At 41.8% G+C, this 57,671-nt stretch carries 46 protein-coding genes (1 of these 46 running past the window's edge); 15 read left to right on the forward strand and 31 right to left on the reverse strand.

The genetic code is table 11. The features are described from left to right. Nucleotides 1-2,329: the 3' portion of an acyl-CoA dehydrogenase FadE gene (fadE, locus tag CXF88_RS19300; RefSeq protein ID WP_101088410.1), read on the forward strand. It extends 119 nt beyond the left edge of the window; 2,329 of the gene's 2,448 nt are visible here — the last part of the coding sequence; its start codon lies beyond the left edge, outside the window; it ends in the stop codon at nt 2,327-2,329. Between the two features lie 85 nt (nt 2,330-2,414). Beyond that, nucleotides 2,415-2,849: a PaaI family thioesterase gene (locus tag CXF88_RS19305; protein WP_197708474.1), complete on the forward strand. Its 435-nt coding sequence runs from the start codon at nt 2,415-2,417 to the stop codon at nt 2,847-2,849. A gap of 268 nt (nt 2,850-3,117) precedes the next feature. Here the strand turns inward: CXF88_RS19305 and CXF88_RS19310 are convergent, their stop codons facing one another. From CXF88_RS19310 to dapA, 4 genes are all read right to left on the reverse strand, one after another. Next, on the reverse strand, nt 3,118-6,213 hold the full coding sequence (locus CXF88_RS19310) for an efflux RND transporter permease subunit (protein WP_101088412.1): 3,096 nt from the start codon (nt 6,211-6,213) through the stop codon (nt 3,118-3,120). Beyond that, nucleotides 6,210-7,292, reverse strand: coding sequence for an efflux RND transporter periplasmic adaptor subunit (locus CXF88_RS19315; RefSeq protein WP_101088413.1), 1,083 nt, complete (start codon nt 7,290-7,292; stop codon nt 6,210-6,212). The genes CXF88_RS19310 and CXF88_RS19315 overlap by 4 nt, the downstream gene beginning before the upstream one ends. Nucleotides 7,293-7,812: 520 nt before the next feature. Beyond that, a complete protein-coding gene (gene bamC, locus CXF88_RS19320; RefSeq protein WP_101088414.1) occupies nt 7,813-8,910 on the reverse strand; it encodes an outer membrane protein assembly factor BamC in 1,098 nt (365 codons plus the stop codon). A gap of 4 nt (nt 8,911-8,914) precedes the next feature. Further along, on the reverse strand, nt 8,915-9,799 hold the full coding sequence (dapA, locus tag CXF88_RS19325; protein ID WP_101088415.1) for a 4-hydroxy-tetrahydrodipicolinate synthase: 885 nt from the start codon (nt 9,797-9,799) through the stop codon (nt 8,915-8,917). A 283-nt stretch (nt 9,800-10,082) separates the two neighbouring features. Here dapA and CXF88_RS19330 point away from each other — a divergent pair, with 283 nt between their 5' ends. Together CXF88_RS19330 and bcp are read left to right on the forward strand one after the other, a co-directional pair. After that, nucleotides 10,083-10,619: an ACT domain-containing protein gene (locus tag CXF88_RS19330; protein ID WP_101088416.1), complete on the forward strand. Its 537-nt coding sequence runs from the start codon at nt 10,083-10,085 to the stop codon at nt 10,617-10,619. A gap of 83 nt (nt 10,620-10,702) precedes the next feature. Then, nucleotides 10,703-11,170 (forward strand): thioredoxin-dependent thiol peroxidase, encoded by a 468-nt coding sequence (gene bcp, locus CXF88_RS19335; RefSeq protein ID WP_101088417.1) that lies wholly within the window; start codon nt 10,703-10,705, stop codon nt 11,168-11,170. A 191-nt stretch (nt 11,171-11,361) separates the two neighbouring features. Here bcp and CXF88_RS19340 read toward each other — a convergent pair whose 3' ends face one another. The 6 genes from CXF88_RS19340 to CXF88_RS19365 form a co-directional block, all read right to left on the reverse strand. Then, entirely contained in the window at nt 11,362-13,521 is a 2,160-nt protein-coding gene (locus CXF88_RS19340; RefSeq protein WP_101088418.1) for a cation:proton antiporter, read from the reverse strand. Between the two features lie 482 nt (nt 13,522-14,003). After that, nucleotides 14,004-15,173 (reverse strand): 2-methylaconitate cis-trans isomerase PrpF, encoded by a 1,170-nt coding sequence (prpF, locus tag CXF88_RS19345; protein WP_101088419.1) that lies wholly within the window; start codon nt 15,171-15,173, stop codon nt 14,004-14,006. Between the two features lie 128 nt (nt 15,174-15,301). Continuing rightward, entirely contained in the window at nt 15,302-17,893 is a 2,592-nt protein-coding gene (acnD, locus tag CXF88_RS19350; RefSeq protein ID WP_197708470.1) for a Fe/S-dependent 2-methylisocitrate dehydratase AcnD, read from the reverse strand. 87 nt (nt 17,894-17,980) lie between these two features. Beyond that, nucleotides 17,981-19,105 (reverse strand): 2-methylcitrate synthase, encoded by a 1,125-nt coding sequence (gene prpC / locus CXF88_RS19355; RefSeq protein ID WP_101088421.1) that lies wholly within the window; start codon nt 19,103-19,105, stop codon nt 17,981-17,983. Between the two features lie 104 nt (nt 19,106-19,209). Further along, entirely contained in the window at nt 19,210-20,088 is an 879-nt protein-coding gene (gene prpB, locus CXF88_RS19360; RefSeq protein WP_011637321.1) for a methylisocitrate lyase, read from the reverse strand. 56 nt (nt 20,089-20,144) lie between these two features. Continuing rightward, complete coding sequence (locus CXF88_RS19365; RefSeq protein WP_101088491.1) at nt 20,145-20,795, reverse strand: GntR family transcriptional regulator; 651 nt, start codon at nt 20,793-20,795, stop codon at nt 20,145-20,147. A 347-nt stretch (nt 20,796-21,142) separates the two neighbouring features. Here CXF88_RS19365 and CXF88_RS19370 point away from each other — a divergent pair, with 347 nt between their 5' ends. Continuing rightward, complete coding sequence (locus tag CXF88_RS19370) at nt 21,143-22,042, forward strand: LysR family transcriptional regulator (protein ID WP_101088422.1); 900 nt, start codon at nt 21,143-21,145, stop codon at nt 22,040-22,042. A gap of 283 nt (nt 22,043-22,325) precedes the next feature. Here CXF88_RS19370 and CXF88_RS19375 read toward each other — a convergent pair whose 3' ends face one another. The 11 genes from CXF88_RS19375 to CXF88_RS19425 form a co-directional block, all read right to left on the reverse strand. After that, nucleotides 22,326-22,889: an LUD domain-containing protein gene (locus CXF88_RS19375; RefSeq protein WP_101088423.1), complete on the reverse strand. Its 564-nt coding sequence runs from the start codon at nt 22,887-22,889 to the stop codon at nt 22,326-22,328. 1 nt (nt 22,890) lies between these two features. Further along, entirely contained in the window at nt 22,891-24,279 is a 1,389-nt protein-coding gene (locus tag CXF88_RS19380) for an LUD domain-containing protein (protein WP_101088424.1), read from the reverse strand. Between the two features lie 8 nt (nt 24,280-24,287). Continuing rightward, entirely contained in the window at nt 24,288-25,034 is a 747-nt protein-coding gene (locus CXF88_RS19385; protein WP_101088425.1) for a (Fe-S)-binding protein, read from the reverse strand. Nucleotides 25,035-25,677: 643 nt separating this feature from the next. Beyond that, on the reverse strand, nt 25,678-26,496 hold the full coding sequence (locus CXF88_RS19390; RefSeq protein ID WP_101088426.1) for a DUF3307 domain-containing protein: 819 nt from the start codon (nt 26,494-26,496) through the stop codon (nt 25,678-25,680). After that, complete coding sequence (locus CXF88_RS19395; RefSeq protein ID WP_101088427.1) at nt 26,489-27,139, reverse strand: hypothetical protein; 651 nt, start codon at nt 27,137-27,139, stop codon at nt 26,489-26,491. Before CXF88_RS19395 ends, CXF88_RS19390 begins: the two co-directional genes overlap by 8 nt. A 261-nt stretch (nt 27,140-27,400) precedes the next feature. After that, entirely contained in the window at nt 27,401-29,167 is a 1,767-nt protein-coding gene (locus CXF88_RS19400) for a protein adenylyltransferase SelO family protein (RefSeq protein WP_101088428.1), read from the reverse strand. Nucleotides 29,168-29,872: 705 nt separating this feature from the next. Further along, entirely contained in the window at nt 29,873-31,561 is a 1,689-nt protein-coding gene (locus CXF88_RS19405) for an RNA-directed DNA polymerase (protein WP_101088429.1), read from the reverse strand. Further along, the gene (locus CXF88_RS19410) at nt 31,558-32,454 is read right to left on the reverse strand and encodes a hypothetical protein (RefSeq protein WP_101088430.1); all 897 of its coding nucleotides are present in this window, start codon (nt 32,452-32,454) and stop codon (nt 31,558-31,560) included. Before CXF88_RS19410 ends, CXF88_RS19405 begins: the two co-directional genes overlap by 4 nt. A 794-nt stretch (nt 32,455-33,248) precedes the next feature. Next, a complete protein-coding gene (locus tag CXF88_RS19415; protein ID WP_101088431.1) occupies nt 33,249-33,788 on the reverse strand; it encodes a response regulator in 540 nt (179 codons plus the stop codon). A gap of 117 nt (nt 33,789-33,905) precedes the next feature. Continuing rightward, the gene (locus tag CXF88_RS19420) at nt 33,906-35,246 is read right to left on the reverse strand and encodes a HAMP domain-containing sensor histidine kinase (RefSeq protein ID WP_101088432.1); all 1,341 of its coding nucleotides are present in this window, start codon (nt 35,244-35,246) and stop codon (nt 33,906-33,908) included. 93 nt (nt 35,247-35,339) lie between these two features. Then, nucleotides 35,340-35,792 (reverse strand): Lrp/AsnC family transcriptional regulator, encoded by a 453-nt coding sequence (locus tag CXF88_RS19425; protein WP_101088433.1) that lies wholly within the window; start codon nt 35,790-35,792, stop codon nt 35,340-35,342. A 189-nt stretch (nt 35,793-35,981) separates the two neighbouring features. Here CXF88_RS19425 and CXF88_RS19430 point away from each other — a divergent pair, with 189 nt between their 5' ends. From CXF88_RS19430 to CXF88_RS19445, 4 genes are all read left to right on the forward strand, one after another. Beyond that, nucleotides 35,982-37,058, forward strand: a complete 1,077-nt coding sequence (locus tag CXF88_RS19430; RefSeq protein WP_101088434.1) for an ornithine cyclodeaminase — start codon at nt 35,982-35,984, stop codon at nt 37,056-37,058. Beyond that, nucleotides 37,058-37,981 (forward strand): arginine deiminase-related protein, encoded by a 924-nt coding sequence (locus CXF88_RS19435; protein ID WP_162023002.1) that lies wholly within the window; start codon nt 37,058-37,060, stop codon nt 37,979-37,981. The genes CXF88_RS19430 and CXF88_RS19435 overlap by 1 nt, the downstream gene beginning before the upstream one ends. Before the next feature lie 84 nt (nt 37,982-38,065). Next, entirely contained in the window at nt 38,066-39,472 is a 1,407-nt protein-coding gene (locus tag CXF88_RS19440; protein ID WP_101088436.1) for an alanine/glycine:cation symporter family protein, read from the forward strand. Nucleotides 39,473-39,970: 498 nt separating this feature from the next. Then, on the forward strand, nt 39,971-40,558 hold the full coding sequence (locus CXF88_RS19445; protein WP_101088437.1) for a TetR/AcrR family transcriptional regulator: 588 nt from the start codon (nt 39,971-39,973) through the stop codon (nt 40,556-40,558). A 190-nt stretch (nt 40,559-40,748) separates the two neighbouring features. On the opposite strand, the gene CXF88_RS19450 is transcribed toward CXF88_RS19445, so the two are convergent. The 6 genes from CXF88_RS19450 to CXF88_RS19475 form a co-directional block, all read right to left on the reverse strand. Continuing rightward, nucleotides 40,749-41,219 carry a Dps family protein gene (locus tag CXF88_RS19450; protein WP_101088438.1) on the reverse strand — a complete coding sequence of 157 codons (471 nt, stop codon included), beginning with the start codon at nt 41,217-41,219 and terminating at the stop codon, nt 40,749-40,751. A 446-nt stretch (nt 41,220-41,665) separates the two neighbouring features. Continuing rightward, complete coding sequence (locus CXF88_RS19455) at nt 41,666-42,124, reverse strand: DUF2127 domain-containing protein (RefSeq protein WP_101088439.1); 459 nt, start codon at nt 42,122-42,124, stop codon at nt 41,666-41,668. 126 nt (nt 42,125-42,250) lie between these two features. Further along, nucleotides 42,251-43,306, reverse strand: coding sequence for an acyl-CoA desaturase (locus CXF88_RS19460; protein WP_101088440.1), 1,056 nt, complete (start codon nt 43,304-43,306; stop codon nt 42,251-42,253). 4 nt (nt 43,307-43,310) lie between these two features. Beyond that, entirely contained in the window at nt 43,311-44,432 is a 1,122-nt protein-coding gene (locus CXF88_RS19465) for an iron-sulfur cluster-binding domain-containing protein (protein WP_101088441.1), read from the reverse strand. A 618-nt stretch (nt 44,433-45,050) separates the two neighbouring features. Further along, the gene (locus tag CXF88_RS19470) at nt 45,051-45,425 is read right to left on the reverse strand and encodes a hypothetical protein (protein ID WP_101088492.1); all 375 of its coding nucleotides are present in this window, start codon (nt 45,423-45,425) and stop codon (nt 45,051-45,053) included. A gap of 205 nt (nt 45,426-45,630) precedes the next feature. Then, a complete protein-coding gene (locus CXF88_RS19475) occupies nt 45,631-46,056 on the reverse strand; it encodes a PACE efflux transporter (RefSeq protein WP_101088442.1) in 426 nt (141 codons plus the stop codon). A gap of 86 nt (nt 46,057-46,142) precedes the next feature. Between CXF88_RS19475 and CXF88_RS19480 the strand changes: the two genes are divergently transcribed. The 3 genes from CXF88_RS19480 (at nt 46,143) to CXF88_RS19490 (ending at nt 49,464) form a co-directional block, all read left to right on the forward strand. Further along, a complete protein-coding gene (locus CXF88_RS19480) occupies nt 46,143-47,033 on the forward strand; it encodes a LysR family transcriptional regulator (RefSeq protein WP_101088443.1) in 891 nt (296 codons plus the stop codon). A 74-nt stretch (nt 47,034-47,107) separates the two neighbouring features. Then, entirely contained in the window at nt 47,108-47,893 is a 786-nt protein-coding gene (locus tag CXF88_RS19485) for a class III extradiol ring-cleavage dioxygenase (RefSeq protein ID WP_101088444.1), read from the forward strand. 353 nt (nt 47,894-48,246) lie between these two features. After that, the gene (locus CXF88_RS19490) at nt 48,247-49,464 is read left to right on the forward strand and encodes an HD-GYP domain-containing protein (protein ID WP_101088445.1); all 1,218 of its coding nucleotides are present in this window, start codon (nt 48,247-48,249) and stop codon (nt 49,462-49,464) included. A gap of 162 nt (nt 49,465-49,626) precedes the next feature. Here the strand turns inward: CXF88_RS19490 and CXF88_RS19495 are convergent, their stop codons facing one another. Next, entirely contained in the window at nt 49,627-50,757 is a 1,131-nt protein-coding gene (locus CXF88_RS19495) for an acyltransferase (protein ID WP_101088446.1), read from the reverse strand. Between the two features lie 131 nt (nt 50,758-50,888). After that, nucleotides 50,889-51,797, reverse strand: a complete 909-nt coding sequence (locus tag CXF88_RS19500) for a LysR family transcriptional regulator (protein ID WP_101088493.1) — start codon at nt 51,795-51,797, stop codon at nt 50,889-50,891. 159 nt (nt 51,798-51,956) lie between these two features. Between CXF88_RS19500 and CXF88_RS19505 the strand changes: the two genes are divergently transcribed. After that, entirely contained in the window at nt 51,957-52,607 is a 651-nt protein-coding gene (locus CXF88_RS19505; RefSeq protein WP_101088447.1) for a peroxiredoxin-like family protein, read from the forward strand. A 96-nt stretch (nt 52,608-52,703) separates the two neighbouring features. Beyond that, entirely contained in the window at nt 52,704-53,873 is a 1,170-nt protein-coding gene (locus CXF88_RS19510) for an MFS transporter (RefSeq protein ID WP_101088448.1), read from the forward strand. Between the two features lie 62 nt (nt 53,874-53,935). On the opposite strand, the gene CXF88_RS19515 is transcribed toward CXF88_RS19510, so the two are convergent. Further along, on the reverse strand, nt 53,936-54,892 hold the full coding sequence (locus tag CXF88_RS19515) for a Gfo/Idh/MocA family oxidoreductase (protein ID WP_101088449.1): 957 nt from the start codon (nt 54,890-54,892) through the stop codon (nt 53,936-53,938). A gap of 179 nt (nt 54,893-55,071) precedes the next feature. Between CXF88_RS19515 and CXF88_RS19520 the strand changes: the two genes are divergently transcribed. Further along, entirely contained in the window at nt 55,072-56,187 is a 1,116-nt protein-coding gene (locus CXF88_RS19520) for an NAD(P)H-hydrate dehydratase (RefSeq protein WP_101088450.1), read from the forward strand. A gap of 243 nt (nt 56,188-56,430) precedes the next feature. On the opposite strand, the gene proX is transcribed toward CXF88_RS19520, so the two are convergent. Next, a complete protein-coding gene (gene proX, locus CXF88_RS19525) occupies nt 56,431-57,465 on the reverse strand; it encodes a glycine betaine/L-proline ABC transporter substrate-binding protein ProX (RefSeq protein ID WP_101088451.1) in 1,035 nt (344 codons plus the stop codon). Between the last annotated feature and the right edge of the window lie 206 nt (nt 57,466-57,671).

The following is a 57,671-nucleotide window of genomic DNA, read 5'->3' on the forward strand; positions in this document are numbered from 1 at the left end:
TTTGGACATTATTAGTGTAATAACATGGATTGTTTTCCTTGTCATTGCACTGCCACTAAACATCAAATCATTCAGACAGAATTTTATCAGTCGTCCACTGATAAAAGTGTATCGCGGTATCATGCCAGAGATGTCTTCTACTGAAAAAGAAGCCATTGAAGCAGGTACAACGTGGTGGGAAGCAGATTTATTTGCAGGTAACCCTAACTGGAGCAAATTACACAACTATCCTAAAGCGCGTTTAACTGCTGATGAGCAAGCATTCATAGACGGACCGGTTGAAGAAGTATGTAAAATGCTCAATCAACACGAAGTGTCGCATGTGCTAGGTGACTTGCCACAAGATGTATGGCAATTCTTAAAAGATAACGGTTTCTTCGCGATGATCATTAAGAAGAAGTATGGCGGTTTAGAATATTCTGCTTATGCTCAATCTTGTGTATTACAGAAACTTGCTGGTGTGAGTAGCGAACTTGCCTCAACAGTGGGTGTTCCTAACTCGTTAGGCCCTGGTGAGTTATTACAGCACTATGGTACTAAAGAGCAGCAAGATCATTATCTACCTCGTTTAGCTCAAGGTTTAGAAGTGCCATGTTTTGCACTTACTAGCCCTGAAGCAGGCAGTGATGCTGGCTCAATCCCAGATTTCGGCGTGGTATGTAGAGGTGAATTCCAAGGCGAAGAAGTTCTTGGTATGAAGCTAACGTGGAACAAGCGCTACATTACTTTAGCACCTGTTGCTACTGTACTTGGTCTAGCGTTTAAACTACGCGACCCTGATCACTTATTAGGTGATAAAGAAGAACTAGGCATTACTTGTGCACTTATCCCTACTGACATTCCAGGTGTTGAAACCGGACGTCGTCATTTCCCATTGAACTGTATGTTCCAAAATGGTCCAACACGCGGTAACGAAGTGTTCGTACCACTAAGCTTCATTATTGGTGGCCCAGAAATGGCCGGCCAAGGTTGGAGAATGTTGGTTGAGTGTCTATCTGTAGGTCGTGGTATTACCTTACCGTCAAACTCAGCTGGTGGCGTGAAAACGGCCGCTATTGCTACGGGTGCTTATGCACGTATTCGTCGTCAATTTAAATTACCTATCGGTAAGTTAGAAGGCATCGAAGAGCCTATGGCACGTATAGGCGGTAATGCTTACCTTATGGATGCGGTGGCGACGTTAACCACTACTGCTATCGATTTAGGCGAAAAGCCATCGGTTGTTTCAGCTATCGTTAAATTCCATTTAACCGATAGAATGCAAAAATGTATCATTGATGCAATGGACATACACGGTGGTAAAGGTGTGTGTCTAGGGCCGAATAACTACTTAGGCCGTGGCTATCAAGCTGCACCGATTGCGATTACTGTAGAAGGTGCAAATATTCTAACTCGCTCAATGATCATTTATGGACAAGGCGCAATTCGCTGTCATCCGTATGTATTGGCCGAAATGGAGTCAGCTTTTGATACTGATGCAAATCGTGGTTTAGCTAACTTCGACGCGGCTATCTTTGGTCATATTGGCTTTGCAACGTCTAACTTCATTCGTAGCTTCTGGATGGGCATAACCTCATCTCGTTTCTCGAATAGCCCTTACTCAGATAAAACCAAGCGTTACTATCAACAGATGAACCGTTTCAGTGCTAACTTAGCATTATTATCTGACTTAGCGATGGCTACACTGGGTGGAAACCTAAAACGTAAAGAACGTATTTCTGCTCGTTTAGGTGATTTATTGAGCCAGCTATACCTGACTTCTGCAACGCTAAAACGTTATGAAGATGATGGTCGTTTAACTGAAGATTTACCTTTAGTTCAATGGGCTGTTGAAGATTCGTTGTACAAGTTACAAGATTCGTTAGATGACTTACTGAACAACTTCCCAATGGGTTTAGGCATTGCACTTCGCGCCGTTATCTTCCCATTCGGTCGTCCAATTAAGCGCCCTAGTGATGTATTAGATCACAAAGTGGCTAAGATAATGCAAACTCCTTGTGCTAGTCGTGACCGTTTAGGTAAAGGCCAGTTCTGGACTGCATCTGAGTTCAATGCTGTAGGTATCCAAGAACAAACGTTTAAAGATATCCTTGCCGCAGAGCCACTGTACGACAAAGTCTGTAAAGCTGCGGGTAAGCGTCTGCCATTTATGTGGTTAGATAAAGTTGCTGCTGAAGGTAAAGCGCTTGGTGTGTTAAGCGACAGCGAAATCGCTTTACTTGAACGAGCTGAAATTGGTCGCTTAAAATCAATTAACGTTGATGATTTCGATACCGATGAGCTTCGTGCGCAACTAGCACCTAAAGCTAAGCAAGAAAAAGCAGCCTAGCTGCTAGGTTAAAACCTAAAATAAAAAGGGTAAAGCGAAAGCTTTACCCTTTTTTATCGCTAAAAATTGATGCTATCGCTCAAGGATAATAATGAAACAACTCACCGGATTACAACTGATGCAAGCCATGCTTAATGGCGACATACCTGCCCCGTCAATAACGCAAACCATACCGATGAAAGCTATCGAGGTCAGTGAAGGCGCAGTAACGTTTGAAGCCCATGCAGATGATCGTCATTTAAACCCGATGGGCGGCGTACACGGTGGCTTTGCAGCGACAATCATGGACACAGTAACAGCCTGCGCGGTTCATTCATCACTCCCAGCAGGTGTCAGTTATTCAACCATTGATTTGAACATTAAAATGGTTCGGCCTGTGCCACAAAACCAGCGATTGATCGCCAAAGGGAGATTAATGAACTTATCAAAATCGTTAGGCATATCTGAAGGCACTTTAACCACTGAAGCCGGTAAGTTACTCGCTACCGCTACAGCGACCTGCCTTATTCTGCGCCCTTAGGTAGTTGGCTAAACGGTACTTTGCACTTTGAACTTTGAACTTTGCACTGCTAGATGAAACGGCATAATAATACTTATTCCATTAGTAATTAACTCCAGCGCTGCCATTCCGTTTTCAGTTTAAATGCCTCGATAAAGCCAAGTTTGCTCCTCGTAAATAATTGAAACAAAAAAGCCAGTCACTTCAATGACTGGCTTTTTTATATATCCTGATTTCAGGTTGTATCAGTGATTACGAATCAAGGATTACGAATCAATGTTAAACGTGATTAGTCTTCTTTTAACTCTATCTCTAACTGCTTAGCGACCGCTTCTGGTGAGCTACTATTACGAGCAAACAAGCTATAAGCAACAGGAATAACGATTAAGGTAAAGAAGGTTGCCAGTAAAATGCCTGATAACACCACGACTCCAATAACAAAACGAGTTTCAGCCCCTGCACCACTGGATAACACTAATGGAATAGCCCCTGCCGCAGTCGTAATACCGGTCATTAGAATAGGTCGTAATCGTTGAGTCGAAGCCTGCAAAATCGCTTGTTGAAATTCAACACCACGGTCTCGTAATTGATTGGCAAACTCAACGATTAAAATACCGTTTTTAGCCGCCAAACCAACCAGCATGATAATGCCAATTTGACTGTAAATATTAATACTCTGGCCGGTAAACCATAACCCAATTAACGCCCCTAACGTTGCTAACGGAACGGTTAACATGATCACCATAGGATGAATATAGCTTTCAAACTGAGCTGCAAGCACTAAAAATACAATACCTAATGCGAGTAAAAAGACAAAGTTCATCGAGTTACCCGACTCTTGGTAATCTAACGATGGCCCTTTATAACTTATCACCGCTTCTGCAGGCAAATAAGTTGTAGCAAGATCATTGAGATAATCTAACGCTTCACCCAGAGTATAATCATCGGCCAAATTGGCCTCTAAGGTAATAGCACGCATACGATTGTAACGATTTAACGAGCTGGCATCGGCAAACTCTTCAATCGAGACTAAGTTCGATAACGGGATCAGTTCTTGCGAACGATCCGAACGAACGTAAAGATTCTGCATATCCGTAGCAGTACTTTGATTGTCACGATTACCTTCGACAATCACATCATACTCTTCACCATCGCGCATAAAGGTTGTGACCAAGCGCGATCCAAGCATCGACTCTAATGTTCGGCCAATATGCGCAATTGATACCCCTAAATCTGCTGCACGTTCACGGTCAATCACCACTCTTAACTGAGGCTTGGTTTCTTGGTAATCGTGATCTAAACCAATGAGTTTATGATTTTCTTTGGCTTTCTCGAGCATAATGTCACGCCAATCAGCCAGTTCTTCGTAGCTTGGGCCACCAATCACAAACTGCACAGGTTTACCCACACCGCGACCAAAGGCTTGGCGCATTATCGGGAATGCACGAATACCGGCTAAATCTGATAGACGATTACGGATATCGACAATAATTTCATTGGCACTGCGACGTTCAGCCCAATCTTCCAAAACGATAATAGCCATACCGTTAGAAAAGTCTGATGCGGTGCCAAAGCCACGAGGAGCGCGGATCAATAAGCGCTTAATATCGCCACTTTCAACCAGAGGCATTAAGCGGCCTTCAACTTCATCCATGTATTTTTCGATGTATTCAAAGCTGGCACCTTGAGGTCCATTGACCATTAAAAACATCGAGCCACGGTCTTCTTGTGGAGCAAATTCTTGAGGAATTTTATTCAATAAAAAACCACTTAATGCAAACGAGATTAATACGATTAATGACACTAATACAGGTCGCTTAACCCCTGCTTGCAAGCTTATCAAATACCAGCCCGATATCTTGCTCATCATTTTATCGATTTGTTTAACCAGCCAAGGATCTTGTGTTGCAGGCTTTAATAACTTTGAGCACATCATCGGACTTAATGTTAACGCCACAATACTGGAAAAAATCACAGCCGCACTCATGGTGACAGCAAATTCTTTAAACAGCTTGCCTAAATCGCCCTCTAAGAAGGTAATAGGCATAAATACAGCTACCAGTACCAAAGTCGTTGCCACGATGGCAAAACCCACTTCACGCGCACCTAGAAAGGCTGCTTTAAGCGGAGAATCACCTTCTTCAATCCGTCGATGAATATTCTCTAACATCACAATGGCATCATCAACCACCATACCAATCGCCAGGATCATCGCTAATAGGGTCAGTAAGTTGATGGTATACCCTAGTGCATATAGCACTATAAACGTCCCCATTAAGGATACGGGCACAGTGATGGCTGGAATTAACATCGCCCTCACCGAGCCTAAAAACAAGTAAATAACAATAATCACTAACACCATGGCGATAAACAGTGTTTGATAAACCTCATCAATAGAAGCTTCAATAAACACCGAGCTGTCGTATGAGCGTTTAATCTCCATGCCTGCTGGCAATGTGGGGTTAAGTTTGTCTACCAACGCATTAGCAGCGCGTGCCACTTCAAGGGTGTTAGCGGTAGATTGCTTACTGACCCCTAAACCAATCATTGCCTCTTTGTTACCTCGGAAAATAATCCGCTCTTCCTCGGAGCCGATTTCTACCTTGGCAACATCGCTTAATTTAACTAAATAACCATCATCGCCCTGCATGATCACCAAGTTAGAAAAATCTTCCGCCGTTTTAAATACCCTGTCCAGACGCACGGTAAAATGACGTTCTTTGGATTCAATAGAACCCGCTGGTAACTCAACGTTTTCAGAACGTAATGCAGCTTCGACATCAGATACCGTTAGGTTGCGCGATGCTAATGCTTGGCGATCGATCCAAATTCGCAGCGCATACACTTTGCCGCCACCTAAACGTAACGTTGACACGCCATCGATAACTGAAAATCTATCCACTAAATAACGATTTGCGTAATCAGTCAGCTGCAAGATATCCATTTGGTCGGACACCAAATTGAGCCACATAATGACTTCATCACTGCCGTTAGCTTTGTAAATTGAGGGAGCATCAGCTTCTTCAGGAAGCTGTTCTAATAAACCTGAAATACGATCACGAACATCATTGGTCGCGGCTTCGATATCTCGATTAATATCAAATTCAATGGTAACGCTTGAACGGCCATCACTGCTTGACGAACTTATATGACGAATGCCTTCAACACCACTTATCCTATCTTCGATAAGTTGAGTGATTCGACTTTCAACCACAGAAGCACTGGCGCCACGGTAACTAGTCTCGACCGACACAATTGGCGGATCGATATTTGGATATTCCCGCAAGGGTAATTTATCGAATGATACCAAGCCTAAAACAATCAATAAGATACTAATAACAGATGCAAAAACAGGCCGTTTAACCGATAAGTCAGTTAATATCATGCTGACGTCTCCATGCCTTCTACTTGCGCAAACTTAAAGTTTTCTGCTTGCTCAACTTGAACTTTATCTCCTGGTCGAACTTTTAAAATACCGCGAATAATCACTTGTTGATCAACCTTAAGCCCGTCGGTTATTTCAACCCAGCCACGAGTCCGGCTGCCTAAAGTTACCTGCTGCTGTTCAACAACATTTTCAGCATTTACTACATAAACAAAATGCTTATTTTGAATAGGAATAATTGCGGCTTCAGGTAATAGTAATGCTTCACGACTTTGCTTAATAAGGCGCACTTTCATCAACATGCCGGGCAGTATCTTAAAATCATCATTAGGCATTACCGCGCGTACCACTACCGCTCGAGTATCTGGGTTAACGCGGCTATCAATCGAAGTAACAACGCCTTTAAATATCTGGTCGGGATACGCAACCGCTTTGGCTTCAACGAGTTTGCCTGGTTGTAATTCTTGAATAAAACGCTCTGGCACAGAAAAATCTAATTTAATTTTACTCACATCGTCTAGGGTACTAATTTGCTCACCTGGGGTCACTAAGCTACCCACACTCACTTGGCGTAAACCTAATTTACCTGAAAATGGTGCTTTAATTGCGCGGTCTTCTAGCGCAGCTTTAGCCTGCGCAACTTCTGCACGAGTGGTATCAATTAAACTTTGTAAGCGGTCACGCTCTAATTCAGCAATCGTTTTGCTGGTGACCAATGTACGAATACGATCTAATTCACGTAGATTTTCAACTAACTTAATTTCGGTTACGGCTACTTTTGCTTTATGTTCATCATTTCTCAGTTGTACTAATAACGCCCCTTTTTCAACTAAATCGCCATCGTTGAAATTAATACTAGTGACAATTTCAGTGATTTTGGATGTAACGATAATAGACTCATAGGCTTTACCCGTACCCAATGCTTCGACTTCATCACGAATAGGCATAATCGCCACCTTGGCAACCACAACATTAGGTATGGGTCTTGGACGTTGAACTATCGCTTCTTTAGGAGACAGTAAATAGTAAGCCGACAGTGCAGCTAGCACTATGGCGATCAGTACGATTATCTTTTTCATTTCGAGTCCGTAACCATCAAAGGTTGCATGAATTATATATATGATTTTCTATTTAATGTGATTGTACTTAGCAATAAATCCACATCAAGTTGTTTTACTTTTGCTTACAAATTACGAACAGATTAAACAAATAGTTCACCCTTGGTAAATATGCATTTTATTCACATTTTTAGCGTTATTTATGCATATTTGGTTATTTATACGCATTATTTGAATATTTAAACAATGAAAATCCAAACTGTTCGACACATGCTGTGACAAATCGAGTTTGGCTTCAGATTCAATCGGGGCATATGTTGCCAGGGATAACGGCTATAAATTTGTACTGCCTAATATTGTTATTGCTCAACAATAAAGCCTGTATGTTAGGGATACTACTTGAAATGGATAATTCAAACTGGGTTGATAGGTGCTGAATAGCGTCCTATTGAATCGAATAAAAATGGTAACTTACAAATGAACAAAATAAAAAGAGACGCTCGATGCGTCTCTTTCCTGCTTAATTACCAAACCATAAACCTTAACGGACTTTACGGTCTTCTTGCATTAGATCAGAGATAATTTTGTACACTTCGGTAATAGACTCATCCGATAACGGTTTGTCTTCTACATCATGCAGTAATATTTTAGTCTGATTAGCATCATCAGTTTCTTTAAGCAGTAAACGATAATTGCCTTTTTTCAATGACAATTTTTCTTCGCTCCACAAAGAGCTCCAGAAACCACCGCTTTCTTCTAAATTAATATAAAACAGGCCTTTGCTATTATCAGTATCAACAACATCAAAACCCATTTCCGGTAATACTAGGCGTAAACGATCCCATACCGACTTATAGTTTGCTTCGGCTAACCAATAAGCAGATTCTGTAGCATTAGTGACTAAATCAACTTTAATACCAAGGCTTTGCTCAATTCGTGCAGCACGGATAGATTGATCACGTTTAATGCTCATATAAGCAATAGCATTATTTAGCATATCAGTGGTATAACGACGTTTGTCTTCACCGCTTAATAAAATTTTCTGATCTTTATCATCGTAAAACTCTTGATGCTCAACTAAATCAATCGACACAGAACCAGAACGGCCATGTGGTTTTACATCAACTTGGTAACGATAACGCTGACGCAGTTGATAAACCTTGTCACTGCCCCACCAATTAGATTCAATGATTTCATCATTTTCAATCCAATCTGTTTCAATAAAGCCAGCGCTAAGGTCTTCGCTACGAACAGCGATGTTATTTTTGCTTAGATAACCATCAATGACATCAAAAATTTCTTGTTTTAAATCAGTAGTACTTTCAATCGATTCAATCACCACACGAATACTATCACTGCTTTCTTCGATGTGTGTGCCTTCAGCCATTGGCAATACTTGCAATGGCGCACGGATATCAAGATTCTTGCCTACAAGCTGCTTGTTAACGTTATTACCAACAGCAGGTATGTCATATTCTTTGCTATAAGTAGGCGTATTCAAGCCCTGTGGGATCGTCAATAATGGCGTAGTTTCAGCATTAACGAAATCATCATTACCATTGGCCTGACGGCGATCTAATGGCGTACTGCAAGCTGATACAGCTGCAACAAGGAGTAACGGAGTGACTTTCTTTAACATGAATTTATTTTACCTCAATATGAGCTTGTTTCATTGTTTCTATTAACAGACCATGAAACTGCTCAGAAAGTTCAGTTAAAGGTAAACGAATATGACCATTAGCTATCAAACCCATTCGATGAACAGCCCATTTCACTGGAATTGGGTTGGCTTCACAAAATAACGAGCGATAAATACCCGTTAATGGTTGATCGATTGATTCAGCTAATTGGGCATTTTTGGCTAATGCAGCATCACACATGGCTTTAAACGCATGTGGAACAATATTATTTGCCACTGAAATCACGCCATTACCGCCCAGCAATAAAAACTCACGTGCTGTGGCATCATCGCCGCTATAAAGTAAAAAGTCTTCACCACAAAGTTCACGTAAACGCGCAACACGGCTTAAATCACCGGTGGCTTCTTTTACACCAATAATATTACTGACACTTGATAATTCAGCCACAGTTTCTGGTTTCATATCAACAGCAGTACGGCCTGGTACATTATAAAGAATTTGAGGAATATCAGTACTTGCAGCAACCGCCGTATAATGGGCAATTAATCCCTTAGGCGACGGTTTATTGTAATAAGGAGTCACGCCAAGCATGGCAACAACACCCGATTTTTGCATTGATTTGGTTAACTCAATCGCTTCTGCAGTGGCATTGGCGCCATTACCACCAATCACAGGAATACGACCTGATGCAAACTTAACAGTTTGGCTAACAACAGCCGCATGCTCTGTCATAGGCAGAGTTGCAGACTCGCCTGTAGTACCGACCGCGACAATGGCATCAGTACCTTGTTCAATATGGAACTCAACAAGTCTTTCTAGACTTGCATAATCTACTGTGCCATCACTATTCATTGGTGTGATTAAGGCTACGATGCTTCCGTTTATCATCTATCTTCCCCACGGTTTCAGGATTCGCTATGTTACTGATGCCAACCACTAATGACAAGCTCTACGGTAACCATAATCTGAAATAAGTCATTTATGCTATTTAATGCAGCGTAACCTAGCATCTTTGAAGCCATAGCGCTAAAAAATAATCACATTTATGTGAGTGATATAGGTTACTATATTGAGGTGTTTTAGTGAAAAATGATAGCATTAGCACCCGCACAAAACTGACATGCTTCGGCATAAGTTTTCGCTCTAAGATATCAAAAAGTGAGGAAAATCCATGACCAATTATCTGGTCGTTACGGCAATGGGCGCAGACCGCCCAGGATTAGTGAGTCGTTTAGCGCGTTTAGCAAGTGATTGTGATTGCGATATAGTCGACAGTCGTATGGCATTATTTGGTAATGAATTTACCCTAATTATGATGATATCTGGCTCCTGGTCAGCTATAACAAAAATTGAAAGCTTATTGCCTGTGCTGAGTGTAGAACTTGAACTCATGACGGTCATGAAGCGAACGTCCAAACATACCCCAAAAAACTTTGTGTCTCGTATTGAAGTGATATTCAATGGTGAAGACCAACGCGGAACTATGAAGAGCATTACCCAGTTTTTGGCCGAAAGAGGCCTCGACTTAGCAGCTGTGCGCTCCCATGCGGATGACAATGATAGTCTTAAAACTCAGTCTATTTTATTAGCAATCAATATCCCTGATAAAATCAACCTATTGAAGCTTGAACAAGGTATTCATGAACTGGCCGAGTCTATGTCTCTAGAGTGCAGCATCAAGCGCATGCAGGGTATTGCCGCGCCATAACGACTCAGTTCACCTCTCGTTGATGTGAACCTTGTACGTGCTGATAACGTAATATTTGCATCTTATCTGATAAAGGATCAATCATGAACACATTAAACGTTGGTGATACTGCACCAAATTTTACTCTGCAAAATCAAGCAGGTGAAGCGGTATCATTGCAAGACACCTTGTCTAAAGGTCCTGTGCTAGTGTATTTCTACCCTAAAGCATCAACTCCTGGTTGCACAGTGCAAGCACAGGGCCTGCGCGATATCAAAACACAACTTGATGGTTTGAAGGTGACAGTATTCGGCATTAGCCCAGATCCTGTGGCTAAACTGGCCAAATTTGCCGACAAACAACAACTCAACTTCACGTTACTCAGTGATGAAGACCATGCGGTTGCTGATGGTTTTGGCGTATGGGGAGAGAAAAAATTTATGGGTAAAATTTACGATGGCATTCATCGCTTAAGTTTTATCGTCGGTACTGATGGCAAAATCAGCCATGTGTTGAATAAATTCAAAACCAAAGATCACCATGAAGTGGTTCTTGCCACGTTAGCTAAGTAATTTACTAGAGGTTTCTTCCTCCGATAAGTTTTACGCTTCATGAAGTAATAAAAAGGGCTTAGCAATTTATTGCTAAGCCCTTTTTAATAACTGCTATTTCAAATATCGACACCAAACCGTTAACGCCTAAGCGCTAACATTTACACCGTTTTAGCATCTATACTGTTTTAATCTCTATACCATTTTAGTATCTATACCGTTTTAGTATCGCTCGATTGCGGTGGCTTTTCTTCGTCGGCTGCAGTCTCTGCATCACTCGACTCGGTTGTAGCGCTTGCAACTTGTTTAGCCTTTTCTTGTGCAGCTAACTCTTTAGCTAGCAATGCAGTTTCTTGCTTCACTAATGCAGCCTCTTCATCAGCTAATAAGCGGGCTTTTTCTTGTTGTTCAAATAGCGCTAGCTCTTCTTCTTTACGGCGTGCTTTTTCAATAGTGCGTTGCTCGGCTTCTTGTGCTTCGCGAACAGCTCTTGCTTCAGCGGCCACTTTTGCTTCTGCTTCGGCGGCTATTTTAGCTTGGCGGTCGGCTTCGTCATCTAATGCTCGTTGAATAACAGCTTGGTCTTGCGCTTCTTGTGGCAATAAGCTTATTAACTCTATACCCACTGGTAACACTATCGTTTCAACACCAGATATGACTTTAACCTTGCCTTCTTTAGTTAAATAAACCAATGGCATAGCGGTGTCACCATAACGCTTTTTGAAATGGTCATAGGTAAAGTTTTCAGTAATATTGGTAATTTTCAATACCGCACCTTTAGCCATTAAACTGGCAATTTTGGCGTAAGATATATTCTCACCAAATAAACATAAGCGCTTGAGATAAGATTCAGACAACTGATGACGAGCACTGGCGCTGTCAGCGTTGTTTAAACCATAGACTTTTTCGGTGCCCATTAAATCTTGAAAGTGAAACGTCACCAACGGATTTAATTGACGGTATGGCGACATCACAAGCACTCGACCAATACCACTTAAGTCCATGAAATTAGATGCATGCTCTGACGCTGGGTTACCAAAATACACCGGAATATTGTCCATGCGCGCTTGGCGAATGCTATCCCAGTTGTTATCCGCAAGAATCACTTTAATATTTTTCGAAATTAAAATAGAAGCTAATTCACGCGAGAATTTAGACGCGCCAAAGATTAACACTCCTTGATTAGAACCCTCTTTCACACCTAAAAACTTAGCCCAACGACCGGCAGTTAAGCTTTGAATCACCACGGTACCAATAATAATTAAGAATACTAACGGTACAATTGAACTGGCACCTTCTAAGCCAACTGTTTCAAGTTTTATGGCAAATAATGATGAAATAGCTGCTGCAACAATACCGCGAGGCGCAACCCAACTTAAAAACCACTTGTCATTAGACGACAAATTGGTGCCTAAGCCTGAAATCCAAATACTGAGTGGACGAGCAATAAACATCGCTACTAAAAGCACCCCGACACCACCAAGTCCTAGATCAAGCATGGCGCCAGAATCCAGACGTGCCGCCAACAAAATAAACAACGCAGAAATCAGTAGTACAGTTAGGGTTTCTTTAAATTCTAAAATGTCAGCAATATCAACGCCGCGCATGTTTGCTAACCAAATACCCATTACCGTTACCGTTAACAGGCCAGACTCTTCTTGTAAAATGTTCGAACCAACAAAAATACCCAGCATAATGGTTAATACTGCGGTGTTACGTAAGTAATGCGGGAACAAGTTTTTACGGATAGCTAAACCCGTTAAGTAACCGCCTGCTGCACCTAAGCCAAAACCAAGCACTAAGGTTAAGCCTAATGCATTCAATACGTGTGTGGTTGGGTCGGCTGTAACGGCGATATATTCAAATACCAATACAGCAAGTAACGCACCGATAGGATCAATAACGATGCCTTCCCAACGTAATATACTGGCTAAATTTGATTTAGGTTGCACCGTACGCAACATAGGCACAATAACGGTTGGACCTGTCACCACCACTAATGCGCCAAATAACATGGCAATTGCCCAGTCAAAGCCAAGCAAATAATGCGCCGCAGGTGCAATGCAAGCCCAGGTAATAAATGCGCCGATGGTGACAAGGTGGGTCACCATTCGTCCATGTTCTTTAATTTCTTTAAAGTTAAGTGTCAGCGCACCTTCAAACAGGATGACCGCAACACCTAACGAAATAATAGGAAACAATAAATCACCAAAGATTTCATCTGGGTCTAATATTCCTAATCCTGGCCCTAACAGTAAACCACATAATAAAAGTGGTAAAATTGCTGGCAGACGTAACTTCCAACCAACCCATTGACACAAAAGCGATAACACACCGATTAATGCCAGCATGCCTGTAATGTGTTCAACCATAATTGTTTCCTTTTGTATTGCTATCATTGCCAATGACTAACTTAAAATAAGCAATGCGACTCACGTTAATATCGTGCTCTAAATGCATTCAACTCGACTGTTTTATAACAACTTAATCAGCCAAATCATCAATTGATGATTAATCTATTGTGATTAATCAATCTTCTATTAATCGATAAAACCTACTGATATTTCCTTTTATTACATCATAATTACATGATGCTTATATGTCTGAACCCGTAAAAAGCAGCTGACAAAATTCAGCATATAACATACTAATTTAACAATAGGATCAAGGCTTTTTTTGACCAATATCACATTTTATATCTTTTGGGTATTTTTGGGATAAACATCTGATTTACATAAGCAAAAGACAATATAAGTTTAAACGCTAATCAATTGTTTTTTTTATCTATTAATCCCGTATAAACAAAAACCTCAGCAAAAGCTGAGGTTTTATTTATAACATATACATAACGTGATTATTGTGGAATGCTCACCTTACCTTCCATTAATACTCGCGCACTTCGGCTCATAATAGCCTTTTTAACTTGCCATTGACCTTGCACTAACACCGCTTGAGCACCCACGCGTAGCGTGCCAGATGGATGACCAAAACGAACCGCACTCAGCTCACCACCGCCAGCAGCCAAATTAACTAATGTGCCAGGAATCGCCGCGGCAGTGCCAATGGCCACTGCTGCTGTGCCCATCATCGCATGATGCAGTTTACCCATAGAAAGGGCCCGCACGACCAGATCGATATCGTCAGTATTAACCGCTTTGCCACTGGATGAAATATAACCCGCAGCAGGCGCAACAAAAGCCACTTTAGGGGTATGTTGACGAGCAGCCGCTTCATCAATATGGTTGATTAAGCCCATTTTTACTGCACCATAAGCCCGAATAGTTTCAAACATGGCTAAGGCTTTATCGTCATTATTAATGTCATCTTGCAACTCAGTACCTTGATACTGAATATCGGCTGCATTAATAAAAATGGTTGGAATGCCCGCATTAATCATGGTGGCGTTAAAGGTCCCGACGCCTGGTACGTCAAGTGCATCGACCACGTTACCTGTAGGAAACATAGCGCCATCACCGTCGGCAGGATCTAAAAACTCCACTTGCACTTCAGCTGCGGGAAACGTCACACCATCAAGTTCAAAATCACCGGTTTCTTGTACTTCACCGTTGGTAATAGGGACATGAGCAATAATGGTTTTATGAATATTGGCTTGCCAAATACGCACAATTGCGGTGCCATTTTCAGGCACTCGGCTTGGATCGATTAAACCATTACTAATGGCAAATGAACCGACCGCCGCGGTTAAATTACCGCAGTTGCCGCTCCAATCAACAAACGGCTTATCAATCGATACTTGACCAAATAAATAATCAACATCGTGATCAGCTTGAGTACTTTTGGATAAGATAACCGTTTTACTGGTACTTGACGTTGCTCCGCCCATACCATCGGTGTGTTTACCGTAAGGATCGGGACTGCCAATAACCCGCAATAATATTGCATCACGAGCTGCACCAGCCACTTGAGCGGCTGCAGGCAAGTCAGTCAGGCTGAAAAACACCCCTTTACTGGTGCCGCCGCGCATATAAGTCGCTGGAATTTTCATTTGTGGTAAATGAGCCATCACATATTCCTAAAATAACAAAAGACCAAAGCGGCAGCCCATCAATAAGCTTATAAACTGCCGATTAAGTAAGGCACTAACACTAGGTTATTGCCAAACCAACACTCACTTATTACCCCGAATTATGGTTAATTAGTTTCGTTGGCTAAAAAGTCCTGAGCAAAACGTTGTAATACACCGCCCGCTTCATAAATTGACAACTCTTCGGCAGTGTCAACACGACACTTAACCGGAATGGTCACTTGCTCACCATTTTTACGAGTCATAATCACATTTAACATTGCGCCCGGATTACGATCACCTACAACATCATAGGTTTCCGTGCCATCGATATGATAAGTATGTCGATTATGGCCTGCAGTGAACTCTAGCGGTAGCACACCCATACCGACTAAGTTAGTACGGTGAATACGCTCAAAGCCTTCAGCAACAATCACTTCAACCCCAGCAAGACGCACGCCTTTTGCCGCCCAGTCACGTGACGAACCTTGGCCATAGTCTGCACCAGCAATAATAATCAGTGGTTGCTTACGTTCCATATAGGTTTCAATCGCTTCCCACATGCGAGTGACTTGGCCTTCAGGCTCTATGCGCGCAAGTGATCCTTGCTTAACCTTGCCGTTTTCCTGCACCATTTCGTTAAACAGTTTAGGGTTAGCAAAAGTGGCACGTTGCGCAGTTAAGTGATCGCCACGGTGAGTGGCATAAGAGTTAAAGTCTGCTTCTGGTAAGCCCATTTTGTGTAAATATGCACCTGCGGCACTGTCGAGCATAATCGCATTTGACGGCGATAAATGATCGGTGGTGATATTGTCACCGAGTACGGCTAATGGACGCATACCTTTCATGGTGCGCTCACTTGCCAAAGCTCCGTCCCAATAAGGTGGTCGGCGAATATAAGTACTTTGTGGACGCCAATCATATTGCGGATTTACGTGGCTACCATACTCGACTTTAATGTCGAACATTGGCTCATAGACTTTACGGAATTGCTCAGGCTTAACGCTTGCTTTAACAACTGCATCGATTTCTTCATCGGTTGGCCAAATATCTTTTAACGTGACAGCTTGACCTTGGTTATCGATACCTAAGATATCTTTTTCAATATCAAAACGAATCGTACCGGCAATGGCATAAGCAATGACCAAAGGTGGTGATGCTAAAAAGGCTTGTTTAGCATAAGGATGAATACGGCCATCAAAGTTACGATTGCCCGACAACACTGCGGTAGCGTATAAGTCGCGATCAATCACTTCTTGTTGAATAACCGGATCAAGCGCGCCGCTCATGCCGTTACACGTCGTACAGGCAAAACCGACAATACCAAAACCTAAGTTTTCAAGCTCAGGCAATAAACCTGCTTCTTCTAAATACAATTGCACCGCTTTAGAACCAGGCGCAAGCGATGATTTCACCCAAGGTTTACGTAATAAACCACGGGCATTGGCATTGCGAGCCAATAGACCTGCGGCAATCATGTTGCGCGGGTTACTGGTGTTAGTACAACTGGTAATAGCGGCAATAATCACTGCACCATCGGGCATTTTACCGGGTTCGTTTTCAACCACACCACTAATGCCACGCGCCGCTAATTCAGATGTCGGCACGCGACTGTGTGGATTAGACGGGCCGGCAATGTTACGGCCAATAGATGACAAGTCAAAGTGCAATACTCGCTCATACACAGCATTAGTTAAGGTATCAGCCCATAAACCCGCTTGTTTGGCATAGGTTTCAACTAGTTTAACTTGTGCATCTTCACGACCGGTTAACGTTAGATAATCGATAGTTTGTTTATCGATATAAAACATCGCCGCGGTGGCGCCGTATTCAGGCGTCATGTTAGTAATAGTAGCGCGATCGCCAAGGGTTAAATGGGTGGTCCCTTCGCCATAAAACTCAAGATACGATGACACAACTTTTTGCGCTCGCAAGTATTCAGTTAACGCCAGAACAATATCGGTAGCAGTAATGCCAGGTTGTGGCTTACCCGTTACTTCAACACCAACAATTTCCGGTAAACGCATATAAGATGCACGGCCGAGCATGACGCTTTCAGCTTCTAAACCGCCCACACCAATGGCTATAACGCCTAACGCATCAACATGAGGTGTATGACTGTCGGTGCCCACTAAGGTGTCAGGAAACGCCACACCATTTTGAGCATGCACCACTGGCGACATACGCTCTAAGTTAATTTGATGCATGATGCCGTTACCCGGTTGGATAACATCAACATTTTTAAATGCCGTTTTGGTCCAATTGATGAAATGGAAACGGTCTTCATTACGGCGGTCTTCAATGGCGCGGTTTTTCTCAAACGCGTCTTTTTCAAAACCGGCATGCTCAACCGCCAGCGAGTGATCGACAATCAATTGAGTCGGTACTACTGGGTTCACTTTTGAGGGGTCACCGCCTTTTTCAGCAATCGCATCACGCAGACCCGCTAAGTCGACTAATGCGGTTTGGCCTAAAATATCATGACAAACCACACGGGCTGGATACCACGGAAAATCAAGGTCATTTTTACGTTCAATCAGCTGCTTTAACGAATCAGTAAGCATGTCAGGTGAGCAGCGACGGACTAAGTTCTCGGCAAACACACGAGAACAATAAGGTAGTTTGGCGTAGGCTCCAGCTTCAATCGCATCTACAGCCTCTTGGGTGTCAAAATAATCTAATTGGGTGCCAGGTAAGGCTTTACGGTATTGAGTATTCATAACTTCATCCACAATAAATATGAAAGGAATAAGCGCTAATCTATATCGAAAAAAGCCGAGTCATCATAACGAGACTCGGCATGCTGATTAACGTTGGCTAATAGGCGCCACTTTACGAGGCTCACTGCCCACATAATCCGCACTTGGACGAATAATGCGGTTGTTCGATCGCTGCTCCATTACATGTGCCGCCCAACCGGTTAAACGTGAACAAACGAAGATTGGCGTAAATAACTTAGTTGGAATGCCCATAAAATGATAAGCAGAGGCATGGAAGAAATCTGCGTTACAGAATAACTTTTTGGTGTCCCACATAAACTCTTCACACGCGACAGAGATGTCATATAAAGATGTGTCACCGTTTTCATGGGCCAGCTTTTCAGACCACTTTTTGATAATCACATTACGTGGATCAGACTCGCTATAAATAGCATGACCAAAGCCCATGATTTTTTCTTTGCGTTCTAACATTAATGCCATCTGCACTTTAGCATCGGCTGGCGAGCTGAACTTTTGGATCATGTCCATCGCCGCTTCATTAGCACCACCGTGCAGTGGACCACGTAATGAACCAATCGCACCAGTAACACAAGAATACATATCCGATAAAGTTGAGGCACATACACGCGCGGTAAAGGTTGATGCGTTGAACTCATGCTCTGCATACAAAATCAACGACACATCCATTACACGGCGATGTTGAGCTGACGGCGTTTCACCGCGAAGCAGTTTAAGAAAATGTCCACCCAGAGAATCTTCATCTGTGGTGCAATCAATCTCAACACCGTCATGAGTGTAACGGTACCAATAACACATGATGGCCGGAAATGCGGCTAATAAGCGGTTCGACGCTTTGTGTTGCTGAGTGAAATCGACTTCTGGCTCAAGGTTACCTAAAAACGAGCAACCAGTTCGCATAACATCCATTGGATGAGCATCAGCAGGAATTAATTTTAATACCGCTTTTAGTGCATCGGGTAAATCACGCTGCGCTTTCAATTCTGCTTTATATGCAGTTAGCTGAGCCTGGTTTGGTAACTCGCCGTTAAATAATAAATAAGCGACTTCTTCAAAGGTAGCGTTATCAGCTAAATCAGAGACATCGTAACCGCAGTACGTTAGGCCTGAACCTGATTTACCGACAGTACATAATTTTGTTTCGCCAGCACTCTGACCGCGTAATCCTGCGCCTGATAATTTCTTGTCTACCATGATATCTTCCTTCTTATGCTTTTCGCGATTTAACCATGCTAAATCGCGATTGTAGGGTATTGTTATTTTAGTTGTAATCGAGTCTTGCTGTCGTACTGAGGCCGTTATTTATTTTTGCCTTCGGCAAACAAACTGTCTAATTTTTGTTCATAATCGTGATAACCCAAATAGTCGTATAAATCCATACGAGTTTGCATGGTATCTACCACTGCTTTTTGGTCGCCATCGGTTAAAATAGCACTGTAAACATTTTCAGCTGCTTTGTTCATCGCACGGAATGCACTCAATGGGTATAACACCATTGCCGCGCCCCACTCGCCTAATTGTTGCTTATTCCATAATTCAGTTTGGCCAAACTCAGTAATGTTAGCCAAAATAGGCACATCTAATGCTTCAGCAAAGGCGCGGTAATGCTCTTCAGTTTTAATTGCTTCAGCAAAAATACCGTCAGCACCCGCTGCCACGTACGCTTTAGCACGCTCGATAGCGGCTTCTAACCCTTCTTGAGCAAACGAGTCTGTGCGCGCCATAATGAAAAAGTCTGGGTCAGTACGGGCATCAACCGCCGCTTTAATACGGTCGACCATTTCTTCTACTGGCACTATTTCTTTATTTGGACGATGACCACAACGCTTTTGCGCCACTTGGTCTTCCATGTGTACCGCTGCTGCGCCAGCTTTTTCCATATCACGAATGGTCTTGGCAATATTAAATGCCCCGCCCCAACCCGTATCAATGTCCACCAGCAAAGGTAAGTCACAGGCTGAAGTAATTCGTTGCACATCAACCAGTACATCATTGAGTGATGTCATGCCTAAGTCGGGTAAACCATAAGAGGCGTTAGCCACACCGCCACCAGACAAGTAAATGGCTTGATGACCAATTTGCTTTGCCATCATGGCGGCATAAGCATTAATGGTACCGACAATTTGCAGTGGTTTGTTGTTAGCTAATGCTTGACGAAATTTTTTACCTGCGCTCATGATATTTTCCTTATATGCAATTATGACCGTGGGCGTAACACGCCACACGCAAGACATTACGATAATTTGTGTTCGATATTATTTTTAGAATACATAATATGGCGACGCATCAGCATTTCAGCCAATTCTGCATCACGATTTAAAATGGCCTGAACAATGTGTTTGTGTTCATCATAAGCGGTGGTCACACGCGGACCCGCCATGCCAAGTTGTACGCGATACATGCGCACTAAATGATAAATGCCATCAAACAGCATTGAAATTAGGTGTTTGTTTTTACTGCCTAAAATAATCCGATAATGAAAATCAACATCACCGGCTTCTTGATAATAAGACTCGCCCCCTTTGACCTCGTCAAAGTGAGATTGTAATAAACGGTTTAAATCGGTAATTTCGTCATCGGTCATGTTCTTTGCCGCTAAACGTGCCGCCATTCCTTCGAGTGATTCACGCACTTGATACAGTTCTATCAACCCTTGTGGAGATAACGCCACCACACGAGCGCCTACGTTGGCTTTACGCTCAACAATATGACACGACTCTAAGCGGTTAATGGCTTCACGGATCACGGCTCTACTCACTGCATACTTTGTCGACAATTCAGTTTCGCTCAATTTAGAGCCGGCCTGAATACGACCTTCGACTATATCGTCTCTAAGGGCTACAAAGGTCTTATCTGCAGAAGTAATCGGCTGGATCATATTCATACCTTGGATAATAAAAACTGACATTAAAAAACAGCTACACAAAACAAGTTGTCGACAATATAGCACCTTTAAATCGTATAACAACCCCAAAAGGCACTTTTTGTCGACAATTAATCCAATTCATCATAAAGCGTTAGCGATTACCAATTTATGACACCACTCAATAAACCTTAAGTCAGCCCATGCTAATATTAGCCACCACGGTATAACTCATCACGCCTTTGTGGTTCGATGATTACTCAGCTATCTGTACACACTATGTTGGGTTACACTCCTCTTTATAAAGTGATTGAGACATCGATTAATCCAACAATAAATAGAGCAATAAATACAATAAGGGTCTCTTGATGAGCCAACATTTAGCCTGCCAACTTGAATTGATCCATTTGTTTGTCCATGTCGTTAATGCCGGTGGTTTTTCATCTGCAGCACAAGAGTTAAAGTTGCCCATTGCCACTGTTAGCCGCAAAATTAGCAAATTAGAACAAAGCCTCAATACTCAGTTGATAATGCGCAGCACCCGTAAACTTCGATTAACTGAAGAAGGTGGGGCATTATTTGACCGTTACTATAATGTGGTGGCGCAATTTGATCGTATTTGTGGTCAAACTATTAATGAGCCGCAAAGTACCTTACGGATATCGACACCCGTTTCGATAACCTCGATGATATTAATTGAGGCCATCAATGACTTTTCCAAACAACATCCGCACATTCAACTGCACATCACCCAAAATAACAGCACCATTGATTTGATAGATGAAGGAGTCGACGTTGCCATTGTCGGTGGCGCACAACCAGACTCATCTTGGGTATCAACATCGTTGGGAGTATTAAATTACGGCCTGTATGCATCACCTGAGTATGCCAAGCAACTCATTGAACTTCGCCACCCGCAGCAGCTAGTTGATTATCAGTTAATTAAAGTGTGGCCGCTGTTTAACTGGACCTTAAAACATCACAGTGGTGAGCAATATTATTACGATGGCCCCGCTAAATTAACCCTAGGGGATTTACACGGCGCAATTCGTGCAACTGTCGGTGATGGTGGGATTTTATATGGACCAGAATTATTTGTTAAACCACAACTATTGAATCAAGAGCTAGTACCTGTGTTACCTGATTGGGCTGGTGAGCATCGACGTATCAGTATTTTGTATCATCAACGTCGTCAACAGCCATTAAAAGTAAAATTGTTTATTGAGTTTATTCAGCAACGTGCTGCCACTATCTTCGACTTGTTCTAACTTGATTCGATTTTCGATGCTTAAATGCTTAGATGCTTAGATGCTTAGATGCTTAGATGCTTAGAGTTTGAAGTGAAAGTTAAATCTACATGCGAAGTTGAATTTTAATTGGAATTTGAATTTGAACGTTTTGATTAATAGAAGGTTGTTCTAACCTAAGTGGTTCGATTAATATTGCTATAGTTTAGCGTGATGCCATCAACTGACACACTCAGTCAATGACATCACTGGCAACTAATAGATGACAACTAACAGATGGCGACTAATAACTAGCCACTAATGCCTAGTATAAGTACACATTTAAACTACAGGCACCATGAGCCCCCACCACTAATGCTTGCTCAATATCAGCGGTTTTAGACGGACCCGCAATAAATAATCCTAATTCGCCTGGCTGTAGTGCCACTTGTTTAACCGCTTGGTGCATGTTGGCGACAATATTGTCTTTGGCCAACGCCAATATCAGGTTTTCACAAATAAAAGGCGTTACTCGATGACTGGGTTGATTAACCCAAATAGCACCGTTTTCGGCCACACCAAGATCGCCAGGGATCACGGCAAAATCAATATCAGCCAGATCGTGAGCGGTCTCAGGCACTTGGCGATTACCTTTAATATCGTCCAATAACGAGATCACCTGCATATTTTGTTGGATCAATTCATCTACCGCTTGTTGTAACGCAGCTAAACCGCCTTCATGGTGCAGCGTGCCCGCTACTGTGTTTAAACTTGTATTAAATTGGCCAACAAGATCATCATTGTTAGCAACAACATCCATGGCAGGCATAGCATGTTGATCCAAAGCCGATTGCTTTAGTGCAGATAAAATAGTGTGTTTATTCGACATATTAACGGCTCCGATTCTTGTTATACCAGCTGGCAAAGCTAGACTCTGGTGCGACAGGCAACTCACGGTATTTACCCCATGCACCACTAAATGGCTTGAGTAAACTCCCCGGTAATACCCGCAGTGCTAATCTTGCTGCGGACATAGAGGTATTCATTAAGGTTTCATTAGCCATAAAACGGCCCACTAACGGCATATAGCCACCTTTGCCATACGGCAACCTCTTAGCTTCTGCTTTCAACCGACGATGATGGGCAATAATTTTATCTAATGGCACCATCGTTGGGCACACATAAGTACAACTGCCACATAACGTACAGGCCCAAGGAATAGAGTTGGTATCGTCATGCTTAGCACCTACCGCAATACCAATAGGACCAGGAATAGTATAGTTGTAGCTATAACCGCCTGAACGGCGATACACAGGACAGGTATTTAAACAGCCGCCGCAACGAATACACTTTAACGATTCAGCTAAAATTTTGTCTTTCATCATCTCAGTGCGACCATTATCAACAATGATCACATGCATCTCGCCGCCCTCTTGTGGGCCACGGTAAAACGATGAATAAGTGGTAATGGGTTGCCCTGTGGCATTACGGGCTAATGTACGCAACAACACCCCAACAGAATCCATATCAGGAACCACTTTATCGATACCCATTGAGTGCAATTGCAACTTAGGCAAGTTAGCGCCCATGTCTGCATTACCTTCGTTGGTACACACAACAATCGCACCTTGGTCTGCTATCGCCATATTGACACCGGTCATGGCAGCATCTGCAGTAAGGAATTTCTCTCTTAAATGCGCGCGAGCAGCACGGGTTAAATATAGCGGATCTGACTCACCCGCTTTAGTGCCTAACTGTTGATGAAATAACTCGCCCACTTCCTCTTTTTTCATGTGTATAGCGGGCACCACAATATGCGATGGCGGCATGTTGGCGAGCTGAATAATTCGTTCACCTAAATCGGTATCAACCACTTCAATACCGTGGCGTTCTAAATACGGATTCATGTGGCATTCTTCGGTTAACATCGATTTTGATTTAACCAGTTTTTTAACCTTATGTTTCGCTAAAATCCCATGAACAATTTCATTGTGTTGCTGGGCATCGTTAGCCCAATGCACCTTAATGCCATTACTCAAGCATTGTTGTTCAAATTGCTCAAGGTACTGGGCTAAATGGCTCAAAGTATGCAGTTTGAGTTGCGAGCCAAGCAGCCTTAGTTGTTCCCATTCAGGCAAACTGCCTGCAGCGCGATCACGTTTTTCACGTAATGCCCACAGGGCTTTAGAATGCCAATCAACTCGGGTTTCATCGCGACAAAAAATATCAGCTTTATGGGCATGCACCTTAGAACCCGATGCGGTATATAGTTCGGTCATAGTGGCTCCTATAAAGCATCATTAATGATTTGGGCAATGTGACGGGTTTCAATCGGTAATTTTTGACGACGGATCATGCCATCTAAATGCAGCAAGCATGAAGGGTCAAACCCCACGACATACTTAGCACCCGTTGCCGCATGAGCTTGGGCTTTATCTTTACCCATTTTGGCCGACACCGCGCCTTCATCAACCGCAAACGTGCCGCCAAAACCACAACATTCATCAATACGAGCAGGATAGACAATCTCGAGCCCGGCAATGTGACCCAATACCGCTTCCACTTTATTAAAGCGTTGTTTACCCATTTGCTCTGTCGGCGTCGCTAAATTAAGCATACGAATACCATGACAGCTCATTTGCATGCTTATTTTGGCCGCTACAGGGCGGGCAAAAGCTTTAATCGGGGCAATATCGTGCAAAAACTCCGTTAACTCATAAAGCTTACCGATGACCTCTTGGGCTTCTTGGCTGCCATCAAACTCATGGAAGTTTTCTTTAGCCGCCACCAGACAACTGGCAGCAGGACACACAATGGCATCACAATCGACACCTTTAAAAGCGTTGAGTAATTTAAGGGTGGTGTTTTTTGCTTCATCAAAGCAACCCGAGTTTGTCATCGGCTGACCACAACAGGTTTGCCCAGCAGGAAATATGACTTCATGGCCTAACTTTTCTAATAATGTCAGTGTTGCAATGGCCACATCTGGCATCATTTGATTCACTAGACACGGTATAAATAGTGCTATTTTCATAAGTTGGTATTATCCCCAGGCGCGTTATTACACATCGTCTGAGTGAGTTTAAAATCAACTCAGCAATGGCTAACGACTCATTATCGAGCCATCAATGTATGCTTATACCCTTATAAAATGTAGTGCTAATTAAGCAAATATCGCGGCAGACTTTTTCACTTTTGATCTGAATACGCTTTCATCAGCACCAAAAACTCACATCAATAACAACAAAAGCCGCTGCCCACAGATGAATCAGCAATGAATAAGTGCAACACCATGGTATACATCGATAAATGCTAACCAGTAGTTAACAATCTTTATAAATTCAACTCAGTAGCCTGCGACATTGTGTCGCAGTTTGGTGTTTTTATATTGTCAGAATGGTTGAGGTTAAGCACAATCATGTGATAGGTAACGTCGGAAACATCCCCCGTTTTTAATAACTTATATCTAACTGACGTTATCGATTTTTGGTACACACTTTGGCGTTGTTTGGTTGATGGCTTTGAGTCGCAATCAAATGTCTACTCAATGCTTGGTGACTTTACTCAGCCTCTATCTGCTATGGGAATGGGGATAAATGCTGATTAAAGGTATCAGTTTAAATCTGAATAAGATTATTGGGCCTCTATTGATATAGAGGCCTTTTTTTATGATTTTTTCACTTAAATTTTATATCTACACCCAATGACACTAGCGCCCCAATTAAGGTTGTGATGACCACGGAGATCAGTGAGCCAATCAGTACATACTCCGTCATGCTTCGGTTGGCTGATTGATTTAACTCACCAAATCTGAATATCGACTTAGCGGCTAATACAAAGCCCACAGCGGCATAGCTGCCCACCAACGTAAACGTCAGTATTAATAATCGCTCTAGGTAACCAATCAACTCGCCACCCGCAACAAGGCCGCTCACATTTGCTGTCTTATCACTAACAAGTTCTGCAACACCATCGGTGTCGGTAACGGCGTCTGTGTCAGTGTCCATTGCTGAGTTAACGATGGGATACTTATTCAACACAGCGCCAATCACAATTGAAGTTGGCTTGAGAATGAGTAAATAAGCAAACACCACCAACACGCCATCGGAGAAACGTTCATGCTGTAACACTGCCTCAATCGATGCGCCATCGGCAACATGAAAAGCAATCGCGGCCAATACCGAAACATGCAAAGCCTGATCAATAACAAAGTAGGCTAATTTATCTCCCTTTGGTGTAGTGACCTTCCATAAATCGATAATAAAATGACTTACCGCGACAATAACGATTAAGCAAACCGTTGAACGCCAATCAATCCCGAGTGCCATTGCAGGCAGTAATAATGCAACACCCTGTAAAGTCGCGTGAAGGTACAACTCAGGTGAACGGTAAGTGCGAGCTTTTTTAGCTTCTACCCACCGATCGGTCTGAAGATAAAAGTCACAAATGGTGTGAATTAATAAAAATGGAATGAGCACGCCGAAAAAATCAAACATACTTGAGCTCCGCGACTTTCTCCATGAACCGACAATTTAGCTCGTTGATCAACGGCCAACCTGACGCTTTAAGTGACTTGCTAGCAGTGGCTGTAGCCACATCGAGCATGTCAGCTAACTCACTAATCGACAAATCCTCATTGGTTCGAAGCATTGGCAACATCACTTCACATTGGCGCGCAGTTAAGTCATTAAGTTGCTTATCAAGATACTTAAACAGTAAGTCAAAATACTCAGTGAGAGCGATGCTATCGGAGCTAAACAATAATCGGTCATTCTTAAGGCCACTGAGTCCGCGGCCAGACAGCACAAATGCTTGCCCCATCGACTCCGACACCGACTCACGTAAATCGGCATTTGCCGCAATTGCAAAACTAATCCGGCTATCAAATGCTTTACCAAGCGCCTTAATACCAATCCGGTATATAACGGTGTATCTCAACGCATTTTTAATATCATGCACGACAGACTGAAACTCATCACCGCGCTCAATACTGTGCGCATTTTCGCTATGCCCCTCGCTAATCCATGTCTGGATAGATTTGATCTGTTTAAGTAGTTGCTCAAACTGCGCAGAGGTTAGCTTTGTTGAGTCAACAACATCGCCAACAATCACGGCTATAGGTTTATTGGTAGGCTCCACATAACGCTCCTTTGTTTGCAGATTTAGACCAATTTAGCCAAAAATGGCTAATAATGCAAGCTTAGCCATTTTTGGCTAATAACGACTAAGAGCATTGATAGCAAACAGGCCGATTTAGCCGTTTATGGCTAAAAATAGACATTTAGCCACTTTAGGCTAATGATAATATACCAGCTTAATCGTCAGATACGTTGAGAAAACCATCCTGACGCAGGTGACATAAAGCATGACACCAATCAAAGCTGATAGATTATCTCAACATTACGACGAGCAGCTTAAATGCGAACATCCACCTACCCCAAAGAACTCTGATGCCTTGAGTCGATAGTATTTGTCTTCAATTTCTTGAGACTGCTCTGCGTAAGGTTTGGTCATCACCTTCTGCAATTCTCGAACAAGTGCATAATTGCCAACACTGGCTTGCTGATAAGCAGGTACCAGCAACCACTCGCGTAAAGTAAATTTAGGGTTAACGCGTTGCATCTGCGCAATAATATCATCACGGCTACGTGGTTGTGCGTCTGCATCTGCATCTGCATCTGCAATAAGCATATTGCTATTGTCTTCGGTACCAAGCAATGATTGCCATTGTGTCAGCCAAGCAGACCAGCGTTGCTCCAATCCTTGTGGCCCTTGCGATAAATCTCGATAGAAACTGTTAGTCAGTGGACCAATATCATCAGGCAACGACGAAAGCTCACGGAAGAATATTGTGTAATCCACTGGGGTTTGCAGCATCAGCGTTTCAAGCTCATTAAATAACGCCGCATCAAAAGTGTTAAGCCCAAGCTTAGCCGTCCACATCTGCTCCATCTTTGTTTGCATCTCGGTGGCAAAACCATCGACCAACTGCTGGAGCTGTTCTAGATAATCTGGTGTAGACATCAATAATGGGCTTAATGCGGTGCAAAACATCAAGAAATTACGTTCTGCTGCCACGCCTTGATTCAAAAATGCAAAATGTTGCCCGCCACCCGTCCATGGTTGATATTGTGGATTGAACACATCGCAAAATCCAAACGGACCGTAATCGAGCGTAAAGCCACCAGCGGCACAGTTATCGCTATTAAAGTTACCCTGACAGTAACCAACACGGATCCAGTTCGCTATCAATGACGTCAAACGACTACGGAACTCGCGCGCCAATAAAAGCACTTTTTCTTCATTAGTGAGTTGTTGGTCGATAACATCAGCGTATTCACGGTCAACTAAATGCAACATCAACTGTTCAAGCTCTGCCATCGCTTGCGGATGTTCCTGCTTACGGGCGCGGCGACCGAATAGTTCAAGTTGACCAACCCGAATAAACGAAGGTGCGACACGTGTCGAGATAGCAACCGCCTCACTAATCATTTGGTCAGGGTCTTGTGCGTTAGAGCCCTCAGAATACCAAGGCCGCTGCACCGTCTCGGTTTTAGACACATACAAACTCAGCGATCGAGACGTTGGTACGCCAAGCGCGTGCATGTGTTCTTGCGCGAGAAACTCACGCACACTGGATCGCAGCACAGCGCGACCATCCGCACCGCGGCAATATGGCGTGCGGCCACCGCCTTTAAGCTGCATTTCCCAGCGTTTATCGTTAATCACAGCCTCAAGCACAGAAACAGCTCGACCATCGCCGTAGCCATTACCCGTTCTGAACGGACATTGTTGGATGTATTCGGTACCAAAAATAGACAGTGCATATCCACATGCCCACCCGACCTTACTCATGGGTTCAGGAACGTTCGACAGGTCACCGGAGAATAAGCTCATAAAATTGGCAGACTGCGCCATGCTGTCAGCAAAACCCAATTCAGCAAACAAGCTGCTGCTGTGTGCTACATATTCTGGATTTTCAATCGGCGTCGGTTTAACGGGAACGTAGTGGCCAGAGAATACTTGTCGCGGCGCGTGGTCGTCGCCATTAGCTGTCGCGTCAGGATCGCTGTTGAGCGTGTCCATCAATGAGTAGTTGACCAATTTAGCGAGATCGTCGACTGTCTCGACAGTAACGGGAGTTTGCTGGGACTGTTGATTAGTCATAGAGATACCTGGTTATTTGAGTAGAAGGGTTGTTCACAACTTGATGGTTCATCGTGTCGACGATGATTCGATTTGTTCGATTTATGGAAGCGGATCTTGTCAGCATATATGTCGAAGGCCTGCGCTGTGATATTTGAAAGAGCCTGAGAGAAATAGATGGAACCGACACCCATGGTAACGACTCGTTATAGTAATGGAAAGCTTAGCTTGCTGCATCTGCAAAGTATCTATTTCATCATATGATATATGGTATCTGAATTATGGCCTGCGGCCACTAACGTCGTGGCGCTTCACCCACACCAGATTTATCAAACTTCGTTTGAATTAGATCGCAAGGTTCCACCCTGCACGGGCCAAAAGGGGATCAACAGCAATCCCCTCTTGGATCACCCTTGCCGTTCCGGCAACATTTTCGCTATTTACAAAACAATAGCGGCGAAAAAATTGCGACGGAAAGTAATCCAGCTTTTAACTTCATTTGAATCCTGCCTCGGACTTATTCGAAAATGCTAACGCTTTCGATGGGGCGTCCCTTCCCCTCGAAAGCTAGCCTGACATCCATGTCAGGACTCACGCTATTTTCTTCAACGCCCTCAAGTTCAGAGTTGAATCACACCATTTCCAAGTCAAGAAAACTAACTCGTTTTTGCCCAAAGTGAGTTGACTCGTGATTTCTTCAACTCTGACGTGATTAATCGGTTATTTCTAATAAAGCCCATTTTCAAATGCAGAGAAATCAGACGATTCATCTTTGTCAAATTTAGACATCAATAATGATTTTAATTCCTCTCGGTCATATGAAGAGAAAATAGAGTTCACCTCTTTGACGTAAGGCGAAGCATTGTCAAATTTTTTGTCTCTGCTTAGAATGGATGATGCAAAATAAAAAGAATCTTCATCTACCAACTGACTCATCGACTCTAAACTAAACGTAATGACATCCATTAGATTTAAGTATACTAAGTTCTCTACAGCATCTGTTACATTATCAAGACTAGATAAATCAAGGTTAATTGGCTTCATATTTCGGGCTTGCCACAGCTCTGCGACAATAATCACACCTCTTCCTCCCCTCGTTAATAACCTACTGAAGTTTGATTGAGTTAAAGCTGTTGCTATGTCTTCAACATAAGCTAGAGCATCAATATTGGGAAGAGAATTATTTAAGGACCATAGCTCATCGTCGTTAAGTAAATAAAATAGGTTGCTGATATGGAATTTAATATTTTGAATGCTAAACCTTGATTTTATATCTTTTGTTATTTCATTGTTGCTGAGGTCTTTTAATGATGTGTTGATCTCTTCAAGATGAAAAAGCTTTCTGTTTAGTAGAAAGTTGAAAAAATCATCTTCCGACCAACGAAAAATACTTGCTACCATAGAGAGTCTTTCATCTAATAAGACCTTGGTATAACTTTTAAATGTTTTTGTTTCTATTCTGGCGATGACCTTCTTTAGCGGTATTGAATAACCAGCATTGATCAATCTCTGTTCAATCATTTCAGGGTGTTGGTTGAACATACAGTACAAATGAATCATAGAGGAAAAATTATCAAGCTTTTTTCGCACGTTTAATTGTTCAGTATAACCTAGCCAATTTAACTTGTTAATAATGTCATTCTTATCTAGGTTAATTTCTACTCCAGCAGGTAGGTGTGTTTTTACATTATTCAATACAATATCTTTTTCATTCATGTTGCAAATAATGGATATATCGTCAACATACCTAAAATATCTGTTTCCATAATGTTTTTTCATCTCATTATCAAAACTAGACAGAAAGTTCTGAGCCAAAACATGAGAGAAGTCTAATCCAATCGGAAGTCCTCTAGTGAATTCTGAAAACGTACCATCAACTAAGCGATAAGGTAGACTTTTCTCTAATCCCTTCATTGCTTTTTGAGTGTTTATAGAAGGGTAAAATGATTTCAGATCAATAATTAGTACACAATCTCCAACTTGTTTTTGCAAAAGGCTCGCTATTTTGGAGTTCATGTCTAAATAATTATTGTAGTAGTATTCGAAGTTACGAGAAGATTTAATTCCTTGTTCAGGCATCCTATAACTGTAAACAGAATTACTTATATTAAAGTCATTATTTTTAGATAACTCATAGAAACAAAAAGCTTCTAATAATGCACTAAAAGGTGATGGTATGACCATTTCTCTATATGTCAATTCGTCGTTAGTAATCTCTTTTAGTACTCTAAACTGTCTTAGTTTTAGTCTCTTACTTACTTCGGACTTTCTTTTTAGTATTGCATTAAGTAACTTGTTATTTGACTTGTTCTTCATTTGATCTAGGATGCATTTTATTCCTAAACCTGTAATTGGTGATCTTTGGTCATAGCTATTCAGAGCTCTTAAAACAACCTTGGAGTGATTGAATTTCATGCTTTATTCCTTGAGTTAATACTCACTGATACAGTACTTTTTGCATCTCTTCCATTTACAGGGTCTAACCAAAGAAATCTTTCTTCGCAACGATATTGCTCATGACTACTGGCTGAAGTAAAAATTAACATAAAAATATTTTTCAATCGACTAAATAAGCTTCTCGCATTTCTTGTGCTAGGCTCGACGTGGACTACAGTGTATTGTTCTGGTGATAGAGACATTTGTATGTGTGTTAATGAGTTATCGAGTTTTTGATAGTTTTTTTTGTCAATTCCACTAAACGCTGAAACCAGTACAAAAAACTCCTCACAATCCAATTTTACAAAGTCCCTCATTAATAAAGTGGTTGATGGCATGCTGAATGCGTCCCAAGCTCTGATTGTATATACAACATTGATATCTACAGTTGCTAATTCTGGGATAGCTTCATCTAATAATTTTGAATACATACTTCTCGCAGATTCAGAGAAGTCACAAGCTAATATTTCTATTTCGAGTGGGAGTTGGGGAAGTTTCTTATGTACCCTTAATTCTTTCAACGTGTAAAGTAACGATAATGCGCCAGCACCTGTTCCGCATGGGGCATCAAGTAATGCTATTTTTCCAGTCGAGAATGTAGAAAAAAAATTTTCTGGAACGTTACCAAATTTTTCATTGGGATCAATTAGTACATACTGAAGACGTATGCATGAATTGGAGAATCTTTCAGCAAAGTGTATGTGGGTCTCTTTAATTCCTTGTCCTCCTACAGGGCCTTCTTCATTCTCTTGCCGCATGTAATTTTTTGCGTGGTCTAGCATTTCTATTGTAGTTAACTCTTTGAGGTATAGTGCTGATAGCTTTTGAGGTAGATAAGCCTTTTTTCCATCCCACAATGTTTCGACATCCATATTTTACATCATCTCTATTATTGACTAGAAGAGCTATCAGTTTGTAGATAATGTTACTGTATATCGCTAAGCTTATGATATACAGTTTTTTTTGAAAAGTTACGTCAATAATTCAGGGCTGAGTAAAATTTAACAGGGAAGGACTAATTGTTCGGGGTGAATTGGTCCTTTTGAATAATTAAAGTTACTTTTCCTTGTCTAAATCACATGAATCAAAGACAAAAATCTAACTCATTTCTGTCCAAAATTGAGTTAGTGCCTGTGATCTATAAATGGATAAATTCAACTCTGAACTTGAGGCCGTTGAAGAAAATAGCGTGAGCTGGCCATGGACGGCCAGCTAGCTTTCGAGGGGAAGGGACGCCCCATCGGAAGCGTTAGCATTTTCGAGTAAGGCCGAGGCCTATTACAAACTAGATTCAAAGCTGGATAAATCTCCATGGCGACTTTTCGCAGCTCTTATTTTGTAAATAGCGAAAATGTTGCGGGGGCGGCTGGGAGTTCCAAGAGGGAACAGCCGTTGGTTTCCTCTTGGTCTGGTGTGGGTGAAGCGCCACGACGTTGGTGGCCGCAGGCCATAAAGCAATAAGCTAAAAGCTAAATTCCTGTTCAATACCATTACCGAAATAACGGTAGAATCGACCGATTTATGGTGGAGTTTATCGATGAGAATTCAAACGAAGTTTTAAAACTCGGTGTGGGTGAAGCGCCACGTCGTTAGTGGCCGCAGGCCATAAAGCAATATCTAAAAACACCCTTTGTCCAAAGTAGGACAAACACCCAACTCCCCTATTCTACCGATTATCTGCCGTTGGCTTTTTCAGCAATTTGCGCTGCAAGGTTCTGCGGTGCATGCCCAGTTGGCGGGCAGTTTCTGATACGTTACCATTGTTGGTGGCGAGGACTTGTTGAATGTGTTCCCATTCAACCCGTTTGGGGTTAAGTGGTAGTTCTTCAATATCATCGTAAGTCGTTGTAGTGTCTGGTGTGACTAATAATGCATTTAATAAGGTTTGAGTGTCGACGGGTTTGGCGAGGTAATTGTCTGCACCGAGGCGGATGGCTTCTACCGCAGTGGCGATGCTGGCAAAGCCAGTGAGCAATACCATGTGGACGTTGGGTAATAATTGTCTTAACGGTTTAATTAACGACAAACCATTATGTTCAGCCAGTTTCATGTCTAACACGATATGCGTTGGCACAAATTGCCTGGCTATTAATAAACTGTCGCTGGCGTGATGGCAGGTTTTACACTCAAAGCCATGCTTACCGAGGCGGCGGGCTAAAATGGCGGCTAGGGCTAAATCGTCTTCTATAATCAATAGCTTGTTCATGATGTTCTCAATTCAGCTTGTATTTATTTCAACGTCTATTATTTCAACGTCGGTTTATTTCAACGTCTGTTTACTTCGATTCGCTTCTATTCGTTTAAAATAGCTTCAACTCGTTTTTTATACGCTTAACGGCAACGTCACGATGGCTTCTGTGCCGCATTCTGAATGTGGTTTAAGGTATAACTTACCGCCTAAACGTTCGAAGCTGGTGTGACTTAATAATACCGCGATGCCCATCCCTTTGGGACTTTTCACCATGTTACTGCCTAAAGTTTGCAATACATGAGTCGCAATGCCGACACCGTAATCACGAATAGTAATACTTAGTTGCTTGGGTTGTGACAAGCCAATATTGATATCTACGCAAGTCTGGTGTTGATTATCTTCACTGGCTTGAATGCCATTTTGAATTAACGCCATTAATGCAGGCAACAAGCTCATGTCGGTCATGACTATACGTGACTCAACTTGTGGTGCTATGGCGATATTCAGTTGTGCTTCTGGCATCAATAAACTTATATGCTCGGTTAAGATTGCCACTAACTTATCGACCCGCTGTTGTGCTAGTTTTTGCTCCCGTATCGATTCTGTTGCTAACCGTAAGTCAACTAAGGTGACTTCGCAACGATTCAGTGCTTGCTGCATTTCGCTGATCAATTCCAGTTGTTCAGCATCATGATGGGTATCGACTAACTCATCGGTGAGTAAACGCAATGTGGCTAACGGCGTTGCCAATTGATGGGCCATTTGCGCTGATGCGGTGCCTAAGGCCAATATCTTTTCTTGGCGTAACTGGCCTTCTCGTAAATAGCGCAGCTCGGCATTTTTTTGTCTTATTCGTTTGGCAATAAAGCCCACCGTGACGGTTAACACTAATGCCGAAATAACAAAATTAAACCACATGCCTAAATAGTGCGAGCCCATGTCCATACTGTGACTTGCGGGCATAGCTTGATTTGCGGCCATTGCCTGGTTTGCTTGCATAACGTGGTCAATTGGTATTTGGCTCATATCATGATCCATTACCGAGCCGCTATTTTGTTCGGTGATATCAACAATCATCAAAGTATAAAATATCGTCGATACTATGGTTAAGCACCAAGGTGCCCATAGGGGTAAGGTAATAGCTGAAATCGCAATCGGTAATAACAGCAATGAAACAAAGGCATTGGTTGCTCCACCGGTAAAATATAACCAGGTAGCCCAGAACAAGGTGTCTAACAATAAGGTTAAAAACAACAAACCATTGTTGTTCATGCTGAGTCGATGAAATCGATAGCTAAAGCCAACATAACAGGCTTCAAAAATTAGCACGTAAGACAAGGTTACTGGAGGTGTTGTTAAGCCAAATAAGTCGGTAGCAAACAGAATAAGGCCGATTTTAAGGCCCCAATTGACTAATCGCAGTAAGGCTAATTGTTGCTGACTTGCATTAAAAGGCAGACTAACGTTCGACATGTAACCGTTTCCTCGTTCGGTAAAGCATCATAGGCCACTAAGCATTGTCCGATTAGCGTGGCCAGATATTAGACGTCAGCTCGATGGTGATGATTACACTGTACTCAATAAAATGCTGGTTTCACTATTGAGTACCCCTTCAATGGTGCGAACTTCCCTCAACACTTTATCAAATTCTTCTAAACTGGTGGCCCTAATATCGGCGACTAAATCCCAAGCGCCGTTAGTAGTATGCAATTTTTCGAGTTGCGGTATGCCCCTGAGTTTATTGATCACTTGGGTTGTTGAGCGCCCTACTACTTCAATCATCATAATGGCCCGCACCACATTAGATTCAATTTGTTCGTGTGCGCGAATGGTAAACCCTAAAATAGCGCCACTACTAACCAATCTGTCTAAACGGTTTTGCACCGTCCCGCGTGAAACTTGTAATACTTGCGCCAGCTTAGAAATTGATGCTCTGGCATCTTTACGCAGGATAGAAATAAGCTGTTTGTCGAGCGTATCATACAAATAAGGGTGGGCAGATTGATGTGGTGGTTGCATGGTGTTAAGACCTTATTTGGAGAATAATTGTCATTTTGTAATATACAGCCTAGCATTATGACAAATAATAGTTAAATTATTACAACATAATAGCATTTTGTTTAGCAAAGACACTCGATAAGCTTAATCACAGTCTTATTTAGCGTTTGGTCAACATGACCAAACGTGTCAACTAAAGTGATTAATATAATGAATATAGCCATCAATAAAAAGTCTTCAAATGTTGCCTTTGTCAGTGTCACAGCCATGTTAGCCTTACTCAAACACGTTGGCACTGAGGCGTTTCTATTAGGGTTAACAGACTATATTGAACAAGATTATCGTCGTTGGGAGTTATTTGATAAATCACCACGTTTTGCCAGCCACTCAACTGACGGCGTGATAGAGCTAATGCCAACCAGTGATCAACAACAATTTAGCTTTAAATACGTCAATGGCCACCCTAAAAATACCCATATCGGTTTGCAAACTGTCACCGCTTTTGGTGTGTTGTCTGATGTGGCCAGCGGTTATCCTGTTATGTTGTCTGAAATGACCATACTCACCGCACTTCGTACCGCTGCAACCTCCGCCATGATGGCTAAATACTTGGCCCCACGCGGCGCCACTACCTTAGCGATGATAGGTTGTGGAGCTCAATCTGAGTTCCAAATTTTGGCCTGTAAAGTGGTGTTAGGGATTACCAATGTCAGAATTTACGATATTGATCCAAGCGCAATGGCTAAATGCCAGCATAACCTGGCAGACCAGGGCATCACACTTACGTTATGTGATTCAGCTGAAAGTGTTATCGAAGGCGCTGATATGATCACTACTTGCACTGCCGATAAACGTAATGCGACTATTTTAACCAGCAAAATGGTGCGTGATGGAGTACACATCAATGCCATTGGCGGCGATTGCCCTGGTAAAACAGAACTTGAAACAGACTTACTATTACGTGCCGATGTGTTTGTGGAATATGAACCACAAACCCGTATTGAAGGTGATATCCAGCAACTAGATGAAACGTTTGCCGTTACAGAGATGTATCACGTTATTCGCGGTGAGCAACAAGGTCGCACCCACGATTCACAACTGACTATTTTTGATGGTGTCGGCTTTGCAATTGAAGATTTTTCTGCATTACGATATGTACGTGATTTAATTATGCAGCAACAAAGTCATCAGCAACTCGAGTTACTCACCAACCAAGAAAATCCACGGGATTTATTTGGTTTATTAACCCCAGCATCTCAAGCTAGTCGCTTGGCTGTAGGTGCATAATGGCCATTAACCCTCAAGCGCCATCTGCGGTGGTGATGATCCGTCCACATCATTTCAGTCCTAACCCTGAAACGTTGCCAGATAACAGCTATCAAAGCCATGAATTGGCCGAAGATGCTCTGCAGCTATCGCAACAAGCTTATGATCAAGTGACCCAAGCTCAGCAACTATTACAAACAGCAGGCATCACGGTGCACGTTTTTGAAGATACCACCACAGAAACACCAGACTCGGTATTTCCTAACAATTGGTTTTCAACCCATCTAGGTGGTCATGTTGCTATCTATCCTATGTATGCTAAAAATCGTCGTAAAGAACGCCGGACTGACATCATCGATATGCTCAAACAGCAATATCGAGTACAGGATGTTATTGATTATTCGGGCTTAGAATACGACAACATATATCTAGAAGGTACTGGTGCCATGGTTCTCGACCATGTTGAACGAGTGGCTTATGCGGTTCGATCCAAGCGTACCGATTCATTAGTGCTTGAGCGTTTTTGTACTCAATTTAATTACGAGCCAATGGTGTTTGATGCGCAAGATGAAGCTGGAGTGCCGGTTTATCACACCAATGTATTGATGTGTATTGGCAGTGATTATGTCATGGCTGGGTTCGATATGATTAAAGACACTCAACGTCGTCAGCAAATTATTCAACGATTTGAAGACAGTGGCAGAGTGATTATTAACTTAACCGAAGATCAAATTCGTCATTTTTGTGGCAATGCACTTGAGTTACAATCAAAACAAGGCCGTTTTTTAGCATTATCACAACGTGCTTTTGATGCGTTAACACATGAGCAAATTGCGTTATTAACTCAAAGCGTGACTCTGCTACCATTAGATGTATCGGCTATAGAGATGGCTGGCGGTTCTGTTCGTTGTATGTTGGCAGGGATCCATTTATCGAAAAGATAAGCTTCAGCATCAACAAACTTTAAAAAGACTCTTAACAATAAACTCTAATAATAAAGAGAAGACTCAATAAAAGGAAGTTGCTAAATGATTAATGACATTATATCGCTCACCAACAATGTGTTGTGGGGCGAATACCAAGTGCTCATTTATATATTGGTATTTGCCGGTGTGTGGTTTTCATTGAAGTTAAGATTTATTCAACTTCGCCATTTTGGTTATATGTTTAAAGTAATGAAAGGCAGTACTCAAGGTGACAAATCGGGCATTAGCTCGTATCAAGCCTTGTGTACCGGTCTTTCTGCCCGTGTCGGTACTGGTAATTTAGCCGGTGTCGCCATGGCAATATCACTCGGTGGTAGCGGTGCGGTATTTTGGATGTGGGTTATCGCGCTACTGGGTATGGCGACCGGATTTGCCGAAAGCATTTTAGGTCAGCTATATAAAGTGCGCGACGATCATAAAGAATACCGCGGAGGACCCGCCTATTATATCCGCGCAGGACTGAATAAACCTTGGTTAGCGGTATTATTCGCATTATGTTTATTCCTGGGTTACGGCATTAGTTTCAGTGCCATGCAAGCCAACACCATCACCGACGCACTCAACCACACCTTCGAAATTTCACCCGTTTATTCTGGAGCGGTCATTACTTTAATTGCTGGCATCATTGTTATGGGAGGCCTTCGCAGCATTGCTCGTTTTGCCGAGTTCGTAGTGCCTTTTATGGGCTTAGCATTTATTTTGGCAGCGGTAACCGTCACCATTATTAATATCCAACAAGTCCCTGGGGTATTGATGGATATTATTAACTCTGCTTTTGGGTTAAATGAAGCAGCAGCTGGTGCGCTCGGTGCTGCGATTAAAAATGGTATTCAACGCGGGTTATATTCTAACGAAGCTGGCGCAGGCAGTGTGCCCCATGCAGCAGCGGGCGCAACACCGGTTCCCAATCACCCTGTTGCGCAAGGTTACGTGCAAATGCTTGGGGTGTTTATTGACACTATGGTGTTGTGTAGTTGTACTGCCATTGTAATTTTATTGGCTAAAGGCAGTATTGGCAGTGACATGGAAGGTATTCGTATCACTCAAAACGCCATGACCTACCATATGGGCATAAGCGGCGATATGTTTGTTGCCATCATTATTACGCTATTCTCTTTTACGTCTGTAGTAGCAAACTACGCCTACGCCGAAAGTAACTTGCATCTGTTTAAACTCGACAACATCTATGGCCGCACCATTTACACACTATTGTATTTAGGCATGGTGTATTGGGGAGCGAATGCCTCATTAAAAGAAGTGTGGAACATGGCCGACATGGCACTAGGTTTAATGACGGTAGTGAACATCAGCGCCATAATGCTGTTAACCCCGACCATCGTAAATTTAACTCGCGATTATCAAGTTAAACTTAAAACCACTAACAAGCCTGAGTTCAAACTGGCCGATGTAGAAATACAAGGTAAAACCGAAAAAGGGGTTTGGTCTTAGCCTTTAATCAGCGCATTTTTACAATGGATTTAATTTGAGTGTAAATTGAGCGCTTAGTTTTGAAAGCGGAATTGAATACATTAGTTCAATTCCGCTTTATCGTTAATAACGGCTCATTATAGCCGTACTAATATAACGCCAATATCAAAATGCCACCATTACATCACTACTAGTACAACGCCAATATCAAAATGCCACCATTACATCACTACTAGTACAACGCTAATGTCACAACACCAATATCACAATACCAATATCACAACACCACTCATGCTTATCCACTGCATTTATCCGTCAATTTTGTAATTCAAATAACCTCTCGTGAATGCAGCTTTGTTGTTTAATCGACATTATTTGCTCAATTAGAAATCGTTCATATCAAATCCATAATTAAGCATAATCAGCAACAATGGCCATTATGGTTAAAAAATTGCCAAAAGATACTGGCCTTATCTCATAGGGTTAACGTAAAATAGCCAACTAACCAAAGAGGATGTAATGGCTAATATTTCTAAATTTGATCGCGATGACGTACTTGAAAGAGCAAAAAATCTGTTTTGGCAGAAAGGTTTTTTGGCCACATCAACGCGAGAAATTCAAACAACTATGGACATGCGACCAGGCAGTATTTATGCCGCATTTGGTAGTAAAGCTGATTTATATCAAGCGACACTTATTCGTTATGCTCAAACGGGCGAACGTAATTTGAATAATATGTTACAACAACATGATCGTGCATGGGTTGGATTAACACATTATCTACGTGGGCTGGTTAAACCATGCTGTGAAGGTTCACCCAGTGAATTGTGCATGTTAGTAAGGACGTTATCTGAATTAGATGAATCTCATCTAGATACATTAAACGTTGCCCGTGAGCAGCTCAACAAATTTGAACAACGATTTGCCAGTATTATTGACCAAGCCAAACTTGAAGGCGACTTACCTGCCCATTTAGACAGTCAACTCACGGCGAAGAAAATTCAAATCAACATTATTGGTTTGCGATCTTATTTAAAAGCAACCAATGACGTTGACACAGTGAGACAACAGCAAGAAGAGTTTTTTAAACAACTTGCTACTGCTTAAACACAAAAAAGCGCCTTATTGAGGCGCTTTTTTAATTCACGTTTTAACTCACATTTTAGTTAATGCCAGAATATCATGCTAACTATCGACTTTGTGAGTAGATCGTCGCATCTCAAATTCAAATTCAAATTCAAATAATAACAGCACTAACCATCGCAAATTGTATCAACATGGTTCAGTATCGTACAGATTACTTACGTGTCGCTCTTAACATCCACGCCGTTTTCTCGTGTATCCGCATACGGTCAGACACCAAGGCTACCGTTGACTCATCATCAGCAGCTTGTGCTAACTTAAGCACTTGTCGCGATGTTTTAACAACTTGCTCATGGCCTAGGGTAAGTAAGTCAACCATATCAGTAGAACTCGGCACACCTTCTACTTCTTTAATAGAACTCAGGCGCGCAAACTCTTTATACGTTCCCGGTGCGGCCACATCCAAGGTACGAATACGTTCGGCAATATCATCGACCGCTGTCGCAAGTTCAGTGTAATGTTCTTCAAACATTAGGTGTAATTCGCGAAAATGTACCCCGGTAACATTCCAATGGAAATTATGGGTTTGCAAATAAAGCGTGTAAGAGTCAGCCAATAAACTTTTTAAGCCTTCGGCAACTTTTAGTCGGTCATCTTTTTTTATACCAATATCGATGTCAGTCATTTTATTCCTCGTAAAGTAGAATTAATTAGTCATAACATTACAGCATTTGTATAAATGGTGATTACAAGCCAGCAAGATTAATAATAAACACCTCTACTATTAACATGTTGCTTACATTGTATCTCAGCGAGTATTTATCGTCGTTTTATTAAACCAATAAAAACACTCGCCGTTAAAACAAATATTACACCACTAATAAAACGGGTCTCAATTCAAATAAAGTGCATTTAGTAAAGCAAATGACTTAATTGAATGTCTACATAAATTAACGTCATAAACTCGCGTAAAATAAATCATTTCGAGTCAATCAATCGTGTTTTCGCTAACTCATCGTTAATGCTAGTGAGTATTTATACTAACATTACCACTTAATGGATCAACCGCTGGCCATTAAACTCTGTTAATAATTTTAGATTAATCTGCGTAACGAAACATTGAAGCGGAGCTCATATGGCTGCTCTACGCGGAAACAATACAAAATACATATATATGACCACCACAAGATTAATTAGCAACACAATCACACTGAGCAGGCTAAAGTGGCTCATCATTTCGTAAAGCTCAAAAGGTAAATAGATTGCGCCACTAAAAAGTGCAAACCATTGAGTCCAACGCATGTTATGCCATAAACCATAGGCTTCAATAAAGCGCACCAAAGTATATGCCGCAGCTCCTAATGCTAATAACGTCAGACTTGATTGCGATACCGATCCTATCGCTGCAATAAAAATACTCGGGTAATGACTTGCAGGGTTTAGGTGTAAATGCGTCACCCATTGTGTTGCCAACACCGACAAATTTGTACCAGCATACACATGTAAGCCTATTGCAACCAATAAAGCCAATACTCCTTTACTTGCTTCTAGCATTGCTATAGCTCGTACCCCTTTATCTGAAGGTATCATCTCTCGCGTTTCCAGTTTAAACAGATTGACCTATCTTAACGGCTGTTAATAACCACGCCTATGAATATTTTATCGATAAAAAAAAGCACTTCGGTTGAAGTGCTTAGTCAGCGAATGTCATCCAGTTTATGGTAGAGAATAACGTAAAATACGTTTAACCACTTGGCTATATTGACGTAAAAAAGGCCCTGTATGATAAGCAATCCCATGGCGGGCAAATATTGCCACCACTTGTGGCGCCACTTGCTGGTAGCGTGACGATGGTAAGTCTGGGAACAAATGATGTTCTATTTGAAAACTCAAGTGACCAGTAAATATATGAAACAATTTGCCACCGAGAATGTTTGACGACCCTAACGCCTGACGATAATACCATTGACCTTGAGTTTCATTTTCACACTCTGCTTGGCTAAAGGTATGTACATCGGTGGTAAAATGGCCACAAAAGATAATGGTAGACGTCCATAGATTGCGAATTAGATTAGCCATTAAGTTACCACATATCACCCACAAAAATAGTGGACCTGCCAGCAGAGGAAATAGCAGGTAATCTTTGATTAGTTGCTTACCACCTTTACTAAAAAAACGACGTTTGAGCTCACTAGCATCAACTTTTGATGATCGGTCTTGTTTCTTTTTACCCATAAAAACACGTTCTGCAGCGAGTTCATGATAAGACACACCCCATTGAAATAGCATACTTAAATTAACGTAAGTAATAAATTGCCATAGGTTTTTAACCCGCCACGAAAAATCATTCGACAAACGCAGCAAACCATAACCAAAATCACGGTCCTTACCTATTACATTGGTGTAAGTGTGGTGCTCGTAATTATGGATCCGTTGCCAACTTTTACCATCACAGGCGATGTCCCAATCAAACTGACGCGAGTTAATATGAGGATCGTTCATCCAATCATATTGCCCATGCAGCACATTATGACCAATTTCCATATTGTCGAGAATTTTGGCGCTCGCTAAGCTCAACACCCCAACAACCCAGCATAGTGGATGGATAAACCCGAGCATCAATAACACACGACCGCCCCACTCTAAAGCGCGTTGCCACACAATCACTTTACGAATATAAGCAGCATCAGTGGCACCAACCTCGCTTAAAGTTTGGCGCTTTAAGTCATCTAACTCGTTAGCTAACAACTCAAAATTAATATTTTTATTCATCGATTTATAATTCCAACTCAAGTGGCGTCACTGCCTGAGAAATGCATAATTGGATCAATTGTTCACCTTGTTGCGATAGCTCACTGGTGCGTAAATTTCTAACCACGCCCGTTTTTTTCACACACTGGCATTGGTGACACACACCAATACGGCAGCCAAAATTGGCAGTTATTCCCTGTAGTTCTAAACCATTTAGCAAAGTATCGTTCGTTGCTAATATAAGTTGGGTTTGTTTGCCTCGCTGCGTTAACTGAATATGCTGGTGGCCGTTATCTGTTTGGGGCAATACCGGTGCTTGAAAGTACTCGGCTTGACGGTGTTGTGGCGGGTGATTAATGGCATCTAATTGGCAGTCAACATCTTGCTTAAACTTGCCGGGACCGCAGATCAACACTTGGCTCGCTGCTGGGCACTCCTGTAATGCAGCAGCTAAACTGTCGCCATTTTTACGCACCAACATTTTCACAGAGAGCTGAGGGATCTGTTGCGCTAAAGCAGTAAGTTCATCAACATATAAGTGCTCGCCGGCTTTAGCAAAATAGATGAGCTGAATAGGGCTTAATGATTGCAATACTGATCGTTCTATAGACAATGCCAATTGATGCAACATAGCCATAAACGGAGTAATACCACTGCCTGCAGCAACAAACCATAATGGGGTTTCAGGCAGGTCAACAACACTCTCACCTAGCACAAAATCACCTTGCGGCGCGCTTAAGTTAACATAACAACCAGCAGTGATATGCCGACTTAACCCTGAGGTAAAAGCGCCATTCGCGTTATGTTTAATGGTTAAGCGAATAACCCGTGTTTTGGGGTATTGAGCATGATGTTGTTCGGGCGACGACGAAATAGAGAAAGGCCGCGTCATTAACCGTCCATTTAGCTCAACCGTTAATAACACATGTTGGCCAGCTTTGGCTTGCGGCCAAGATTTTTGCGGAGCTAACTCAAGCTGTAATACATCATCGCGAAGCGGTTTAACTGACAAAACCTGGGCACGAAACCAGTGGGCTCGCCACGCAGGCTTAACACGTTGGATAAGCGGTTCGAAATAACTGCCTAATGATTCAGTATGAAATAAGGTTTTAGCAGTGACTTTGTTAAGTCGGGTCAATAAATTCATTTATAGCGTACACGTGTTAGCTCAATTTCAGCGCACGATTGTATGCTGAAATAACATCGAGGCGCAAGTGGCTGTTTACGCTATTTAACACATTATTAAAAAGGCGGTTGAATGAGGCTTTAAATGACAACCCATTTCTAATAATAGAGATTATGACGATAAATAGTGGATATTGAGATGTTATCGAAATAGCAAATATAACGATTAAACACTCATGGGATAGCTTAACGGCGTGAGGTTTTAATTAAGCTTAACGGTTTTTGGCATCGAAATGACACTGGTGACATCGGTTTAATCGCCAGGACCAGATGATCTTTCAAGGTTGTTTTTGCAGCGAATTGTTGGTTATGACTTAAATAAAAACAGATAACATAGCAGAAATGACCAACAAACCCTGTCCGAAGGGTTCGGCTAAAAAATTTTACTTTTTGTTGAGCTTAAAAATGAACGCAAATAAGACCAATAACCAACGGAACCACAAACATAAATGATATGGTAACCAGCCCACCAAAGTCATTTAGCGCTGGTATATCGCCAATATTGTTAACGATATGCCATATAACACGCCTAAAAGAGTGCCGATGTGTTGTGGTGATTTTGTTGTCATATGATTAATGATTACTTTTGCTCTTGACCAAAGAGTCGTTCTACTTGTTTGTGCTCGTCTTCAGTTAACGAACCGTAATCTCTTGGGTATGACCAACCATAACCCCAGCGAAATTGGGTGGGTAAATATGGCGAGCCACCCACTCTTACACCGGCTAACATTAATAAAGCAATTTGCGGTTGGCCCACATTAGTAACACAGGCACGTAATGCTTTATCTGATGCGAGGCGTTCATCAAATGTGCCGCCCTTCCAATAGTCATAATCATGTTTTTGGCAACACGCTAACCATAATTCGCTTTGTTCAAACGTGCCATCTGGAAATGCGCTGCAACCATCACTAGTAAACGGTGCGAGTGTGTCCGCTGCGACAGGATTAATTAACATCAATGCACTGGCGATAACGATGGCAGTATAATTTAGGCGGTAATTTTTCACGTTTTGCATCCAGCTTATCATTATTCGACTATCATGATGCCACAGCAACCATGACACTAATAGAAAACAAACGTTGCGTCGTGGTTAAATCCTCTGTTACATCAATGGTTAACTAATAATGAACCTAGACGAAAAGCCACACTAATAAACCATATTAATGTACCAAATGAGCAAACCATTTTTGATACGGTTGATACACGTCGTAAAGCCAATTAAAGACTGCGGTATACACTAAAATAAAGCCTAAAACCCCAGCTTCTAATATTAAGGTGTCAATCAGACTTAATGCCAAATACCATGACACTAACGGAATCGTCACCAATAACATACCGCCTTCAAACCCCAACGCATGCACAATTCTAATGCCAATTTTACGCTCAACTCTATTTGGGCCGATTAACTTATCAAACTGCAGGTTGTAAACATAATTCCAAAGCATTGCAAATAGCGTCAACCCTATGCTGACAAATAACATATCTAATGGATTTTTTTCAATTAATAATGCACTTGCAGGGACAATAATGGCCATGGCAACGAGCTCAAAAGACACGGCGTGAAACACTCTTTCTCTTCTTTGCATGTTTATCTCTATTTAATGGTGACGTTTTCGCTATTTTCATCCAATATAAAGATACATTAAAGTTAGTAAGTATCGGTAAAAACGATATGTATAGTATTGAACAGCTTGAAGCGTTTGTGCTGACAGTTAACACAGGGTCTTTTTCATCGGCGGCTAGAAGCCTTAATAAAGCCCAGTCGGTTGTCAGTCAGCATGTGATAAACCTTGAAATAGACTGCAATAGCGAGCTATTTGATCGCAGCGGACGTTACCCACAATTGACACCAGCAGGGGAAAAACTACTGCCCCATGCTCAAGTATTACTGAGCCAGCATCAACGCCTGCGTGATTGCGCCCAAAGCCTAGACCAACAAGCAGTATCAGAGCTAACGATTGGTTTAGATGAAGGCATCCCGCTGCAAAAACTGTCCAATATTATTAATGAACTCGAAACTCAATTTCCAACTATCACGCTTGAGTTTTTAACTGCATCAAGTATTGATATTATCGATATGATTGACACAGATCGGGCTGTGACCGGGATTATTTTCAGTGAGTTAACGATTCCGAATCACATTGATTTCGAATCAATCGGGTCAATTAAGTTTGATATGTATGTGGCAAGTTCTCACCCTTTAGCACAACAGGTGTGTGATAATTTAGCCAATTTAAAATTGCACCGCCAACTGTTGATCCGTTCGCGAAATACTAAATCCAGTAGCTTTCAGTCAGCCATTAGCCCAGATGCTTGGTACGCCGACAATTACTATATATTGCTAGAACTGGCATTGCAGGGGCATGGTTGGTGTTTACTGCCCAATCATATTGCCAATAACTATGTTAATAGCGGTCAACTAGTTTTGTTACCGTCTGAATTTAAAGAGATTGGCTGGCAAGCGAATGTTGATGTTATACAGCACAATCGTTACAGTCACGAACCGGTATTTAAACAACTCAGGCATTCATTACGCCAATTATTGTCGTATTCAGCATGTTGATGAAACACTTTTAAAAATTGTTATTTGAATCCACAATAACCTCGTAGTTAATGACATTAAACGAGAAACCTAATATGCAACAGCATCAAAAACCTCTGTTTATTTCACACGGCTCTCCTATGATGGCTGTTGAAAACAGCAAAACATCTCGATTTTTACAACAATTAGGCCAGCAGCGGCCTGCACCTAAAGCTATTGTGGTGTTTTCTGCCCACCTCGATGTCGCTGACGATGTGGTGATCACCGCCGGGGCGCAACCAGAAACCGTTCATGATTTCTATCGTTTTCCTGATGAACTGTATCAAATTCACTACCCTGCGCCAGGAGAGCCTGTACTGGCTCAGCAAATTGCCAACACGTTTACTAACGCTGGCATCAAGGTGAATTTAGACCCAACACATGGCTGGGATCATGGTGTATGGATCCCATTGAGATTAATGTATCCACAAGCAAACATTCCTATCGTACAAATATCCATTAACACCCGTGTTAGCGCTGAAAAAAATTATCAATATGGACAATTACTTGCGTCATTAAAACACGATAATATTCTCATATTAGGTTCGGGTGGAATAAGCCATAATTTAAGCGAGGTTTTTCGTCAGCCTAAAACACTAAATGGCGTTGATATGATGAATCAATTCACCAAATGGGTTGAAGAAAAGCTAGCAAATAATGATACCCAATCGTTATTAAACTACTTACAGCTCGCACCATTTGCTAAGTTTAATCATCCGACTCAGGAACATTTTTTACCGCTTATTGCTGTTTTAGGGGCGAGCGAAGCAAGTGTTGCTAAAAAAATACATCAAGACGTTGAGTATGAATTGTTAGCACTCGATGCTTATTCATTTAATTAAACACGATGTGTTAAGTAATAGGGATAGAGTAAAATATTTAAGCTCATGTATTAGTAGAATTAATCATAAGTTTTGAATAAAAAACGCGCAGTTACATGCCGATAATTCAAACACAATGGACGTCGTTGGTAATTCATCATAAACTGCGTTTATGTTTATATTTCATTGTCGTTACATTTATAAGCACTCGCTAAGTATTTTTTTTGGTAAAATATTGATCTTCATTAAGTTATCACGCTTATATTGCAGCACTATATACGCTATATTATTAAAAATGTCGTACTATAGCGTACTATAACTGTACTTTGACTCGCATCGCTCATACGTTGAAAATAGCCCCAAGGAACCGATTTATGCTGATTGAACATGACATTACTGACGTTTGTGTTGGAATGTATGTAGTCGAAATAACCGAACCCAAAGATACTTTTTCGCTCACTAAACCTGGTGTGCTTAAAAGCGAAAAGGTTATTGAAGCATTAAAACGTAAATCAGTTACCAAACTACTCATTGATACCAGTAAAGCTGAAGTTGATGTCGCAACAATTGAGCAAAATATCAGTTGGCCTAAGCCTCAAGCGCCCCGAAAAGTGACGCCTGTACGCACCGATGTGAAAGCAAATTTCTTTAATCAAGAAATAGTTAGAGCGCGCCAAGTGTTCAATGAATCAAAAGACATTCAGAAAAAGCTGTTTCATAATGCGCAGCACGGTCTTCCGTTAGACATGGATCCGGTACAAAAGATCACCTCAGAATCCACCGATTTAATTTTTAATAATCCCAATGCCCTATCATGTGTGATAAATATTCGTAATAAAGATGAATATTTATTAGAACACTCTGTGTCTGTCTCTGTTTTGATGACCATGTTTGCCGTCTATAAAAAAATCGACAAAGACATAGTTAATCAACTGGCTATCGGCGCATTTTTACATGATGTTGGGAAAATCATGATCCCCGATCGAATTTTAAACAAACCAGACAAACTGACCGATGAAGAGTTTCATATTATGAAAACTCATGCCAGTTACTCGATTGAAATTATGAAGAATACCCCAGGCATCAGCCAACTAAGTTTAGAAGTGGCAAGCTTACATCATGAAAAACTCAATGGATTGGGTTATCCATTTGGCGTACCAGCAGAAAAAATTACCCTTTATGGGCGCATGATCAGCATATGCGATATTTTTGATGCGCTGACTTCGCACCGCTGTTACAAACAGGGTTATGCCCAAGTGAAATCGTTCAGTATTTTGCGCGCGTTAGCTGAAAAAAATGAATTGGATAAAGACTTAGTCGACCAGTTTATTCGTTGTATGGGAGTTTACCCTATCGGTTCAGTGGTTCAACTTGAGTCAAATAGACTCGCTATTGTTGAAGGTCATAACCCAAAAGACCCTATCCGACCATTAGTCAGACCTTTCTATCATTTAAAACCAGACCGCTTTGAAGTAGGAAACAAAATTGATTTAGCGACTGTCACTGATGACTTAATTGTTAAGTGTGTACGTGCTGATGATTTTAATCTGAACATGGAACAAATTATTGAGTATTTAGCGCACGAAGGCTAATCCACTCCCGCTTTTTAATTGATTGTTTTATGTACTAAGCTAACGCGAATATTAAGCGTGTTGCGCCTTTGGCGGACTTTTCACCCCTAGGTGTTTCAATTCAATTAAATGTGAGTTATTACGGTTAAATTTTTTTAATATCAAAAACTTAACTAATGCCTGCTATTTGGATTTAGACATAATTTTAAGTCCAAATAAATATCGAGTGAGCTTAAACGGCCTAATCACGTAGTAACATAGCAAGGCACACACCACAAAAGCACTCATTAATACACTGACAGATTTAATCGCAATAGACGCTTGCCACTGCACAATGTAAAACGCCAACATCACAATCACAGTTTGATGCAAAATATAAAACGGGTAGATCAATTCGTTGGTTTGATGCAGCCATGTTGGCGTCTTTTTAATATGAGCAATCGCAAAACCTGCCATGGTTAATAACCCAGACCATGACACTAGCGTACAAACTAACCACCATAATTGCCATCGTGTGGTAAGTGACAAATACGGGCTTAAATCAGGTGAATAATAGTAGCCATAAAACAGGATTGAACTCACGAACAAACTGGCTAAATAAGTGTATCGATGTTCAGCTAACGCGCGCCAAATAAGCTCGCTTTTGACAAAGCACATGCCTGCAAAGAAGAAAAACAAATAAAACACACTCAATGACAGGTTTTCGATATGGTGACTGTCTGATGGCGAAACATATTTAAGCGCACCACGTAATACGATTAACACTAAAACTAAACTGAGCAACCCAAAACGATGACGGCTTATTCGTTCAAGCCAATGTTGTAACTTAATACCGGTCTGGCGTGTTAACAAATACCTAAGTGGCACCGCAAGCAGCATAAAGATAACTAAAAATTCAATAAACCATAAATGATTACTATCAAACGACAACATCAACTCACCATACGCCGATGCTAAAGAGCTATATTCAGTAATGTTTTCATAATAATGTTGTGGCGGCACAATCAATATCATTCCCACCAGCAAAGGGATAAAAAGCCGATGAAACTTACTCGAGAGAAATTGGCGCACGGGCATTTTTTGCAGTAACAAAAAACTGGCTGCACCCGCGATAAAAAACAATGTTTGCAGTCTGAGTTGTTCAAAGTACACCATGATATCGTCAAGCACTTTGCTCGATTCATTATTCATCACATGCCAGTCGTCACCATTAAATGGCATCAATACATGGTGTAAAAAAACTGCAAAAATCAGTACCACCCGCAACCAATCAAGTTCTGAATAACGCCTGTTTTGTGGTAAAACCTCATCCATAGTCAATGCCTTCCTCTGGCCTGTTAGTATAAAATGTTGAGTATCTAGCTGGCTTAAGTGCAATGTTCCATCTCACTTAAACTTCATCACTTAGCTGCACTTCTTAAACTCTATCATTCAAGCTCTATTAATTAAGCCATACTTTTGGCAATTTTAGCTTTGTTGTGTAATGCCAACGCGACAAAAGCATCTACAGTAGCACGATCATTAGCACGCTTTACATGTAGCTGAGTGGGTATAGCTTTATGTGCATCAGTGAAAGGTAAAAAATGACAACCTTGACTGTATAATTTACGAATACAATAAGGCGCAATAGCAACACCTAGACCAGCAGCCACCTCAGTTAACAAGGTCTGCATATGTTTAGGTTGGCTAATAATATTGGCCGAAAATCCTGCTTGTTTACACAGCATAATAGTATCGTCAAACAAACCTACTGCTTCGTCACGGTTAAAGATGATCAACTTTTGCTGTTGTAATTGACCCAATTCTATTTGGCTATATTCAGCCAGGGGATGGTGTTGTCCCACAACGGCCACCAACTTGTCGATGTAAATATCACTACTGTTAAATTCATCAATAATCCCGCTGGGTAATGGCCGCGAAAACCCAACATCTATGCGGTTATCTTTAAATGCTTCAATTTGTTCTGTCGCGGTCATTTCAAATAAAGTGACATGCACATCAGGATATTGCTGCGAATAGCTGCGAACTAAATCTGCCATAAAAGTCAAACATGCTGAACTTAAATGAGCGATATTAAGCTCGCCTATCTGCCCCTGCTGTGCTCGTTTTACCTGACTTTTAGCGTTGTCTGCCAATGCAATAATCTGTTTCGCATCGTGCAGCAATTGCTCTCCCGCGTTAGTGATTTTTACCTGGCGCGAATTGCGGATAAACAGCATAACTCCTAGCTCTTCTTCCAACATGGCAATATGACGGCTAATCGCCGGCTGTACCGTATTGAGATCACGCGCCGCACCAGAAAAGCTGTGGTGTGACGCTACGCTAATAAAGCTTTTCAATGTTTTTATATCCACAATCACCTCAAATACGCTTTTGCTATAGATTCAATAAAATAATAACATTTTTATTATAGACGCTAACACTTTACTCTTTAGCCTAGTTATATTTACAAAGTCCCAATCACAGAGTCGTCTGCCAAAGGCTAGCTAAATTAGTTGCTATCGAGGGAATATATGAACAGTTTACAACAGCAAACCGACGCTAAAATGAATGAGGGACGACAAAAGAACCCTGATTTCATGAAAGTCGTTGACGATATTATTGAACAAGCAAAAGCATTTCAACAAGGTGATAGTGCAATTAATCTTGGCCAAAAAGCGCCCAACTTTTCGTTACCTCATTCGGATGGGAAATTAATATCCCTGGTAGATTTACTGCACCAAGGCCCTGTTGTAGTGACATTTTATCGTGGCAGTTGGTGCCCGTACTGCAACTTACAGCTGCGTGCTTTACAAGCACGTTTAGCCGATATTCATACCCTTGGAGCTCAATTGGTTGCCATCAGTCCGCAAGTGCCAGATGGCTCTTTGACAAAAGATGAAATGCAAGACCTAGAGTTCTTGGTATTGTCAGATCAAGATGCAAAAGTTGCATCACAATATGGGGTTGCATGGCAAGTGCCTGAATTTCTCGCTGAACATATGCGCGTTGATCGCAAGCTCGACCTTGAAGCCATCAATAATGGCAATGGCAGTGTGTTACCGATCCCCGCGACATTCATTATCGGTCAAGACGGCGTTGTCACCTGGCGTTATGTCGACGTAGATTACCGAACTCGTTCAGAGCCAGAAGACATCATACAAGCATTAAAGCTGCTGGCTTAATGTTCAATGCTGATATCAATGACTGAGTGGTTGAACAATCACTCTTTCGCTCTCTTCTCTTAAATCATGGTTCTTCAGCAAATCACAGGTAAAACAATGACTCGTTTATCTAAACTTGGCAGCTTTTCGCTGCTGTGTATTGCCAGCCTCACCATTATGGTTGGCGCCCTTGTTGCTCCGGGATTACTAAGCATATCGAATGCATTGGGCATCAATGAATATGCGGTATGGCTGGTGACTTTTCCGGCATTAGGTGCAGTATTATTTGCCCCAATAGCGGGTAAATCAATTGATAAGTTTGGTGCTTATCGGGCGCTCATCGTCGGTTTAATACTCTATGGGGCCTTGGGCTTTGCGGTGTATTGGTTGAATGGCCCTTGGTTTGTATTGTCTAATCGTATTTTATTAGGCGGTATTACTGCGGTAGTTATGGCGAGCAGTACCGTACTTATTTCGCAATGGTACACCGGTAATGAGCGGCTCAGCATGATAGCTAAACAGGGTATGGCTATTGAATTAGGTGGGGTATTGTTTCTGTTTTTAGGCGGTACATTAGCCAGTATTAATTGGGCTTATCCGCTGAGTTTATACTTAGTTGCTTGGTTATTTTTACTGATGCTGTTGTTATTTGTGCCGCGTAAACATCCATCCATCACGGTTGAGGCTGAATGTGATAACAACCAGACTCAACAAGGGCTATCACTTCATCAGGTTTATCTTTTTGCCACTATGGCAATGGTGATCTTTTTTACCGCTATTGTCGTGCTCCCAAAGAGCATGGTTCAACAAGGCTATAACGAAGCTCAAGTGGGTAATTTACTAGCATTTATCTCATTGGTTGCAGTGGTTGCTGCGTACTTTATGCCAAAAGTTGCCAAACACATGAGCGCTACGTATTTGTTAGCTGTCGCATTTGTAGCATATGCCCTCGCGCATGTTGGTTTTGCAAACGCAAACGGTATGCCGATATTACTCATTGGAGCTGTCTTTGCGGGTATTGGTTTTGGTTTCAGTATTCCGTTACTTAACCATATGACGGTAGAAAAAAGTGCAGCCAACGTTAGAGGCAAAAATTTATCCTATTTTACGATGGCCGTATTTGGCGGTCAGTTTATCACTTCGTTTGTTGAATTTATTCCCGGTGGCACCACGGTGAGCTTTTCTACCGCCATGCTATTAGCCAGTATTATGGCTGTGATATTGGTCGCCATGCAGTTCAGCGACAATAAAATTTTCAGCAAACCCGCTACCGAAAAAAAGAGTTAGCCCGCTCAATGATTGGCGGCCGCTATATTGACTATATTGCCAGCATAGCGGCTGAATCAATCTTAAATCAGTGCCTTTATTCTCGCTAGTTGCGACTGAAACAATAAGCTATGTTGATGTGTTACTACCCTACTTTCAAGATCGCCTTGTTCGATGAGTCGACATGCTTCATCCACCTCAAAGTGATAGCCCAATGATGCTCTGCTATCAATAAAGCTATCGACCAACTCATCTAGATGATACAAACTGCATTCAGATGCTCTGAATGCATCAGGAATAACAATGTAACCTTTATCGCCAATAAGATAAGCGTTATTACTTAATCGGCACTGAAACGACGAAGCTAAACTCACAGCGATATCACCACTTTTACCAATAATAATCACATCATCTTCAACACCGGTTTCACATACATGTGCTTGAACATACAGATTATCGATGTCAGCTTTAATAAAATAATCTGCAATCGCCAATGGGTAAATACCCATATCCAATAAACATCCACCCGCTAATTGCGGATTATATTCACGCCCATCAGGCGTAAATGGGATCGGATAGCCAAAATCGACTTTGACGTGTTTAAGCTGACCAATACGGCCTTCATCTAACCATTTTTTTGCTTGTTTAATTGCTGGCAAAAAATAAGTCCATAATGCTTCCATTAACAGCAAGCCTTTGTCTTTGGCTAACGTAACCAAAATATTGCATTCTTCAACCGACACTGTCATCGGCTTTTCGCACAACACGTGTTTACCTGCCATTAAAGCATCATAAGCTTGCTGAAAATGAAAATTATGTGGCGTGGCGACATACACAATATCAACGTCTGGATCATCAAATAATGCTTGGTAGCCTTGATAGGCCTTTTCAGCGCCGTATTGCTTTGCAAAAGCATCGGCATCCGTTTGTTGACGCGCGGCAACGGCATATAAATGACTGTTAGCCGAAAAGACTAAATCTTGACAAAATAAAGCCGCTATTCTGCCAGTACTCACTATGCCCCAGTTTATTCTAGTCATTCATTTTCCTTAATATTATGTCTAAGCCAAAGGCTATTAATCTATTCACAATACCTCCAAGACTAATGAATTAATAGTAAGAGCTAAATATCATCATTTTTTTGTCGCAGTAGCCATTACGCTTTTCCTGTTTGTGCTACTTTATTGTATCGATATGCAAAATTAACTCGCGAGTGCCAATGAATACGTTAACCCTGGAATATATCAAAAGTATATTGCCTCCAAGGCCGGATAACAGCCATAAAATGACTTTTGGCCATGTATTGAATATTGCTGGTTCATTGCATTATCGGGGAGCGGCTTATTTGTCGAGTTTATCCGCATTACGAGTTGGTGCGGGTTACGTCACCTTAGCCAGTAGCCCATCGGTATGTGACAGTGTGAGTGCATTAACGCCAAATGTTGTTACCTTGCCACTACTCACTCATGTAACACAAAGGCATGATGATGCAGGGCAAACAACAGACTTATTATCAACAAAGATGCAGCCATCGAATACTCAGTCGAGTGACCTACAAGCTATTGACGTACAGGCCATTGATAAAAGGGCTGTGTTACAACTTCGCGATAAACTCAACCAAGCCAGTGTCATTTCCATGGGCAGTGGATTAAGTATTGGCCACAGTACTGACCAACTCATTATTAGCCCTAACATTAGCACTAACATTAGTCCTCTCGCTAACCCTCCACTCAGTAACAAACATCTTAGCAACAGCCATTCACAGGGTTTATCTGTTCCTGATGGCAATAATGGATTTTTTTACGCCCTATTAACTGAGATACAAGCTAATCCTAATCCGGTCATCTTTGACGCTGACGCACTTAACTTTATGAGTCACTTACTTCATCCTAGCGGCCCATCGAAAACATCTATCAACTTGCCCAAAAACAGCATTATCACACCACACCCAAAGGAGTTATCAAGGTTACTCAATGTTGATGTCAGCGAAATTCAAGCCAAACGGGTGCACTATGCCAGTATTGCCGCTAAGCAATTAAACACAGTGGTGGTACTTAAAGGCAAACACAGTGTGATTAGTGATGGCGAGCGAGTATTTATCAACCCAACAGGTAACAGCGCGCTAGCCAAAGCCGGAACCGGCGATGTGTTAACAGGTATGATTTCAGGGTTTTGCGCTCAAGGCGTTAGCCCAATAAATGCAGCGTGTTTGGGTGTCTATTTACACGGTTTGGCAGGCGACATTGCTGCAGAGGACTTAAGCCAATATGGCATGTTAGCCAGTGACCTACTTAACTATATTCCTAACGCTATTTTAAAAGTATTAGCCGTTTAGCCGATGCGAAATCAGCGCGTGATGGTGACCAATACCGAGATGGCTTACCAAAGGCTAAATCGTAATAATCTAGCTATAAATGTTTATTCATACTCTGTTTTCAAACACAAAAGTAAATGACCTCTTCATTGATAAGTAGTGGTTATATGTCAAATTGTCTTTATACACACCAGTCTTATCTTTAAAAAACCCGGAAACATGGTATGTGTGCTCCGGGTTACCATTAGTTATTGCAGATTGAGACTATTTGGCCGCGTTTCGTGCTTCAGTCAGCCAACCGTTCCATTTATCCTGATTTTTGGTAATCCACTCATCTACGTGTCCTTGGATATCCTTGGCACTCTTTTCACCTTCGTTCATCCGAGTATTTTGTTCGTTGATATCACTAAGTGGCAATGTAAATACCTCAAAAAACTTCCTAGCTGCCGGATTCTGCTTGGTGAATTTTTTGTTGGCGACTATCTGGATGTCTGAAACGACAAAACCAAGCTTTACCGGATCAGAAACCGCGCCTTCAATTCCATTCACTGTCATCCGTTCAATTGCAGAACTTTGCGCTTCGGATGGCTTAATTTCAGGAACGTTTATCCACACAACGTCCTTGCCTGGTTTCAGTTTGAAAATGGTCCAGTTTGGTGCCCAGGTATAGAAAAATATTGGTCCACCATTTTTATAACCCGCCATCGCTGACGCCATTCCTGCTGCATATGAAGCGGTCACCGGATTAATAGCATCTTTGAGATCGTATACATCCATATGGTGGCTGATGACTTTTTCACATCCCCAACCTGGAGGGCAAGCGGTCAGATCGGCCTTGCCATCGCCATTGGTATCAAAGGCTTTTTTCACCTCAGGGCGTTTAAAATCTTCAAGGGAGGTAATATTATATTTATCGGCCTCTTTCTTAGACACCAAATAGCCCTGCAGACCCCCGGCCTTAACCACAAAACCAACTTTCTCACCTTTGTCATAAAATCCTTTCGGCATCTGGCTGTCATGATTTGGAAACCAGCCATTGGTCCAATAATCAACATCACCGAGAGTCACGGTTTTGTAAAAGATCGGATTCGACAGATCTTTAGGTTTTTCTACATCATACCCCAGTGTTTCAAGACCTCGTCGTACAAGCGCTTCCTGAAAAAATCCCGTGTCCCACGTGGCCCGCGCAGGTTTAACGGTTACGCCTTCACCTGGCTGGTGATTATCGGCAAGAGCTGCAGACCCTGTCATGGTTATTGCAGCTAAAGCGACACCCATTATTACTTTCTTAATTATCATTTTCGTTCCTTATTTTTTGTTGCCATAGATTGGGTCATTATCTTTAAATAATTACCAATAATAGACCTGTACCTTTGGACTTAAATAAGCACATTCATTTTTTTATGAATTATATTTTAAATAATATGTTGAATTCGAAATGTATTTTGAAAAATATGATAAGAACTTAGGCTTGTTCCTTTGAAAAACATCATTGCCTCTTTAGG

The sequence above is a fragment of the Shewanella sp. ALD9 genome (assembly GCF_002836315.1).
In the GTDB taxonomy this organism is placed as follows: domain Bacteria; phylum Pseudomonadota; class Gammaproteobacteria; order Enterobacterales; family Shewanellaceae; genus Shewanella.

Bases quoted from the DNA above. Each gene is read 5' to 3' on its own strand.
- CXF88_RS19375 (WP_101088423.1), bottom strand. From the start codon at position 22,889: ATGTCGAATAAACACACTATTTTATCTGCACTAAAGCAATCGGCTTTG.
- CXF88_RS19315 (WP_101088413.1), bottom strand. From the start codon at position 7,292: ATGAAAAAGATAATCGTACTGATCGCCATAGTGCTAGCTGCACTGTCG.
- CXF88_RS19385 (WP_101088425.1), bottom strand. From the start codon at position 25,034: ATGAAAATAGCACTATTTATACCGTGTCTAGTGAATCAAATGATGCCA.
- CXF88_RS19515 (WP_101088449.1), bottom strand. From the start codon at position 54,892: ATGACTAGAATAAACTGGGGCATAGTGAGTACTGGCAGAATAGCGGCT.
- dapA (WP_101088415.1), bottom strand. From the start codon at position 9,799: ATGATAAACGGAAGCATCGTAGCCTTAATCACACCAATGAATAGTGAT.
- CXF88_RS19365 (WP_101088491.1), bottom strand. From the start codon at position 20,795: ATGAATATGATCCAGCCGATTACTTCTGCAGATAAGACCTTTGTAGCC.
- CXF88_RS19310 (WP_101088412.1), bottom strand. From the start codon at position 6,213: ATGATATTAACTGACTTATCGGTTAAACGGCCTGTTTTTGCATCTGTT.
- CXF88_RS19435 (WP_162023002.1), top strand. From the start codon at position 37,058: ATGGCCATTAACCCTCAAGCGCCATCTGCGGTGGTGATGATCCGTCCA.
- CXF88_RS19485 (WP_101088444.1), top strand. From the start codon at position 47,108: ATGCAACAGCATCAAAAACCTCTGTTTATTTCACACGGCTCTCCTATG.
- prpB (WP_011637321.1), bottom strand. From the start codon at position 20,088: ATGAGCGCAGGTAAAAAATTTCGTCAAGCATTAGCTAACAACAAACCA.
- CXF88_RS19470 (WP_101088492.1), bottom strand. From the start codon at position 45,425: ATGTTAATTAATCCTGTCGCAGCGGACACACTCGCACCGTTTACTAGT.
- CXF88_RS19475 (WP_101088442.1), bottom strand. From the start codon at position 46,056: ATGCAAAGAAGAGAAAGAGTGTTTCACGCCGTGTCTTTTGAGCTCGTT.
- CXF88_RS19495 (WP_101088446.1), bottom strand. From the start codon at position 50,757: ATGGATGAGGTTTTACCACAAAACAGGCGTTATTCAGAACTTGATTGG.
- CXF88_RS19340 (WP_101088418.1), bottom strand. From the start codon at position 13,521: ATGGTTGAACACATTACAGGCATGCTGGCATTAATCGGTGTGTTATCG.
- CXF88_RS19490 (WP_101088445.1), top strand. From the start codon at position 48,247: ATGCTGATTGAACATGACATTACTGACGTTTGTGTTGGAATGTATGTA.
- CXF88_RS19415 (WP_101088431.1), bottom strand. From the start codon at position 33,788: ATGAACAAGCTATTGATTATAGAAGACGATTTAGCCCTAGCCGCCATT.
- CXF88_RS19410 (WP_101088430.1), bottom strand. From the start codon at position 32,454: ATGGATGTCGAAACATTGTGGGATGGAAAAAAGGCTTATCTACCTCAA.
- CXF88_RS19370 (WP_101088422.1), top strand. From the start codon at position 21,143: ATGAGCCAACATTTAGCCTGCCAACTTGAATTGATCCATTTGTTTGTC.
- CXF88_RS19450 (WP_101088438.1), bottom strand. From the start codon at position 41,219: ATGACTGACATCGATATTGGTATAAAAAAAGATGACCGACTAAAAGTT.
- CXF88_RS19330 (WP_101088416.1), top strand. From the start codon at position 10,083: ATGACCAATTATCTGGTCGTTACGGCAATGGGCGCAGACCGCCCAGGA.
- CXF88_RS19420 (WP_101088432.1), bottom strand. From the start codon at position 35,246: ATGTCGAACGTTAGTCTGCCTTTTAATGCAAGTCAGCAACAATTAGCC.
- CXF88_RS19440 (WP_101088436.1), top strand. From the start codon at position 38,066: ATGATTAATGACATTATATCGCTCACCAACAATGTGTTGTGGGGCGAA.
- CXF88_RS19445 (WP_101088437.1), top strand. From the start codon at position 39,971: ATGGCTAATATTTCTAAATTTGATCGCGATGACGTACTTGAAAGAGCA.
- CXF88_RS19465 (WP_101088441.1), bottom strand. From the start codon at position 44,432: ATGAATTTATTGACCCGACTTAACAAAGTCACTGCTAAAACCTTATTT.
- CXF88_RS19455 (WP_101088439.1), bottom strand. From the start codon at position 42,124: ATGATACCTTCAGATAAAGGGGTACGAGCTATAGCAATGCTAGAAGCA.
- CXF88_RS19430 (WP_101088434.1), top strand. From the start codon at position 35,982: ATGAATATAGCCATCAATAAAAAGTCTTCAAATGTTGCCTTTGTCAGT.
- CXF88_RS19480 (WP_101088443.1), top strand. From the start codon at position 46,143: ATGTATAGTATTGAACAGCTTGAAGCGTTTGTGCTGACAGTTAACACA.
- CXF88_RS19380 (WP_101088424.1), bottom strand. From the start codon at position 24,279: ATGACCGAACTATATACCGCATCGGGTTCTAAGGTGCATGCCCATAAA.
- CXF88_RS19520 (WP_101088450.1), top strand. From the start codon at position 55,072: ATGAATACGTTAACCCTGGAATATATCAAAAGTATATTGCCTCCAAGG.
- prpC (WP_101088421.1), bottom strand. From the start codon at position 19,105: ATGGTAGACAAGAAATTATCAGGCGCAGGATTACGCGGTCAGAGTGCT.
- CXF88_RS19400 (WP_101088428.1), bottom strand. From the start codon at position 29,167: ATGACTAATCAACAGTCCCAGCAAACTCCCGTTACTGTCGAGACAGTC.
- CXF88_RS19405 (WP_101088429.1), bottom strand. From the start codon at position 31,561: ATGAAATTCAATCACTCCAAGGTTGTTTTAAGAGCTCTGAATAGCTAT.
- bcp (WP_101088417.1), top strand. From the start codon at position 10,703: ATGAACACATTAAACGTTGGTGATACTGCACCAAATTTTACTCTGCAA.
- CXF88_RS19460 (WP_101088440.1), bottom strand. From the start codon at position 43,306: ATGAATAAAAATATTAATTTTGAGTTGTTAGCTAACGAGTTAGATGAC.
- CXF88_RS19425 (WP_101088433.1), bottom strand. From the start codon at position 35,792: ATGCAACCACCACATCAATCTGCCCACCCTTATTTGTATGATACGCTC.
- bamC (WP_101088414.1), bottom strand. From the start codon at position 8,910: ATGTTAAAGAAAGTCACTCCGTTACTCCTTGTTGCAGCTGTATCAGCT.
- proX (WP_101088451.1), bottom strand. From the start codon at position 57,465: ATGATAATTAAGAAAGTAATAATGGGTGTCGCTTTAGCTGCAATAACC.
- prpF (WP_101088419.1), bottom strand. From the start codon at position 15,173: ATGGCTCATTTACCACAAATGAAAATTCCAGCGACTTATATGCGCGGC.
- CXF88_RS19390 (WP_101088426.1), bottom strand. From the start codon at position 26,496: ATGTTTGATTTTTTCGGCGTGCTCATTCCATTTTTATTAATTCACACC.
- CXF88_RS19505 (WP_101088447.1), top strand. From the start codon at position 51,957: ATGAACAGTTTACAACAGCAAACCGACGCTAAAATGAATGAGGGACGA.
- acnD (WP_197708470.1), bottom strand. From the start codon at position 17,893: ATGAATACTCAATACCGTAAAGCCTTACCTGGCACCCAATTAGATTAT.
- CXF88_RS19510 (WP_101088448.1), top strand. From the start codon at position 52,704: ATGACTCGTTTATCTAAACTTGGCAGCTTTTCGCTGCTGTGTATTGCC.